The 57671-nt window shown below is 50.1% G+C and carries 48 protein-coding genes (1 of these 48 running past the window's edge); 30 read left to right on the top strand and 18 right to left on the bottom strand.

Annotation, left to right across the window (positions count from 1 at the left end; translation table 11 throughout):
- A protein-coding gene (locus BM082_RS14285; protein ID WP_017013298.1) for a YVTN family beta-propeller repeat protein crosses the window boundary here: on the bottom strand, window positions 1-800 show its 5' portion. Its footprint begins 208 nt before the window's first position; the window shows 800 of its 1008 coding nt (coding positions 1-800); it begins with the start codon at window positions 798-800; its stop codon lies off the left edge, out of view.
- Window positions 801-812: 12 nt separating this feature from the next.
- Window positions 813-2021 (bottom strand): ABC transporter substrate-binding protein, encoded by a 1209-nt coding sequence (locus BM082_RS14280; protein ID WP_241810459.1) that lies wholly within the window; start codon window positions 2019-2021, stop codon window positions 813-815.
- A gap of 189 nt (window positions 2022-2210) precedes the next feature.
- Here BM082_RS14280 and pedF point away from each other — a divergent pair, with 189 nt between their 5' ends.
- From pedF to BM082_RS14225, 11 genes are all read left to right on the top strand, one after another.
- On the top strand, window positions 2211-2663 hold the full coding sequence (gene pedF, locus BM082_RS14275; RefSeq protein ID WP_017013300.1) for a cytochrome c-550 PedF: 453 nt from the start codon (window positions 2211-2213) through the stop codon (window positions 2661-2663).
- 29 nt (window positions 2664-2692) lie between these two features.
- The gene (locus BM082_RS14270) at window positions 2693-3760 is read left to right on the top strand and encodes a substrate-binding periplasmic protein (protein WP_074927453.1); all 1068 of its coding nucleotides are present in this window, start codon (window positions 2693-2695) and stop codon (window positions 3758-3760) included.
- Between the two features lie 263 nt (window positions 3761-4023).
- Window positions 4024-5790, top strand: a complete 1767-nt coding sequence (locus tag BM082_RS14265) for a PQQ-dependent methanol/ethanol family dehydrogenase (protein WP_017013302.1) — start codon at window positions 4024-4026, stop codon at window positions 5788-5790.
- 549 nt (window positions 5791-6339) lie between these two features.
- Window positions 6340-7848: an acetaldehyde dehydrogenase ExaC gene (gene exaC, locus BM082_RS14260; RefSeq protein ID WP_074927451.1), complete on the top strand. Its 1509-nt coding sequence runs from the start codon at window positions 6340-6342 to the stop codon at window positions 7846-7848.
- A gap of 79 nt (window positions 7849-7927) precedes the next feature.
- Window positions 7928-10096, top strand: a complete 2169-nt coding sequence (locus tag BM082_RS14255) for a 4Fe-4S binding protein (RefSeq protein WP_074927449.1) — start codon at window positions 7928-7930, stop codon at window positions 10094-10096.
- A 160-nt stretch (window positions 10097-10256) separates the two neighbouring features.
- Window positions 10257-10328 (top strand): pyrroloquinoline quinone precursor peptide PqqA, encoded by a 72-nt coding sequence (gene pqqA, locus BM082_RS24790; protein WP_102259777.1) that lies wholly within the window; start codon window positions 10257-10259, stop codon window positions 10326-10328.
- A 159-nt stretch (window positions 10329-10487) separates the two neighbouring features.
- Window positions 10488-11405 carry a pyrroloquinoline quinone biosynthesis protein PqqB gene (gene pqqB / locus BM082_RS14245; RefSeq protein ID WP_017013305.1) on the top strand — a complete coding sequence of 306 codons (918 nt, stop codon included), beginning with the start codon at window positions 10488-10490 and terminating at the stop codon, window positions 11403-11405.
- 8 nt (window positions 11406-11413) lie between these two features.
- Window positions 11414-12172, top strand: a complete 759-nt coding sequence (pqqC, locus tag BM082_RS14240) for a pyrroloquinoline-quinone synthase PqqC (RefSeq protein WP_074927445.1) — start codon at window positions 11414-11416, stop codon at window positions 12170-12172.
- Between the two features lie 78 nt (window positions 12173-12250).
- Window positions 12251-12517, top strand: a complete 267-nt coding sequence (pqqD, locus tag BM082_RS14235; RefSeq protein ID WP_017011231.1) for a pyrroloquinoline quinone biosynthesis peptide chaperone PqqD — start codon at window positions 12251-12253, stop codon at window positions 12515-12517.
- Window positions 12489-13619, top strand: a complete 1131-nt coding sequence (pqqE, locus tag BM082_RS14230; RefSeq protein WP_017013308.1) for a pyrroloquinoline quinone biosynthesis protein PqqE — start codon at window positions 12489-12491, stop codon at window positions 13617-13619. Before pqqD ends, pqqE begins: the two co-directional genes overlap by 29 nt.
- Window positions 13620-13640: 21 nt before the next feature.
- The gene (locus BM082_RS14225) at window positions 13641-15707 is read left to right on the top strand and encodes an insulinase family protein (protein WP_074927443.1); all 2067 of its coding nucleotides are present in this window, start codon (window positions 13641-13643) and stop codon (window positions 15705-15707) included.
- 11 nt (window positions 15708-15718) lie between these two features.
- Here the strand turns inward: BM082_RS14225 and BM082_RS14220 are convergent, their stop codons facing one another.
- Window positions 15719-16387: a response regulator gene (locus tag BM082_RS14220; RefSeq protein WP_017011228.1), complete on the bottom strand. Its 669-nt coding sequence runs from the start codon at window positions 16385-16387 to the stop codon at window positions 15719-15721.
- A gap of 313 nt (window positions 16388-16700) precedes the next feature.
- On the opposite strand from BM082_RS14220, the gene nosP reads away from it, so the two are divergent.
- The 6 genes from nosP to BM082_RS14190 all read left to right on the top strand — a co-directional run bounded on the left by nosP (window position 16701) and on the right by BM082_RS14190 (window position 25509).
- Complete coding sequence (gene nosP, locus BM082_RS14215; RefSeq protein WP_017013310.1) at window positions 16701-17939, top strand: nitric oxide-sensing protein NosP; 1239 nt, start codon at window positions 16701-16703, stop codon at window positions 17937-17939.
- 1 nt (window position 17940) lies between these two features.
- Window positions 17941-20577: a hybrid sensor histidine kinase/response regulator gene (locus tag BM082_RS14210; RefSeq protein WP_017013311.1), complete on the top strand. Its 2637-nt coding sequence runs from the start codon at window positions 17941-17943 to the stop codon at window positions 20575-20577.
- Window positions 20578-20679: 102 nt separating this feature from the next.
- Window positions 20680-20910: a hypothetical protein gene (locus tag BM082_RS14205; protein ID WP_017011225.1), complete on the top strand. Its 231-nt coding sequence runs from the start codon at window positions 20680-20682 to the stop codon at window positions 20908-20910.
- Window positions 20911-21219: 309 nt separating this feature from the next.
- The gene (locus BM082_RS14200; RefSeq protein ID WP_017011224.1) at window positions 21220-23043 is read left to right on the top strand and encodes an assimilatory sulfite reductase (NADPH) flavoprotein subunit; all 1824 of its coding nucleotides are present in this window, start codon (window positions 21220-21222) and stop codon (window positions 23041-23043) included.
- Window positions 23043-24761: an assimilatory sulfite reductase (NADPH) hemoprotein subunit gene (gene cysI, locus BM082_RS14195; RefSeq protein WP_017011223.1), complete on the top strand. Its 1719-nt coding sequence runs from the start codon at window positions 23043-23045 to the stop codon at window positions 24759-24761. The genes BM082_RS14200 and cysI overlap by 1 nt, the downstream gene beginning before the upstream one ends.
- On the top strand, window positions 24754-25509 hold the full coding sequence (locus BM082_RS14190; protein ID WP_074927441.1) for a phosphoadenylyl-sulfate reductase: 756 nt from the start codon (window positions 24754-24756) through the stop codon (window positions 25507-25509). The genes cysI and BM082_RS14190 overlap by 8 nt, the downstream gene beginning before the upstream one ends.
- A gap of 349 nt (window positions 25510-25858) precedes the next feature.
- Here the strand turns inward: BM082_RS14190 and BM082_RS14185 are convergent, their stop codons facing one another.
- The 8 genes from BM082_RS14185 to BM082_RS14150 all read right to left on the bottom strand — a co-directional run bounded on the left by BM082_RS14185 (window position 25859) and on the right by BM082_RS14150 (window position 32938).
- Window positions 25859-26449: a DUF2380 domain-containing protein gene (locus tag BM082_RS14185; RefSeq protein ID WP_074927439.1), complete on the bottom strand. Its 591-nt coding sequence runs from the start codon at window positions 26447-26449 to the stop codon at window positions 25859-25861.
- A gap of 2 nt (window positions 26450-26451) precedes the next feature.
- Entirely contained in the window at window positions 26452-27321 is an 870-nt protein-coding gene (locus tag BM082_RS14180) for a quinoprotein dehydrogenase-associated putative ABC transporter substrate-binding protein (RefSeq protein ID WP_074927436.1), read from the bottom strand.
- 9 nt (window positions 27322-27330) lie between these two features.
- Window positions 27331-27708: a hypothetical protein gene (locus BM082_RS14175; RefSeq protein WP_017011218.1), complete on the bottom strand. Its 378-nt coding sequence runs from the start codon at window positions 27706-27708 to the stop codon at window positions 27331-27333.
- A 25-nt stretch (window positions 27709-27733) separates the two neighbouring features.
- Window positions 27734-28183 (bottom strand): plastocyanin/azurin family copper-binding protein, encoded by a 450-nt coding sequence (locus BM082_RS14170; RefSeq protein WP_017013315.1) that lies wholly within the window; start codon window positions 28181-28183, stop codon window positions 27734-27736.
- A 107-nt stretch (window positions 28184-28290) separates the two neighbouring features.
- Window positions 28291-30102 carry a methanol/ethanol family PQQ-dependent dehydrogenase gene (locus BM082_RS14165; protein ID WP_017011216.1) on the bottom strand — a complete coding sequence of 604 codons (1812 nt, stop codon included), beginning with the start codon at window positions 30100-30102 and terminating at the stop codon, window positions 28291-28293.
- 533 nt (window positions 30103-30635) lie between these two features.
- A complete protein-coding gene (locus BM082_RS14160) occupies window positions 30636-31466 on the bottom strand; it encodes a quinoprotein dehydrogenase-associated SoxYZ-like carrier (RefSeq protein WP_017013317.1) in 831 nt (276 codons plus the stop codon).
- A 15-nt stretch (window positions 31467-31481) separates the two neighbouring features.
- Entirely contained in the window at window positions 31482-32414 is a 933-nt protein-coding gene (locus tag BM082_RS14155) for a quinoprotein relay system zinc metallohydrolase 2 (protein ID WP_017013318.1), read from the bottom strand.
- 26 nt (window positions 32415-32440) lie between these two features.
- Window positions 32441-32938, bottom strand: a complete 498-nt coding sequence (locus BM082_RS14150) for a rhodanese-like domain-containing protein (protein ID WP_017013319.1) — start codon at window positions 32936-32938, stop codon at window positions 32441-32443.
- A gap of 214 nt (window positions 32939-33152) precedes the next feature.
- On the opposite strand from BM082_RS14150, the gene BM082_RS14145 reads away from it, so the two are divergent.
- Window positions 33153-34091: a LysR family transcriptional regulator gene (locus tag BM082_RS14145; protein WP_017011212.1), complete on the top strand. Its 939-nt coding sequence runs from the start codon at window positions 33153-33155 to the stop codon at window positions 34089-34091.
- A 90-nt stretch (window positions 34092-34181) separates the two neighbouring features.
- Here BM082_RS14145 and bamJ read toward each other — a convergent pair whose 3' ends face one another.
- Window positions 34182-34802, bottom strand: a complete 621-nt coding sequence (bamJ, locus tag BM082_RS14140) for a BamJ family beta-barrel-assembly machinery protein (protein ID WP_017011211.1) — start codon at window positions 34800-34802, stop codon at window positions 34182-34184.
- A 307-nt stretch (window positions 34803-35109) separates the two neighbouring features.
- Between bamJ and BM082_RS14135 the strand changes: the two genes are divergently transcribed.
- The gene (locus BM082_RS14135; RefSeq protein WP_017013320.1) at window positions 35110-35757 is read left to right on the top strand and encodes a LysM-like peptidoglycan-binding domain-containing protein; all 648 of its coding nucleotides are present in this window, start codon (window positions 35110-35112) and stop codon (window positions 35755-35757) included.
- Between the two features lie 118 nt (window positions 35758-35875).
- On the opposite strand, the gene BM082_RS14130 is transcribed toward BM082_RS14135, so the two are convergent.
- Together BM082_RS14130 and BM082_RS14125 are read right to left on the bottom strand one after the other, a co-directional pair.
- Window positions 35876-36340 carry a GNAT family N-acetyltransferase gene (locus BM082_RS14130; RefSeq protein WP_017013321.1) on the bottom strand — a complete coding sequence of 155 codons (465 nt, stop codon included), beginning with the start codon at window positions 36338-36340 and terminating at the stop codon, window positions 35876-35878.
- A gap of 297 nt (window positions 36341-36637) precedes the next feature.
- A complete protein-coding gene (locus BM082_RS14125; RefSeq protein WP_074927434.1) occupies window positions 36638-38590 on the bottom strand; it encodes a bifunctional 2',3'-cyclic-nucleotide 2'-phosphodiesterase/3'-nucleotidase in 1953 nt (650 codons plus the stop codon).
- A gap of 321 nt (window positions 38591-38911) precedes the next feature.
- Between BM082_RS14125 and cysG the strand changes: the two genes are divergently transcribed.
- The 5 genes from cysG to cysC are packed head-to-tail and all read left to right on the top strand — an operon-like array spanning window position 38912 to window position 45071.
- Window positions 38912-40333, top strand: a complete 1422-nt coding sequence (gene cysG / locus BM082_RS14120; protein WP_017011207.1) for a siroheme synthase CysG — start codon at window positions 38912-38914, stop codon at window positions 40331-40333.
- 14 nt (window positions 40334-40347) lie between these two features.
- Window positions 40348-41256, top strand: a complete 909-nt coding sequence (gene cysD / locus BM082_RS14115; protein WP_017011206.1) for a sulfate adenylyltransferase subunit CysD — start codon at window positions 40348-40350, stop codon at window positions 41254-41256.
- A gap of 10 nt (window positions 41257-41266) precedes the next feature.
- On the top strand, window positions 41267-42700 hold the full coding sequence (gene cysN, locus BM082_RS14110; RefSeq protein WP_017013324.1) for a sulfate adenylyltransferase subunit CysN: 1434 nt from the start codon (window positions 41267-41269) through the stop codon (window positions 42698-42700).
- Between the two features lie 5 nt (window positions 42701-42705).
- On the top strand, window positions 42706-44433 hold the full coding sequence (locus BM082_RS14105) for an SLC13 family permease (protein ID WP_017011204.1): 1728 nt from the start codon (window positions 42706-42708) through the stop codon (window positions 44431-44433).
- 17 nt (window positions 44434-44450) lie between these two features.
- Window positions 44451-45071: an adenylyl-sulfate kinase gene (cysC, locus tag BM082_RS14100; RefSeq protein ID WP_017013325.1), complete on the top strand. Its 621-nt coding sequence runs from the start codon at window positions 44451-44453 to the stop codon at window positions 45069-45071.
- Here the strand turns inward: cysC and BM082_RS14095 are convergent, their stop codons facing one another.
- A complete protein-coding gene (locus tag BM082_RS14095; RefSeq protein WP_017013326.1) occupies window positions 45072-45992 on the bottom strand; it encodes a TIGR03899 family protein in 921 nt (306 codons plus the stop codon). It lies immediately after the preceding gene.
- Between the two features lie 291 nt (window positions 45993-46283).
- Window positions 46284-46838, bottom strand: coding sequence for a YtfJ family protein (locus BM082_RS14090; protein ID WP_017012178.1), 555 nt, complete (start codon window positions 46836-46838; stop codon window positions 46284-46286).
- 360 nt (window positions 46839-47198) lie between these two features.
- Here BM082_RS14090 and BM082_RS14085 point away from each other — a divergent pair, with 360 nt between their 5' ends.
- Window positions 47199-47405, top strand: a complete 207-nt coding sequence (locus BM082_RS14085; protein ID WP_017012177.1) for a DUF1107 domain-containing protein — start codon at window positions 47199-47201, stop codon at window positions 47403-47405.
- A gap of 121 nt (window positions 47406-47526) precedes the next feature.
- Here the strand turns inward: BM082_RS14085 and msrA are convergent, their stop codons facing one another.
- The gene (gene msrA / locus BM082_RS14080; RefSeq protein ID WP_074927432.1) at window positions 47527-48174 is read right to left on the bottom strand and encodes a peptide-methionine (S)-S-oxide reductase MsrA; all 648 of its coding nucleotides are present in this window, start codon (window positions 48172-48174) and stop codon (window positions 47527-47529) included.
- A gap of 221 nt (window positions 48175-48395) precedes the next feature.
- Here msrA and tamA point away from each other — a divergent pair, with 221 nt between their 5' ends.
- Both tamA and tamB read left to right on the top strand, forming a co-directional pair.
- A complete protein-coding gene (gene tamA / locus BM082_RS14075; protein ID WP_425285240.1) occupies window positions 48396-50117 on the top strand; it encodes an autotransporter assembly complex protein TamA in 1722 nt (573 codons plus the stop codon).
- The gene (gene tamB, locus BM082_RS14070) at window positions 50114-53848 is read left to right on the top strand and encodes an autotransporter assembly complex protein TamB (protein WP_017013329.1); all 3735 of its coding nucleotides are present in this window, start codon (window positions 50114-50116) and stop codon (window positions 53846-53848) included. Before tamA ends, tamB begins: the two co-directional genes overlap by 4 nt.
- 70 nt (window positions 53849-53918) lie before the next feature.
- Here the strand turns inward: tamB and fbp are convergent, their stop codons facing one another.
- The gene (gene fbp / locus BM082_RS14065; protein WP_017012173.1) at window positions 53919-54935 is read right to left on the bottom strand and encodes a class 1 fructose-bisphosphatase; all 1017 of its coding nucleotides are present in this window, start codon (window positions 54933-54935) and stop codon (window positions 53919-53921) included.
- A gap of 316 nt (window positions 54936-55251) precedes the next feature.
- Here fbp and mpl point away from each other — a divergent pair, with 316 nt between their 5' ends.
- From mpl to BM082_RS14050, 3 genes are all read left to right on the top strand, one after another.
- Complete coding sequence (gene mpl, locus BM082_RS14060; RefSeq protein WP_074927427.1) at window positions 55252-56640, top strand: UDP-N-acetylmuramate:L-alanyl-gamma-D-glutamyl-meso-diaminopimelate ligase; 1389 nt, start codon at window positions 55252-55254, stop codon at window positions 56638-56640.
- Window positions 56633-57265: a flavin prenyltransferase UbiX gene (locus BM082_RS14055; protein WP_017013331.1), complete on the top strand. Its 633-nt coding sequence runs from the start codon at window positions 56633-56635 to the stop codon at window positions 57263-57265. Before mpl ends, BM082_RS14055 begins: the two co-directional genes overlap by 8 nt.
- A gap of 173 nt (window positions 57266-57438) precedes the next feature.
- A partial coding sequence (locus tag BM082_RS14050) for a transposase domain-containing protein (RefSeq protein WP_208862534.1) occupies window positions 57439-57671 on the top strand: 233 nt, incomplete at its 3' end.

Below are 57671 nucleotides of genomic sequence, written 5' to 3'. Positions count from 1 at the left end.
ACCACGGCGACGTGGTTTGCAGGGCCCAAAGCAACAAAGGCGGTGTTGCCATCTTGGCTGAGTCTCACGCCGACAGGTTGCACTTTGTCTTTATGCACGCCTTTGGGTGCAAAGCTGATTTTCTTGATGATGGCCTTGCTGTCGGTATCAATCACAGACACGGTGCCGCCAATTTCTGCGCTTACCCAGAGTTGTTTTCCATCTGGGCTGAACTCCGCATAGCGCGGGCGCGCATCGACCAAGGTGTTGTGCACCATGGCATTTGTGTCGGTATCAATCCAATGCGCCATGTTGGACGTTTCAGAGGTGATGATAGCCAGCTTCCCATCAGGGCTAACGGCCACGCCTTCGGGTTCTACCCCGACCTCCACTTGCGTGATAACACTGGCATCAGGAATGTTGACCACCGTCATGAGTGCATCGTCTTCATTGGCGATATACAAGCGTTTACCATCAGGGTGAAGGGCAAACAACTCAGGATCTTCCCCCGACGGAAGCTCGCCCGCGATCTGACCGGAATCGAGATCGAAGACCTGCACCGTGTCTGATTCACTCGCGCAAATATACAGCTGGGTTTGATCTTTACTGATCTCTATTCCGCGAGGGCGGTCGCCAACGTCAAAGGTGTTTATCACTGTCAGCGAGTCCATATCAATTACACTGACGGTGTCATCTTTCTCATTGGCCACGTAAGCCAATTCTTTGGCTGACACACTGGTACTGATCAGTGACAGGCTAAGCAGCGATGCGCCGAACAACATGGTAACGGAGAGGGGGATGAGATGAGTGAAACGATTCATGATCCTATGTCCTTAAAAAGTCGGGTAAAGGCGGCACTGACTTTGTGCTTGATCGAACCCAAGCGTATCGAGTTCGTTACGCGGATGAAGAAAGCCCTCAAATGGAGCAGTAGCGACGAGTGCCTGCGAATAAAACAGGGGAACAGGCTGGCGAAGTTGCCCGTTCCACGTGCGGTAAGTGAGCTTGCGCCCCTTGTAAGCGGCTAATTGGAAACGATCGCTGAGGACAAAGCGTTGAACGTCTTTTACCTCTGCCGTGTTAAGTGTGGTGACGGCTTCATTGAGGGTGCGTATCGCCACCCAAGCCGCAAAATCTTTGGCGGTCATGGGGCGTTCGAAGTCTTTTTTGAAGCGATTTTGCAGCTGAATGGCACCCCATTGCTCGATCGCGTAATGCCAGCCGTCGCTTCGCATGCCGTGAGAGCCTATGACGGGGCGGGGGAGCCATGTATTAAAAGGCAGGTGCTGACCGAATGAATTGCTTTCATCCACCACCCACACCACGTCGTAGTTTTTGGCTTGTGTAAAAAGCGGTAATTCTTGAGAGGCCGTGCGTCGAAGGTCAGTGTCAAAATTCCAGACCTTTTCATCGACCACGCGATGATTGAATTTCTTGAGCGTGGCTTTAACCGCAGCAAGAGAAGCTTGGTCAGCCGCGTTAGGCCCCGCGACTAAAAAGACGGTATTGAGTCGGCGTAATCGGAGCCATTGCCCAATGGCATCAGCGCGCATGGCATAGCTGACGCCCGTGTGCAGTGTGTTCGGTAAGCAAAGGGATTCGCGAAGCGCATCGTCCGCGTTGCCGTAATTGAGCAGAACAGCATCGTCAGGTAGCGATTGACGAAGCTTCGTTAACTCTGCGGTATTGAGATCGGTGAGATAAAAGCGTGTGCCGTGTTGATACCACGATGTCGCCGTGGCAATGAGCGTGTTTATGTCATCGCTGGTTTGGCTGTTAAGCGTGTATTTTTGACCGAGAAACTTACCTGTTCCGTTAGCGTCCCCAATGGCGCGCATAGCACCGGCCTCGCCGTCATTGTCTGCGGCGCGCAGGTATTCAGGAACGGCGGTGGTGACCGTGGAAGGCTGACGAAGTAAGCCAATGTTCATTTCGACCTCGGCTTTCACGGACGATGACAATCCCAGCACGATAAACATGCTGAAAAAGACGAAGAGGCTTTTGATAATCAATGTATTGCTGCATTTTTTGTCTTCTGCCATGCGACACACTCCAACGTTATCAACGCCTTCACTGTATGCAGTGGCTCCTTCTTTTTCCAACGACAAGCCGTCGATTTGTTAAAAATCCTCCTAAAGAATGAGGGATTTCCCCGCCTTTGTAGCATGTCGTCAAATCCGCCCCGCCCCTACACTTTTCCAAGCATCGAAAAACGAAGGAGTCTGAGTGACATGGAAAACGTTGAACGCAATATTTGTATTATTACCGCCCTCGCGCTGGTCGCCGTATTGTCATCTCACACCGTGTTCGCACACGGAGATGTCACCCCTCAATCAATCGACACATCAAGCATTCCTACCCTAGGTGCGGAGTGGACAGAAACGAACCCCTACCGTGATGTGGAAGGGGAGGTGAAAACTGAAATTGAACGTATTGGCGCGTCTGCTTATAACCAAAACTGCGCACGTTGCCATGGCCTAGAAGGCATTTCTGGTGGCATAGCCCCTGACCTTCGCATCCTATCTCCCGACTACGACGGCGATGAGTGGTACATCTACCGAGTCCAAAATGGCGCAGTGCGAAATGGCGCGGTGTATATGCCCAAAATGACCGAACACTTAAACCAAGAAGCGCTGTGGGCGATTCGAACCTGGCTTGAATCTGTGGCGCCTGAAAACGGCTAATCAGCGCAGTGAAGAAGGGAGGAGAGAACATGGCTTTGTTTACACGAACATTCTCCGTGTTTGCCAGACTTTGGCTGATGATTAACGTCATTTGGCTAATGATCTTGATGGGCTGGTTAACATGGAGTTCGCCCGTGAATGCGCGTTCTTATGATGACATTCAAGCCAGTGGCAGTATCCGCATTGCGGTGTACAAAGATTTCCCTCCTTATTCTTTTATTAATACGCAAGGCGAAGCGTCTGGCATTGACGTGGCATTGGCGCAGGCCCTTGCTGATGGCTTGGGTGTGGCGTTGGATTTACGTTGGATGACACCGGACGAAACCGTCGAAGATGACATGCGAAATTACCTGTGGAAAGGCATGAACTTAACCAGTGAAGACGGACGACGGGTGAAAGCCGATGTCATGCTGCGCGTGCCTTACGACCGGGAGTTTGCCTTGCAACGAGACGATTTAGGGTTGCCCGCCCATGAGCTTGTACACATGTTTGCGCCTTACCAAAGAGAGCGCTGGCTGCTGGCGTATGACATGGCAAAACTTGAACGTCCTCAGACCGCTGCGCGGTTTATATATCACCCTGTTGGCGTTGAAGTCGACACCGTGCCGCAGTTCTTTTTGACCACGGCTTACGGTGGGCGTTTTCGCCAAAATACCCGTACTTATGCCTCCATAAATGATGCATTTGATGCGTTGAACCTTGGTGACGTTGCCATGGTGATGGGAATGAGTTCGCAGTTGGAATGGCTGAATTCCCCGTCGCATCAAGGTACGTCACAAGGCAATCAAACATCACAGGGCAATCAACACACCGAGCCTGTGCTCACCGAATTGGCGTTCCCTTTATTGGGGCGCGCGGATTGGGAGTTGGGCATGGCGGTACACAACAATTATCGCCAATTGGCGTATGCCCTCGAAGACATTGTTCTTGCGCACATTCGCTCTGGAGACTTTTCCCGCTGGGCGACGCAATATGGGGTCGATTTTAAAGTGCCGATGCGCTTTGTTGATATCGCGCCGAGCACGGCGTCTGCAAGGGATAACAATGAAAAAGGGAAGAATGTTGAGCCTGTTGCCATGCTCGCACAATCCCCTTGAAAACACGTCACGGTTGGTTCTAACCAAAACATCTAAACAAGCGATCGACATATCGCCTTTCAGTAAAACAACACGGTTTGTTCCTCTCTCGCCTGATTCTTCGTGTGGATGCATTTTTTGCCAACCACAGAAAAAGAGGCTGGGCAGCGCTCGGTCTGAATTCAACGAAAAGGGACATCGTGGTTTTACTACCCACAGGATTTATTGATTCTCAATGGACACCTAGTTGCTGAAAAGCAGTTAGCTAACGAAGAGGTATTCCCATGACAGTAACGTCATTTAAACGCGGTGCGCTATTTGCCGCACTCTCGCTCGCGCTGGCATCATCGCCACTTTATGCGGGCGTCACGGATGAAGATATCCTCGCCGATCAGGCCACCACAGACGATGTGGTGAGCTACGGCCTCGGCCTTAGAGGACAGCGTTTTAGTCCACTGGATGCGATAAACCGAGAGACAGTGGAAGAGATCCGTCCCGTGTGGGCGTTCTCCCTCGGCGGTGAGAAACAGCGTGGCCAAGAAAGCCAGCCGATGATCAAAGATGGCGTGATGTATGTGACCGGTTCTTACTCGCGGGTGTACGCCATTGATGCCAGAACCGGCGATGAATTATGGCAATACGATGCACGTTTGCCTGATGGCATCATGCCGTGTTGTGACGTGATCAACCGTGGGGTCGCACTGTATGGCGACTTGGTGATATTTGGCACCTTGGATGCCAAGCTCGTCGCACTGGATGCGAAAACGGGCAAGGTACGTTGGAAAAAGACCGTCGATAACTACCAAGACGGTTACTCCATTACCGCTGCACCGATCATTGTGAAAGGTAACGTCATCACAGGGGTATCGGGCGGTGAATTTGGGATTGTGGGGAGAGTGCGCGCGTATGATGCGAAGACAGGTAAGCTGGTGTGGGAACGCCCAACCGTTGAAGGCCACATGGGCTACGTCTACAAAGATGGAAAGAAAATCGAAAACGGCATCTCAGGTGGCGCACCAGGAAAAACATGGCCAGCCGACCTCTGGAAAAGTGGCGGTGCCGCGCCGTGGTTAGGCGGAACGTATGACCCCGACACAGATTTGCTCTTTTTTGGTACGGGTAACCCTGCGCCATGGAACTCACACATGCGTCCGGGCGATAACCTCTTTTCTTCATCACGCCTTGCGATCGACCCTGATGACGGAAAAATTGTGTGGCATTTCCAAACCACGCCACACGATGGTTGGGATTTTGATGGTGTGAATGAGCTGATTTCGTTCGATTATCAAGAAGACGGTAAAACCGTGAAAGCGGCAGCAACGGCGGACAGAAATGGCTTCTTTTACGTGCTAAATCGCACCAATGGCGATTTCATTCGCGGCTTCCCGTTTGTTGATAGAATCAGCTGGGCGAAAGGCCTCGATGACAAAGGGCGTCCTTTGTATGTTGATGAAAACCGCCCGGGTGACCCGAGTGAAGTGAAAGACGGCAAGCAGGGTAAAACCGTGATTGCAGCGCCTTCTTTCCTTGGTGGTAAAAACTGGATGCCGATGGCCTACAGCCAAAACTCGGGGTTGTTTTATGTGCCTGCAAATGAATGGCACATGGACATTTGGAACGAGCCTGTTTCCTACAAACGCGGTGCAGCCTACTTAGGGGCGGGCTTTACTATTCGCTCGAACAACGATGATTACATCGGTGTGCTCCGCGCCTATGATCCGAAAACCGGCGAGAAGGTGTGGGAGTTCAAAAACTACGCGCCACTGTGGGGCGGTGTGCTCACCACGGCAGGCGGTTTGGTGTTCACCGGTAACCCTGAAGGTTACTTGATGGCCTTCGACGACAAAACGGGTGAGCTGCTTTACAAGTTCAACACCGGCTCAGGCATCGTGGGTAGCCCTGTGACATGGAAAATGGACGGCGAGCAATATGTCTCTGTCTTATCCGGCTGGGGTGGTGCGGTGCCGCTATGGGGCGGAGACGTTGCCAAGCGCGTGAAAAACTTCAACCAAGGTGGCACGGTATGGACCTTTAAGCTGCCGAAAAGCTAACGGTTTTAATATCTGCACCTCAATGCCGAGCCCTGTGCTCGGCATTGTTTTCTTTTCTCTTTTCTCTCTTATCTCTTCTTGTTCTGGCTCTTTCTCGTATCTCGTATCTCGTATCTCCTATCTCACCCCTCATATCTCCTCTCGCCCCCATTATTGAAATCGGGACATGCACCTTATGCCACAGCGTAAATACTCACTACTGACGATTCCGCAGTGCGCCTAGGCCTTAAAAAGTCGCTGGAACGCCTCATCCAACGAACGCCAAATACGTTCGTGCGTGATGAAACACACAGGTAAATCATGGTGGGTCATGATGTACTTTTGACGTGGGTTAGCGCGAAAAAACAAAAAGAAAATGGCGATACACGCACCGTGTTCTCCTCCTTCTTTCCGCCTACCCGTCGAAAGTATGAGATTTTGCCAACCAAGGGGTGATGGTGAGATCCCACCTCCTTTCCATACTCTAAGTACAACGCCTGACATGGCCTCCAAAGGGAGCGTTAGGGAAGACGAAGGCGATATCGCCAACGAATTATGATGAGGTGGACAATGATTTACGCAAAACCAAATACCGACGGAGCCGTCGTTAATTTTAAGGCGCGTTATGGCAACTATATTGGCGGTAACTGGGTTGAGCCGGTTAAAGGACAATACTTCACTGATACATCGCCTTGTTCAGGCGAACCGATCACAGAAATTCCTCGCTCCAGTGCAGAAGACATCGAATTGGCACTCGACGCCGCGCATCAAGCGAAAGCTGCGTGGGGAGCTACATCTGCCACCGAGCGTTCTAACATCCTCCTCAAGATTGCTGATCGCATCGAAGCCAACATCGAATATCTGGCCGTTGCAGAAACGTGGGAAAACGGCAAGGCCGTGCGCGAAACCCTCGCCGCTGACCTCCCGCTTTGTGTTGATCACTTCCGCTACTTCGCGGGGGCGATTAGGTCCCAAGAGGGGTCTGCGGCTGAGATCGATGCCAATACCGTGGCCTACCATATTCACGAACCTTTAGGGGTCGTCGGACAGATCATCCCTTGGAACTTCCCACTGTTGATGGCGGCATGGAAAATTGCGCCAGCGCTTGCTGCGGGCAACTGTATTGTCTTAAAACCTGCCGAGCAAACACCAACGACCATCCTATTGTTGATGGAGCTGGTGGGTGATTTGTTGCCACCAGGCGTGTTGAACGTGGTTAATGGTATGGGGCCAGAAGCTGGCCAAGCGCTTGCAACATCCAACCGTATCGCAAAGATTGCTTTTACAGGTTCTACCGCGATTGGTAATCATGTGCTTCGTTGCGCGGCAGATAACTTGATCCCATCAACCGTTGAATTGGGTGGTAAATCGCCGAATATCTACTTTGAAGATGTAATGCAACAGGAAGATGAGTTCATCAATAAAGCCGTCGAAGGCTGTGTATTGGCGTTCTTCAACCAAGGCGAAGTGTGTACCTGTCCATCGCGTGTACTGGTGCAAGAAAGCATCTTTGATGCGTTCATGGCGAAAGTGGTTGAGCGTACCAAAGCAATCAAACACGGCAACCCGCTCGACACGGAAACGCAAGTGGGTGCACAAGCCTCTAATGAGCAATACGAGAAGATCTTAAGCTACATGGACATTGGTCGTGATGAAGGCGCAGAGCTGCTGGCGGGCGGCGAGTCTGCGGACTTCGGTGGTGGTTACTACGTGAAACCGACCATTTTCAAAGGTGACAACACCATGCGAGTGTTCCAAGAAGAGATCTTCGGCCCTGTTATTGCGGTCACTACCTTCAAAGATGAAGCCGAAGCGTTGGCGATTGCCAATGACACGGAATATGGCCTAGGTGCGGGGCTTTGGACGCGTGATGTAAACCGTGCGTACCGCATGGGACGTGCCATTCAAGCAGGCCGTGTATGGACGAACTGTTACCACCTTTACCCTGCGCATGCGGCGTTTGGTGGCTACAAAAAATCCGGTATTGGCCGTGAAACCCACAAGATGATGCTGAATCACTACCAACAAACTAAAAACTTGCTGGTGAGTTACGACATCAACCCGCTCGGTTTCTTCTAACCCCTTTCTGCAACCTGACGGCAGCGCTCCCAGTGCTGCCTGACGGATACGCGATGCGGAGCTTGTACTCCGCTTTTTAATGGGTATTTCCATGCCAGAGCAGTGTATGTATTGGCGTCGTTGGCTTTGCCTTAGCTTCTTTATGATTCTCTTTACACCGTCGCTTTTTGCCCAAGATTGGCTTGAAGTGAGCGATGAAGCGCAAGCCCTCTTTCCTCGCGCCACCCGCATGAAAGCATCGCAAGATGCCATGCCTATCACCGATATTTATCAGCTCGATCAAACCATCGGCTATCTGTTTGAAACCGATGATTTAACCGATTTTCCGGGCTTTTCAGGCGACAGCATTAATTTGCGTGTTGGGCTCGATGTACAAGGGCGCATCGTTGGTTTGGTGTTGGTACGCCACCATGAGCCGATTTTCCTGCACGGGCTGGGTGAAGCGCCTTTGTATGAATTCATCGCCCAATATCAAGGGTTATCGCTGAAGCAACAAGTGCTGGTGGGGAGTGACCAAGCGCGGATTGCCAGCGGCGATTTGGCGTATTTTGATGGCGTCACCAAAGCGACAGTTTCGGTGATGGTGGTGCATGACACCATTTTAGCGGCGGCGCGAAAAGTCGCGCAGGCGAGGCTCAATGGGTTTGGTTCTTCCGCCAAAGCAACGCTGAACATGCACCAGTTCACACCGCGATCCTTTGACGTATTACGCAATGAACGGGCGCTTTTCCGATGGCGACTTAGCGACGATGAGGCCGCGGAACAATTGTCGGTGAATACGGGGAGGCTGCTCGCCGCAAGGGATGCCGGAGACGAAAACACGCCTTTTATCGACCTATCGATCGCGTTACTGAACCCGCCAAGCGTTGGGAAAAATCTTCTTGGTGACGAAGAATATCAACGCATCATGCAATCTCTTGCGCCTGGGGAAGTTGCACTCCTTGTTGGCTCTCGTGGTGGCTATTCGTTTGTGGCGGACGACTTTGTCGCTGGCACAACGCCTGCGCGGTTTTCTCTTCGCCAACAAGGTAGCCCTCTGGCGCTTCGGGATGCCGATTTGTATCACGCGCAATCGCCCGTGTTTGCAGAGCAGATTGCCGTGTTAATGCCTGCATTTGATGACGTGAAAATTCTCACGTTCTCCGATCAAAGTGGGTTTGATCCGTCGTTGCCCTTGTCGTTTGGTATGACAGTCCAGTTGAAGAAAAACTTCCTGGAATCAGAGCATGTGCTGATCGACACCGAATATCGTCTGCCCGACAACGTGTTGATCCCTGTTGAACCACCCAAGCCGCCTATCCCTTTGTGGCAGCGGATCTGGAATGATCGGCTTGTCGAGATCGCGGTCCTTTCTGTGTATCTCGCGCTATTGACCGGCGTGTTTGTGTTTCAGCATCGCTTGGCTGGATTTGGCCGCTATTTAACGCCAGTGCGACTCACTGTCTTGTTATTTGTGATCGGGTTTATCGGTTTTTATGCCCAAGGGCAGCTCTCTGTCGTCAACATCTACACCCTGCTTTTGTCGCTTTGGAAGGGTTTCGATATCACGGTCTTTTTGCTCGACCCCATTTTGTTTGTGCTGTGGAGTTATGTCTTCATCAGCTTGTTTTTGTGGGGAAGAGGCCTGTATTGCGGCTGGCTGTGTCCGTTTGGCGCCATGCAGGAGTTGGTGGCTGCTGTGGCGGAAAAGTACCGTTTACGGCAATGGAAAATCAGTGACGGTCTGCATCAAACACTCATCACCGTGAAGTATGGTGTGTTGATGGTGTTGGTGAGCATGGCGTTCTATCAACTCTCTCTCGCGGAAACCCTCGCCGAAATCGAGCCGTTCAAAACGGCGGTGACCTTAGTGTTCGACAGAGCATGGCCTTTCGTGTTGTACGCCGTGTTGCTACTGGCGCTGAGTGCCCGCGTTCACAAAGCCTATTGTAGGTATATGTGCCCCTTGGGTGCGGGCTTGGCTGTGTTAGGGCGGCTGCGGCGCTTTAGTTGGCTCACGCGGCGTGAAGAATGTGGTCAGCCCTGTCGGTTGTGTGAAAAACATTGCGGTATTAATGCCATTCAAAAAACAGGGCAGATTGATTACAACGAGTGTGTGCAGTGCTTGGCGTGTTTGGCCATTGTGAGTGATGAGCACCGCTGTGTGGCGAACAAATACGGCAAGAACCGAAAATCGAGACGTGCAACAAACACACTCGGTGAAGGCGTGGTAGTCACTGTTTCGCCTCATAATTTTTCGAAAAAATAACCTTGGGCTAAGGGTTATGTCAGTTTTAGCAAAACTCATTTGCGTCTCGGACTAGAGAAATCATCACAAAGTAGGATTGGTAGTTTCTCGCCTTGTATTTAGGCTAGTAACGGTGGCGATAATTTTGTCACATTCGTATCAGGCACAAGGAGTAATCACTATGTGGAAAAAACCTAGCTTTACGGAACTGCGACTCGGATTTGAAGTTACCCTTTACATCAGCAATCGTTGAGAGAGTCGTCATGGGATGCCGCCTTCGGGATGCATCCCTTTTTTTATTCTTTTCCCCAAACTCAGCCCTGACTTTTCATTTATCCCTGATGTTTAGATGACGTGAAAGGGCTCGCTGACATCTCAGCGACAGCGTTACGAATGGCCAAGGAGCGCGCGAATGCAGATTGTGGTGTTAGGCTCTGCCGCAGGTGGCGGGTTCCCGCAATGGAACTGTCATTGCCGTATGTGTTCTTCAGTTCGAAATGGCACCAGCCGTGCTGAACCAAGAACACAGTCTTCGATTGCAGTCAGTGATGACGGTGAAAATTGGGTGATCATTAACGCCTCACCTGATATTCGCCAGCAAATCAATGCGTCTCCTCAGCTTGCTTACGCCAATGGTGCTCGCGGATCAGGCGTTCGATCTGTGATTGTCACGGATGCGCAAATCGATCACACCACCGGGTTGCTGATCCTCCGTGAAGGCTTACCGCTCGATTTATATTGCACAGCAGAAGTCGCGGAAGAGCTGTCCACCAGCTATCCCATTCTTTCCATGATGAAACATTGGGAAGGGGGGTATCGCACACACACTGTCGATCCAACGTCTGACGAGGGCTGGCAAATTCCATTTGTGCCAGCGCTGCGCTTTCATCCCATCGTGTTGGCATCCAATGCGCCACCGTTTTCCCCGTATCGCAATAAACCTCGCCCCGGCGATAACATCGGCTTGCGTATTGTGGATACACGCACGGGCGCGACCTTGTTTTACGCGCCAGGTTTAGGTGCACCAGACGGTGCCGTTCTGTCTGCCATGGCAAGCGCGGATTGCGTGATGATGGATGGCACCTTATGGACAGACGATGAAATGATTCGCGAAGGGCTAGGCACACGTTTAGGCCGCGAAATGGGGCACCTTTCCGTGTCGGGTGATGACGGCATGTTGGCCTTATTGGAGCAGTTCGACAAGCCGAGAAAAGTGCTGATCCACATTAATAACACCAACCCGATCCTCGATCCCGATGCGTCTGAGCACAAGGCTGTGCTGGATGCGGGCGTCGAGATTGCGTTTGATGGCATGCACATTCAAATCTAGGAGGGATGATGAAAGACGCGATGAGCCGAGAGGCGTTTCAAGCTGCTTTGCTTGCGAAAGGGCAGTATTACCACATCCACCATCCTTTCCATAAAGCGATGTACAGCGGCAAATGTACCAAGGCGCAAATTCGTGGTTGGGTCGCTAACCGCTTTTATTATCAAACCTCTATCCCCATCAAAGATGCTGCCATCATGGCCAATTGTCGCGACCAGAAAGTGCGTCAGCAATGGGTGCAACGCATTCTCGATCATGATGGCCATGAAAGCTTGGATTGTGAATGGGGCGGCATTGAGGCGTGGCTTCGTTTGGCGGAATCCGTGGGTTTAGACCGCCAAGAGGTGCTCGATGAAAAGTGGGTGCTGCCGGGCGTGCGTTTCGCGGTGGATGCGTATGTGAATTTTGCCCGTAGAGCCACATGGCAAGAGGCCGCGTGTTCTTCATTAACCGAGTTGTTTGCCCCTGAAATTCACCAATCTCGCCTCGATAGCTGGCCGACCCATTACCCGTGGATAGATCAAAGCGGCTTAACGTATTTTCGTCAGCGCTTGAGCCAAGCCCGTCGTGATGTCGAGCAAGGTATGGCGATCACGCTCGATCATTTTCATACGGCGGATCAGCAAGAAAGGGCGCTCAATATTCTGCAATTTAAACTCGATATTTTATGGTCCTTGTTGGATGCACTCAGCATGGCGTATGAGTTTGATCGTCCGCCGTTTGTTGGGGTGACGGATGCGCCTGTTTGGCACCATGCGATTGATCGTTAACAGAGATGATAGAGACGAGTGACGAGATTCTAGATAAGAACCAGAACGAAAGAGCAAGGCAAACGGTAGGGAGTGGGCATGAGTGATGAAGTGGTTTACCAACGCAATGCGATGTTTCGAATGCAGTTCGAAAAGGCGCAAGAGAGTTACGTGCTGCTGTTCCCTGAAGGCATGGTGAAACTCAGCGAGAGTGCGGCTGAAATCTTGCTGCAGTTTGAACAACCTAGCCCTGTGTCGGCGGTGATTTCTCGCTTGGAAGCCAAATTTCCCGGTGTGTCGCTCGCGCAAGATGTCGCGGAATTTGTGGAGGTTGCGTGTGATAAGAAATGGCTCGAAAGCTGTTAGCCCGCCGCTGTGGTTGCTGGCTGAACTGACATACCGCTGTCCGCTGCATTGTGCATACTGTTCAAACCCGATCAATCTGGGCGATCCGGTAGACGAATTGACGACGGAAGAATGGTGTCGCGCGCTAGAGCAAGGGCGTGAGTTGGGTGCTGTGCAGCTTGGTTTCTCGGGGGGCGAACCGTTACTTCGCCAGGATCTCGAAGAGATTGTGGCCCATGCTCACCAATTGGGTTACTACACCAATTTGATCACCTCTGCGGTTGGGCTAACAGAAAAGCGGATCATCAAACTGAAAGCGGCTGGCTTGGATCATATTCAGATCAGTTTCCAATCTGCCGATCCGGATCTTAACGACGCGATCGCGGGAAAACGCAACGCGTTCTCGCACAAAAAGGCCATGTTCAACGCCGTTAAGAGCAATGGATTTCCCATGGTGATGAACGTGGTGATCACACGGCAAAACATTGAATCCATCGAAGCCATCATGGCGTTGGCGATTGAACTTGATGCGGATTATGTCGAACTGGCCACCTCTCAATACTACGGATGGGCGCTGCACAACCGCGATGCTTTGTTGCCGTCCCATGAGCAAATCGAGCGTGCTGAAGCACGCGTGAATGCACTGCGGAATAGGCAGGAAGGCAAAGGGCCCAAGTTTTTGTTCGTCACGCCGGATTATCACGAACAGCGCCCTAAGCCTTGCATGAGCGGCTGGGGAAACATTTTCCTCAATATCGCACCGGATGGAAAAGCCCTGCCGTGCCACAGTGCTGCCTTGCTCGATCTTCCTCACCCAAACGTGAAAGATCAGGCACTTTCAGACATTTGGTATCACTCTGAAAGCTTTAATCGCTTCCGCGGATTTGACTGGATGCCCGAACCTTGCCGAAGCTGTAATGAGAAGGAAACGGATTTTGGTGGTTGTCGGTGTCAAGCATTGTTGCTGACAGGCGATGCCGCCAATGCGGATCCTGTTTGCAGTAAATCCCCGCATCACAAGGTGATCGAGGAGGCGGTGGCGAAGGCCAATCAAGGCTGTCATAGCGAAGCATTGGCAAGGAACGTGAAAAATAGCCACCTGATCATGTCCACAAAACCATGATGTATTTCATGAGGAGAGGCTATGGCGACACCACATCCTGCCGCGCCAGATTGGTTTTTACTTCCTCCTGCTGAGCAGCAGTTGGCGTCAGGATGGGTGGGATACCGCCACGTCACGGGCGTGATGCATTGGCACCATGCCGCCTCAGACGAAGACAGACTCAGCGTTGCCCTTGTGATACCCACACCCTCAGATGATGACAGTGGCATTGCGCATGCGCTGGAGCACATGGTGCTTCGCGGTTCAACGCGCTACCCCGAACCTGAAACCTTTCTGGCCCTTCGCGCCGAACTGACCCTGCTTGAATTTAATGCCACCACCCAAAAAGAGAGCACCCGCTTTCACCTCTCAGGTTACGACCCTGCCTCGGTGCTTCGTGGTATCGGATTTATGTCTGATTGCGTGTTTTCACCCTTGCTGAACAGCGATGACTTTGACGAGGAAATTATTCGTCATACGGTGCGCGCGGATGGCTTAGGGTTGGATGGCACCTTATATCGAGAGTTGACGGAATATCAGCGCAACGAGCGATTCAATGAATCGGTCGACATGGCAGTGAACAGTGAGCCGAGAGCGCCACTTTACGGCGGCATGACAGACACATTGCAAGCCTTGGATATCGTCAAGCTGCGTCGTTACCACAATACGTATTATCGGCCGGAGAACGCGGTACTTATTTCGTCGGGATCATGGCCGATGATTGGGTTGTGGCGTCAAGTGTCGAAAGCGTTATCCCATGTCGGTAAGGCACTTTCAACACCGGATGACGATGACAAGGTACGTCATGAACGCCCTGTTTCCTCGCCGGCCGCATTGCCCGAGCTACGCATCGAAACCCTACACTTTTCGCCGTACTGGGCGTGCGTGCTGCACCCTGCTTTGCGGGCACTGCGTTGCCAGAAGAAGCTTGCTGAAATGGGGGCGACCTTGCTGCCGTTAAATTCGGATTTTCAGCCTAAACCCACCTTGCGGTTTCGCGTGACGCAACACACTGATATCGCGGCACTGTCGCGATGGCTTGAACATGTTCAACAAGATTTATCAGCACGTCGTATCGCGTGGCACTCACAGTATTTTGCGCTGGAACAAGGGCGGCTCATGGCGAATCGCTGGGGCGATGGCTTGCAGCGTTTGTTTCATGATTTCGCCATTTCACCGTTCGCGTCGCCTTATCTAAAAGCCATGCCAAACACGGAAACGCTACCCCATGAGTCCGAGAGGTTACTTTCTGAACCTCAAGGCGAATGGTTATCACCTTGCCAACCACTGAGACGTTTATCCATTTTGTGCCGGTGCCAGGCGCGCGATCAGGCAACCCGTGCAGCCATTGAGCGATGGTTAGCCTTGTGTCAGCAACGTACGCTGCGATGGGCGTGGATGAAAGGAAGCCCGATACTTTGCGATATTCGTCAATGGGACTGTGCGAACGCCGTCATCATCGGGTATACCGTTGATTTGCCTGTCAGTGATGTTGAAGCCCTACGCCAGTTTTGGCATCACACCTTGCGAATGAATGAGATTGAGGCGATCCCGGGAACATGGCAGCGCACTGAAGATGGCATGGTGTTCTTGGGTAAGGGCAGTACGCCTGTGTATCGCACGGGCAGTATCATGGCGAGCCACAAAGATGAAGACTCGGCCATGCATGTCACCTTGTCATTTCCACACACGGTGGAAGCAGGAGACATTGCCGTATTGGGGCAATCCGTGATGGCCACGAGTATGATCCAAAAGCGCCGCCTTGGTGGGCGTTGCTATGCCGTGAGTGTGGGGATCGACCTCATGCATTATGAATTAACCTTCGATACCGTTGCCGATGGCGACCCAAGCGTGAGCTTTATTGCCTTGCTCAACGCATTTGAGGTGCTCAGTAAGCCCTTGGATGACCCGATGTTCGAAAAAGCCTGTCATGGCGGTTTGGGGCTGGTGTCGGCGAAGTACAATAAATCGCAGGGACGCTTTCATCGCGCTTTACTGGGGATGGTGGGGCAGACCTCGGCCATTGATGTTTCAAAAACCACGCCGGATTCATTGGTAAATTTGGTGACGCGAGTATTAGCCGCCTTGAAGCAGCCTACCCTGCATTGATGACACGCTGATTAGCGCTTAAGGTAACGGTCGAAATCGATGTTGGTAACGCCTACAACGGCTTGAATACGGTTATGCACCCCCAGTTTTTTCAAGATGGCGGACACGTGTGATTTGACGGTTGTTTCTGAAATGTTCAGGTCATAAGCGATCTGCTTGTTTGCCGCCCCTTGCGCCATGGATTTTAATACCAACAGCTGTCTACGTGTGAGTGTGTGCAACATTTCAGGGGAGAAGTGGGGCTCGTCTTGACGGCGATGCGACGAGTCTTTATCGCCTTCTGCGCGGATAATATCAGCGGGTAAATACACATGCCCTTCAAGAATTTGCTCAAAGGCTTCACGCATCTTGTCTCTGGGCGCACTCTTGGCAATAAAACCTACGGCACCGTAAGCGATGGTTTGGAGAATGATCTGTTTGTTGGTTTCAGCAGAAATGATTGCAACCGGAATGGTAGGGCTTTGATTTCTTAATTCCAGCAAGCCTTTTAAACCGGCCATGCCTGGCATATTGAGATCCAGCAGGATTAAATCAAGATCAGTGTGGGTGTCAGCGATGTCTAGGGCATGGGTAATGTCTTCTGATTGTAGGATTTCACACTCTTCATAACGCGATCGAATGACGGCGATCAGTGCGTCGCGAAACAGTGGATGATCATCAGCAACGAGAAATTTGTACATGGCTTAGTCCCTTTCACTACGTGAGTTAAACGCCCCGCCATCTTCCTGATGACCCTTGATATTACTGTGAGATTACGGATGAAAATGCACCAAAATGATATCGAATGCACTTGTTTTTCGTTTATTTCAGTGTAGTGACACTGATTCCATTTGTGGTCTTGGTGGTGTCCCAATCTTGAAACTTTCATCATGCGGGGTTTGCAAAAATAGAAAAATCATCCTTTAGGAGGAAGCGCGAAGAATTGTGCACTGCTTACACTTACGTTGTGCAAGCATTGATTTATGAAACACCGAAAGGTTCAGGAGACAGGGCATGACAGCACAGCAATCGTCGGTACAACGCCAAGCCGTTTACAGCGCAGCAACCTACCAACTCGACGTGGTGAAAGCCGCGCGAGAACTGGCGTTACAGCTTGATAGCGATGACATTGGCTTCGTGTTGTTCTTCTGCTCATCAGCCTATGACCTACAAGCTCTTAGCAAAGAAATGTCGTCTGCATTTTTGCATTGTGAGGTCATGGGGTGTACGTCAGCGGGGGAGGTGACGCCTTATGGTTACTCGAAAAGTAGCATCAGTGCACTAGGCTTTTCCCATAAGGATTTTAAGGTTTCTGGCATGCGTGTACCGTTGGAAGATTTTACACTTCAGTCGGCGCAGCTCTGCGTGAGCTCGTTAATTGAAGCCTGCCAAACGGATCTTAAAGCGCCCATCAATGGCAATACCTTTGTGCTTACCCTCATTGATGGGTTGTCGCCCATTGAAGAACGTTTTCTGGTGACCTTAGATACTGCGTTAGGGCGCTTGCCACACTTTGGCGGCTCAGCGGGAGATGACATCAATTTGGCCAATACGCATGTGTATTGTGACGGCGAGTTTCATACCAACTCCGCTATCGTGGTGATGTTCAATACACATTGTCCGTTCGAAGTGTTTACGACGCACCACATAGAAAGTCTTGATAGCAAGCTGGTGGTGACACATGCCGATTGTAACTCGCGCAAAGTGTATGAGTTTAATGCCGAGCCAGCAGCGCAAGTGTATGCGCGGGAAGTGGGGATACATCTCAATGATCTTCGCCCTGAGATCTACGCCCTTCACCCTTTGGCGGTGTTGATTGGCGATCAGTATTACGTCCGCTCGATCCAGAAGGTGAATGAAGATCTGAGCTTGGATTTTTACTGCGCCGTGGATGATGGGATCGTTGTGACAGCTATGCGACCCGGCGATCTCTTTGCTAATACAAAGGAAACACTTTCTGCCATGGAGGCACGCGTTGGGGAGCTGGAAGTGACCTTGGCGTGTGATTGCTTCTTGAGGCGTTTGGAAGTGGAGCAAACCATGAAACAAGGCCAAGCAAAAGCCATGATTTCCCGCTTTCGTTTGGTGGGGTTTAACACCTATGGTGAGCAGCTTAATGGGATCCATATGAACCAAACGCTTACCGGTGTGATGATTGGTAAGCCACCGAAAGATGGCGCGGTGAAGGAGAATGCTGACACGGCGCAAGAAGCCACAGAGATGTCGCCGTATTTGGCGCAAAAGGCAGGGTGAATTGAGTCAAAACGAGAAGGAACTCAAACAAAGAATTGCCGCGCTTGAAGAGGAAAACGCGCGTCAGAAAAAGATGATTGAAGCCTTGGTGCATCGCGTTGAGCAAGGGGGAAGTCCACAAGTGGATGCATGGGGCGCTTTCCAGCATTCCGTGGTGCTGGCCGATCAAGTGCGTGATAAAACCGAAGAGCTTAACCATGCACTGCAATCGCTCGAATCCACCAACCGAGCGTTATCTCAAGCCAAATCTCAGGCAGAACAAGCCCATCAGCGTTTTATCGATGCCATTGAGTCCATATCGGATGGCTTTGCCCTTTACGATCCTAACCGCGAATTGGTGTACTCCAACAGCCGTTTTGAACGTTACTGGAGAGACAATGCTATCTCGCTGGATACCATGTCGCTGACACCGGAAAAAATCCGTGAGCTTGCCCATGAGCGTGGCTTGATCGTGAGTGAGCCCGAAACCATCAACAATGGGCATACGTTAAAACTGAATGACAACCGTTGGCTGCAAATCAAGGAGCGCCACACCAGTGATGGTGGGATGGTGATGGTGTATTCCGACATCACCCAGCTTAAACAAGCAGAAACGGCGCGCTTTGAAGCGGCGATGGCAGAGAAAAGTCGCTTGCTACAAGACATGGTGGATAACCTTTCTCAAGGGGTATTGTTGGTCAGCAAAGAAGGGGATGTTCAGGTTTTTAATCAGCGCTTTGTGGTGATTTCAGGGTTGAAACAGGCGCAGCTTTCTGGTGCAAGGTTGGAAGATATCCGTGAAGGATGCTCGATCACCTTGGAGCGTATCGGGCGAGGTGGCGCGCACCCGCCAGAGGGCATTCGGGTTCAGACGCTACCGGATGGACGCGTGATTGAAGTGCGCAGCCATGCCATGGAAGAAGAAGGCTACGTCAACACGTACACGGACATCACGCAGCGTTATTTGGATGCCAAGGAACTGAGAGAAACCGAACAGTGGCTGCGTTTGATCACCGATAATGTGCCTGCCTTGATTGCCTATGTGGGTGATGATCTTCACTATCAATTCACGAACCGTGCTTACGATGAATGGTATGGCTATCCGCGTGGTGAGTTGATCGGTAAACACATCTCGATCATGCGCAGCCAATCGAAATTCTCGGCACTGAAACCCTACCTCGATCGCGCCTTATCGGGTGAGTCGGTGATGTTCGAAATCGAAGAGAACAATGCCAGCGGCAACACACGATATGTGGTGAAAAGCTATGTACCGAATCTCTCTTCCGCCGGCAATATCACCGGGCTTTTCGTGCTCAATTGGGACATTACTGAGCGCAGGCGCAGTGCTGAGGCGTTAGAACAAGCCTATCAAACCATGGAGCTGAGGGTGCAAGAGCGCACGGCACAGCTGCAAACCTTGAACGATCAACTACAAGGCGAAGTGGAAGAAAGGCGCGTCATGCAAGAACGGCTACTTGAAACCAAAAAAGACGCCGAGTATGCCAATTTATCCAAAACTAAATTCCTCGCAGCGATCAGTCATGATCTGTTGCAGCCGCTCAATGCCGCGCAGCTTTACTTAGGGTCGTTACTCAGCCATCGCATGTCCCCAGCGGCGAGAAAGCTGGTGGATTCTCTCACCCATTCGCTTCAAGACGTGGAGTCATTGATCACGACTTTGGTCGAAATATCCAAGCTGGATGCTGGCGTGGTCAGGGCCGACAAGCAGTCTTTCCCTATCAGCGACTTGCTCGACAACATTGCCGATGATTTTTCCCATGCCGCAGAAGGCAGCATTGTTGAAGTGCGGTACGTGCCTTGCTCCGCGTACGTGTATACCGACTCACAATTGCTGGCGCGGATCATTCGTAACCTGATGACGAACGCCCTTCGCTACACGGTATCGGGGAAGATCTTGCTGGGCTGCCGTCGCTGCACAGATGGACTTCGCATTGAAGTGCTCGACACGGGCGTTGGGATCCCTGAAGACAAAAAGAAAGAGATCTTCCAAGAGTTCAAGCGCCTCACTGCGGATCAAGAACTTCACCATACGCAACTGGGTTTAGGGCTTGCGATCGTTGATAAGATCGCGGGTGTGCTAGGGCATGGTGTGTCGGTGGATTCTATCCCTAGCCGTGGATCGCGTTTTTCCGTGTTTGTGCCGTATGGAAACCGAAGTATTTACAGCCCGCGTAGCATTGAAGCCTTGGTCCCGGATGCAGGTGTCGTACTGCAGGGCGCAAGGGTGTGGGTGATTGATAACGATCCCAATATTTGTCATGCCATGGAAGAACTGTTGCAGCGCTGGGGTTGTGAGGTCGTCACGGCGTGCTCGTTGCAGGAGCTTCAAATCAGTTGCGATACGGTGCAGGCCCCCGTGGAATTGTTGATTGTGGATTACCACCTCGACACCGAAATGACAGGGTTGGCATTGGCGCAACACATCAATACGCAGCGATTACAGCCAGTACCAACCGTGATAGTGACAGCCAACCGCAGTGAAGCGTTGCAGCAACAAGCGCGGGATTTTGGGTATTTGGTGCAGCACAAACCGGTGTCGCCAATGCGCTTAAAAATCACCTTGGTGCATTTGCTCAATGGCGAAAAAGGCGAGGGCACAGGACAATTGCATCCCCCGTATCTGTCTCACAAACGATAGTGCTCGCCGTGGCACATCGCCGTGCTGACGACTATGCTTTTACCAGACTATGCATGTGGTTAATCGCGTAACCCTAAGCATTGCAAAAAGCAGGAAGAGCCAATGACAAAATCAGAACTACGTTCCCTCTACAGTCAAGAAATGCTGGTGGAAGCCATGATCGAACCGTCGCTGTCGAGCGATGGCTGGATTGTCGAATTTCGCCATGCCCGCGGGGGACTTGTGCCATTAACAGATGGAAACGGCGTAGAACAGTGCTTCGGCGACGTTGATATGGCGACAGAAAATGCCTTGGACGTGGGCTTTCATCAGGTACGTATCGTCGACATGTGATCCGGTCTATTCCAGTTGTTCAGCCTCTTTTGTCTTTCCGTTTTGAACGCTGAAACACAGCCTTAGACCTTCAATGTAACCATAACTGCAGTCTTTACTCTGGCTGTGGTTTTTCTCACCTTAAAACCTCACGCCTTTCTCTCAAGCGCCATCCTTTTTAGGGTCGGTTGGTATACTCTATGTCACAGTTTCTGACCGAATTTGCACGATATTCAAACCCAAAGTTATAAAACATGCATTTCTATTATTTTTAGTTATTACGGCGAATGGCTAATCTATGCTCACGAAATAGAAAAGGAATGTCGTGACATGTTACTCAAGGAACTTTCTGCACTGGCAAGCCCGCTTAACGATCAGCAGATCGGTCAACTTCAACAGACCGTGGCAGAACTGTCGCCACAGCAGTTGGCGTGGATTAGCGGATATTTTTGGGGTTTAAGCCAAACACCTGAAGCAGCAGGTAGCAACCCACAACCACTTGCTCAAGCGGTTGCCACTGCGGCAAAGCCTGCGGGTAAGCTGACAATTATTTATGCCTCTCAAACCGGTAATGCGAAAGGTGTTGCTGAAGCACTGGAAGCGAGCGCGAAAGCTGACGGCGTAGACGTGGCATTGTTCTCTGCCGATGATTACAAACCCCGTGATCTGGCGAAAGAGACGCACGTGATCATCGTGGCATCGACCAACGGTGAAGGCGAGCCGCCTGATAATGCGATTTCCCTGCATGAATTCCTTCAGTCTAAGAAAGCCCCTAAGCTCGACAAGCTGCAATATGCAGTGATTGGTCTGGGTGATTCAAGCTACGAATTCTTCTGCCAAACCGGTAAAGATTTTGATGCTTTCCTCTCTAAGCAGGGTGCAAAAGCGATTGTGCCGCGTCTCGACTGTGACGTGGATTATGACGCGGATGCAGAAACTTGGAGCGCAGATGTTCTGAGTAAAGTGAAAGACACCATTGGTGGTGGCGTTGATGAAGTGGTTGTTCCTCTTCACGCAGCAACCACTGCAGGTGCTGCATCGGCTTATAACAAACAAAATCCTTACGCGGCAGAGTTAGTGACGAACCAGAAAATTACCGGTCGCGATTCAGGTAAAGACGTTCGCCACATCGAAATTGATTTGGGTGAGTCGGGTCTGACTTACCAGCCGGGTGATGCGCTGGGCGTTTACTACAGCAACGGTGCAGAACTGGTTGATGAGATTTTGGCGAAAGTTGGTCTGACGGGCGATGAAAGTGTCGACGTGGCTGGTGAGTCATTGTCACTGCGTAAAGCATTGACAGATAAGTTTGAAATTACGTCAGCGAACCCACAACAAGTGGCAGCGTACGCTGAGCTTTCTGGTAGCAAGAAGCTTCAAAAGCTGGCCGAAGACAAAGATAAGCTTCGCCAGTATGCCAACAACACCCAAGTGGTCGATGTGCTTGGCGAGAAGAAAACCAAACTCACTGCCGAGCAGTTAGTGGGTCTGCTACGTAAGCTGACGCCGCGTTTGTACTCTATTGCATCAAGCCAAGAAGATGTGGGTGAAGAAGTTCACTTGACCGTGGGTTTGGTGGAATTCCAACATGGTGACAATACGCGTTTTGGTGGTGCTTCTAGCTTCCTATCGCATCGCGCTGAAGATGCAGAGTCAGTGAAAGTATTCATTGAACACAATAACAACTTCAAGTTACCTGCTGATGATAACGCACCGCTTATCATGGTTGGCCCTGGTACAGGTATCGCACCTTTCCGCGCCTTCATGCAAGAGCGTGATGCGCGTGGCGCAGAAGGGAAAAACTGGTTGTTCTTTGGCGACCGTACCTTCACCCAAGATTTTCTCTACCAAGTAGAGTGGCAGAAATTCCTAAAAGACGGTTTGTTGACCAATATCGACCTTGCCTTTAGCCGAGATCAAGCTGAGAAAGAGTACGTTCAGCATAAAATCCTCGAGCAAGCTGCAGCGGTTTGGGAGTGGCTACAAGAAGGTGCATACCTTTACATCTGTGGCGACGCGACCCACATGGCGAAGGATGTCCATGAAGCATTGATTACGGTTGTTGAGCAACAAGGCGGCAAAAGCCGAGAAGACGCAGAAAGCTACTTGAATGAACTGCGTAAGGCCAAGCGCTATCAAAAGGATGTGTATTAATGAGTGACAAGAAAGTTGAGTTGGGTACAGAGCTTGGCCCACTAGCGGACAATGAGCGCCTTAAAAGAGAAAGTAATTTCCTGCGCGGTACGATTGAGAAAGATCTGAAAGACCGTGTGACGGGTGGATTCACAGCAGACAATTTCCAGCTGATCCGTTTCCATGGCATGTACCAGCAAGATGACCGTGATATTCGTGCTGAGCGTCAAAAGCAAAAGCTTGAGCCGCTGCAAAACGTGATGCTGCGTGCACGTATGCCCGGTGGCATCATCTCGCCAGAGCAATGGTTGGCGATTGATAAGTTTGCGACTGACCACACCATGTACGGCAGTATTCGTCTGACGACGCGCCAAACATTTCAGTTCCATGGCGTGCTGAAGCCGAACATCAAGCTGATGCACCAAACGCTGAACAAGATTGGTATTGATTCGATTGCAACCGCGGGTGACGTTAACCGTAACGTGTTATGTACCACTAACCCTGTTGAATCAGAGCTTCACCAAGAGGCGTATGAGTGGGCGAAGAAAATCAGTGAACACCTGCTACCAAAAACACGTGCTTATGCGGAAATTTGGTTAGACGGTGAGAAGGTAGAAGGTCATCAAGATGAAGAGCCAATTTTGGGCTCAAACTATCTGCCACGAAAATTTAAAACCACTGTCGTCATCCCACCGCAAAATGATGTGGATGTTCACGCAAACGATTTGAACTTCGTCGCGATTGCCGATAACGGCAAGTTGGTAGGCTTTAACGTATTGGTCGGTGGTGGCCTCGCAATGACCCACGGCGATACGGCAACCTACCCGCGTAAAGCCGATGATTTAGGCTTTGTGGCGCTAGACAAAACCTTGGACGTTGCTGCAGCGGTTGTGACCACACAACGTGATTGGGGTAACCGTTCAAACCGTAAGAATGCGAAGACCAAGTACACCCTTGATCGCGTCGGTACTGATGTGTTCAAAGCGGAAGTGGAAAAACGCGCAGGCATTACGTTTGAAGCGGTTCGTCCATATGAATTTACTGACCGTGGCGATCGCATCGGTTGGGTGGAAGGCATTGATGGCAAGCACCACTTGGCGCTTTTTATCGAAAACGGTCGTCTTTTGGACTACCCTGGTAAGCCTCTGAAAAGCGGTGTGGCTGAAATTGCGAAGATCCACAAAGGTGACTTCCGCATGACAGCAAACCAAAACTTGATCGTCGCTGGCGTGTCGAAATCCAACAAAGCGAAGATTGAAAAGATCGCCCGTGAATACGGATTGATTGACGATGGCGTGAGTGAGCAACGCAAAAACTCCATGGCGTGTGTGGCTTTCCCAACGTGTCCATTGGCGATGGCGGAAGCTGAGCGTTTCTTGCCACAGTTCGTGACTGACGTTGAAGACATTTTGGAAAAGCACGACTTGGAAGATGAGCACATCATCTTGCGTGTTACGGGTTGTCCAAATGGTTGTGGCCGAGCCATGCTGGCGGAGATTGGTCTGGTGGGTAAAGCGCCAGGACGTTATAACCTGCACTTAGGCGGGAATCGCGAAGGAACTCGCGTGCCTAAGATGTTTAAAGAGAACATCACCGATGCGCAAATCCTCGAAGAGATCGACACATTAGTCGGTCGTTGGGCGACAGAGCGTAACGACGGTGAGGGCTTCGGTGATTTCGTCATTCGTGTTGGCGTGATTGCAGAAGTGATTGTCTCCAAGAGGGATTTCTATGCCTAAATTTCAATTGTCCGATTTGCTAGGCCTGAACAAGGCGCAGCAAATCCTAGAGCTAGCACCCATCAACGCTGAACTGGAAAGCCTGTCAGCACAGGAGCGAGTTCAGTGGGCATTGGAGAATTTGGAGGGCGAATTCGCCCTCTCATCTAGCTTTGGTATTCAGGCAGCCGTCATGCTGCATTTGGTGACTCAAGCGAAACCCGACACTCCCATTATTCTGACGGACACGGGTTACTTGTTTCCTGAAACCTATCAATTTATTGATGATTTGACGAAGCAATTGTCATTGGATTTACGTGTGTACCGTGCAGAGCAGAGCTCGGCATGGCAGGAAGCACAATATGGCAAATTGTGGGAGCAAGGTGTTGAAGGCATTCAACAATATAACCGTCTAAACAAAGTTGAGCCGATGCGTCGCGCATTGGATGAATTGAACGTGAGCACGTGGTTCTCTGGCCTGCGTCGAGACCAAGCAAGCTCGCGCCAAACCTTGCCGATTCTTGGCATTCAAAATGGTGTGTTCAAGTTCTTGCCGGTGATCGACTGGACCAACAAAGACGTGCATTACTACTTGAAAGAGCATAGCTTGCCCTACCACCCATTGTGGGATCAGGGCTATGTGTCGGTGGGTGATGTCCACACCACGCGTAAACTTGAAGAAGGCATGACAGAAGAAGAAACGCGTTTCTTCGGCCTAAAGCGTGAATGTGGTTTGCACGAAGATGTGAGTGACGGCGGCGGTATCTAATATCGGTTAGTCCCGCTTTATTGAATACAAGAATGACACCTTCGGGTGTCATTTTTTATGTCTGATGGCACATGAAATGGCCTGCTTTTAATAGTTCTCAAACGTTTTTTCGACGTCTCGATAGCACTGGTCTCGATCTGCATTATTGCGAACTTTACTGCAATCTTGCTCTGCCATTTCACGGCCAATATCCGCGCTACAAGCCATTAAACTCATGGAGGCAAACGAAACGATAAATAGTGTGCTTATGATTTTTTTCATGAAAAAGCCAACCCGTGTTGAGATCCTTGTTATTCACTCTATCAACTAATCGTATGGAGATCTTGCCGCGTTGCTGTTTGTTTTGTGTTTACCTTGTCAGGTTCATCTGTGATTGGATGCGCTGAGCCAGCTTGTTAATTCCCCGCTGACTAATGCGATCTTGCTGGCCTTTGATCTCAATAATGATCTCTGGCATTGGCTGCGCCGTCGGAACATGAACAACGCGACTAATAAGATACGCAAACAGGTGGCTTGGTTTGTGAAGGCGGCTTACGATGATCCATTCCGCGTTAAGTTTTTTCCCTAACTTTGCGGCCGCCTGTGGGCGTTCAAAAAGATAGCCAATCCCTTTTTGTGCTTCGAGATACAAATGTGGAGGAACAGGCGTGATCATAAGGTTGTAGCTTTGCGCGAGTGCGTCTTTAAGCAAAGGAGCAAGCGTGGCTGTTCGGTTGATTTCTTTGATGTTAATAGGGGAGTCGCTTGAGCGTGATACCTGGTTTTGTGCAGGGGAAAGCGTCATGTCTTTCAGTTCAAAATCCAATATGGCAACTTGCGCAAAGCCAATGGGGATCCAGCCCAACAATAATGCAATGAGCGCCATGATGAGGAAGGGTTTGATGCCACTTACCGTCTTTTTCACGGCAAATGGCATCTCATTGTGTTTATTTTTGAGCATGTTCAATCATCATCGTCACCACTAAGAGGCGCTGATGACGCTTCGACCACGGGAACACCAAAATCGTTAAGGATCATGGCGATTTGCGGCGCGTTGGCATCCATGGCCATTTCGACGGTTTTCTTCCAAGGGCGTTCACCGTATCTCACGCCCATCGAGATCGGAAAATCGAAGACGCTACTGCCTTCTGATGTCATGGAGATCACCGCAAGATCGGGGTTGGACTTAGCAAAGTATCCTGCAATCGGCCCCCAGATCACCAACATATCGAATTCGCCATCAGCAACGCGATTTACCATCTTTCCTGGGTAATCTTCGGCATCACCGTTCATGATGCGGAAATAAGAGGTGTTGCCTTTAAAGCCGTTGTCTCGTAGCCAAGTCACGGCAGGAGAAGGGGCAAAAGCGGCAACACTCAGTGATTGTTTAACGGTGTCAGGGAGAGCAGCAACATCTTGTTGTGTTATCGCGGCGCCCAGCGGACCGTCTTTTTTAAAGATGATCGAATAGGACGATCGATAATACGGTTTGGTCGTGGCTGCGATATCGAATTGTGTCGGTACGCCAATCACTAGGTCGCAAGCGAAACGCCCCGTTTCATCGGAGTAATTTTTCAACGTATTGCGAATGAACCCCATCCGTTGTGGAAACCAGACATATTCCACGTCGAGGTGAAAATACTGCGCAAGTTGCTCAGCGATTTTATTCTCAAACCCTTGTTGGTCTTTGTTGGAGTAGGGCAGATTGTTGGGATCGGCGCAGACTCTCAACTTATCGGGAAGGGGGGAAGGAAAGGTGGGTTCCCCTGCGAATGAAGCGCTGGACACGGCTATCAGTAAGATCACGGAAATGAAAGACATTAAGCGAGTCATGCGAACCTCCTACTGAACACGAGTGATTTGTTGTGTCACGAAGCATTGTTGCGTCGCTTCATCGCGGAGTGCAGTCAGCTCCTTTCTGGCAGAACGGCTGTCTTTTGATGACCGAAAATAGCCGCCTCGTTCGCCTCGCATGTTGCGAAGTCGGGCAAATGCGTCGGCATGAACAAAGTCATCAAAACTCATTTCAGCAGCGATTTTGTCGAGAACACAGCTGCATCCATACATGTTGACGTAGGTCGGGCCGCCATTGAGAGACATGCACTCTTGCACGTATTTAACACGCTCGAGAGTGGGAAAGTCGTTCGCATTTGCGGACGGCGAGAGACCAAATAATGCGATGATAAGCATGATGCTAGTGGATGGAAATATGCGTGTCATATGTTGCCTCCTCATCTTATTGGCGTTATATGACTCCCTGCTTTTGGAGATGCTTTTTGAATTTCTTCAGCAGTCCTTTAGCAGGCAGTAGAGACTTATCTGTTTGAATTTCTAATAGGTAGGCATCGATCGTTCCTTCGATATCGCTTGGATTGCCGACCAGCATGACGCCACCCATGCGTGCTCCCCAATGCGGTGTGCACTTGTAAACGTAAATCCCTTCAAGATCGAACGTGAAATTCACATCAACGCCCAACTCCGTCATGATTTTTTCCGTGCCCTCAGGCACCATCGCATCAATGGTCTCAATCATATGAGCAGGCATGTTGACCCAGGAAACGTTGTCGCCGGGCTCGATAATGATGAACATGGGATCGAATTTAACACCCACTGCGCGAACTTCATGTTCTGCGGCTTGGCTGATGGAGACGAATCCCCAACATAAAAAGAGTACCCAAAATAGTCGTTTAGCCATGCGGATTCCTTTTGGTTATGCTTTAGTCGCGGGTTGTGGACGCTTTTTCGAATTTCGAATCTCGAGACGAAAAGCGAAAAGGGGAGTATTCACACCCCTTTTTCTTATTAGCTTCCCGGTAATGCAAACACGGTGAGCACACCCCCTAGCTGGGTGTAGTCAGACAGTTGGCGGTAAGCGCCAACTGCACCAAGCCCGTCGGTGTCGCCTTCAAGACCTGCTGCCATACCAATGCCTGCCCAGCCTCCAACACCAGACAAGACGGCGAGATATTGCTTACCGTTGTGCATGTAGGTATTGACGTTACCGATGATGCCGGACGGCGTTTTAAAGCGGTAAAGCTCTTTGCCTGTCTTCTCATCAACCGCTTTGAGATAGCCTTCGAGTGTGCCGTAGAACACAACACCGCCACCGGTGGCAAGCGCCCCACTCCATACAGAGAAACGCTCAGGGATGGACCAGACAATTTCACCTTTTTCTGCATCCCATGCGATGAAGTTACCCAAACCGCCGTGGCTGTTTGGCGCAGGGAACATGGAAAGGGTGGCACCAACATAAGGTTGACCTGCGGTATACGAAACTTCGAACGGTTCGTAGTTCATGCACACATGGTTGGTAGGCACGTAGAACAAGCCAGTGCGTTCACTGTAGGTGGCAGGCTGTTGGTCTTTTGAACCCAATGCGGCAGGGCAAATGCCTTCGGTATCGACATCTTCACCGTTTTGACCCGTTGAGTATTTGGCGACGACTTGAGGGCGTCCGGTTTCCATGTCTACATGGGTTGCCCAGTTCACGGCTGGGTCAAATTTCTCTGCTACCAAGAGTTCACCTGTCACACGATCGAGCGTGTAACCAAAGCCATTTCGGTCAAAGTGAACGAGGAGTTTTCGGTCTTTGCCTTTGAATTTTTTATCAACAAGGATCATCTCGTTGACGCCGTCATAATCCCACTCATCATGCGGTGTCATTTGGTACAGCCATTTCGCCATACCTGTATCGGCATCACGCGCCATGATGGTCATGGAGTACTTGTTGTCACCGGGACGTTGAGAAGGGTTCCACGTACTTGGGTTACCCGTTCCGTAGTAAATCAGGTTGAGCTCTGGGTCATAGGTAAACCAGCCCCACGTGGTACCGCCACCAATTTTCCATTGGTCGCCTTCCCATGATTCAAGGCTTGAGTCTTTCCCGATTGGCTTGAGCATAGCAGTGGTTTTTTCTGGGTCGACCAGCATTTCGTCGTCAGGGCCTGTGCTGTATGCGCGCCATGCCACGCTGCCATCTTTTACTTTGTAGGCGGTAAGATAACCACGCACACCAAATTCCCCCCCACTGATACCTGTGATGATGGTGTCTTTCACAATCAATGGCGCATTGGTATTTGTCGCGCCTAGCTTTGGATCGCCATTCACGACTTTCCAAACCACGTCGCCTGTTTTTTCATCCAACGCAACTAAAGTGGTGTCTGCTTGTTGCAGGAAAATTTTTCCATCGGAATAGGCGAGGCCGCGGTTAACCGTGTCACAACACATGACCGCGATAACGGATGAGTCTTGCTTTGGTTCATAAGACCAACGAAGCGCTTGCTTATCCATGTCAATCGCAAACACCTTGTTAGGGAAAGGCGTGTGGATGTACATGGTGTTGCCAATGACTAAAGGTCCTCCTTCGTGGCCACGTAAAACACCCGTTGAGAATGTCCATGCGACTTGGAGATCTTTGGCATTTTTTGCGTTGATCTGATCGAGCGAGCTATAACGTGTGCCTGAGTAATTCGCACCCCACATCACCCATTGATTGGGATCCTCTTGAAGTTTGAGTAACTCATCGTTTGCCTGCGATGTAGCTGAAAACAGCATGGGCAGGGAGAGTGCCGCTATCGCTAACCCGCGACTAAACGACCATTGTGCACCTTTCATAGTAACTTCCTCCGCGACAGCGTGTGAGTTCAACGCACCAAATCTTTGGATGTCTTTTCACTTGTCGGCCTTGTTTTTGAATGTAGGGACATCGCAATCCGCGGGTTGTGAGGCGCTCTTTTTCGACTTGCCGCGTCTTCTATTTGCTTCAAGGGAAAAGCGTTGAAAGAAGCGTTAGGCGGTCTACAACGATGCGGGTTCGCGTTTCAGCATTGCACCTTAATGCCATTCGGTTTCGACTAAACGGGCAGGCGAGTGTTGAAGTGCCCTGCTTCATTTACGTCGGTGATTAGAGTTTATGGCAGCATTTGAGGTTGTGTGAGGGGCAAAGAAGCACAACACTTTTGTTCTCGGGCAACAATGTCCACATGACGAGAATGGGGATTTAACCATCAGATAAATCGCGGTATTTTTATTTGTCACTGTGTGTTGCCTATTGAGAGGGTGCGCAACTTTCAAGACCCAAAGACCACCTTCACGGACGATCACTGTGTAATGAAAATTGCGCGGTGGTGCGGATGTCAGTAACGCGACTAAATATCCCACTCACTCGAAAACGATCGCCCTGTGGAGTCTTTTACGTCAGCTTTCAGCTTGCCCTTCTTGCCTTTGTCGACATGAAAGGTAAAGGTTGGATTCTCGCTAATGGAAATACCGCCGTTGAAGCGCAATACGGGCTCGCCCTCTAACGTGATGTTCACGTCGCTGACATAATCCGATGGGATCCAGTGCCGCGTGAGTTGGTCCATTTGCAACCCGCTGTAGTTTGGGTGGCTGATCAACAATTGCAGTGCCCGTGAACCGTCCTGCCCTAAGTCTTTCAGTTTCATTTTTCCCATACGTTGGCGGGCCAACATGTCATCAGCCCCCGCAGGCGCGGAGCATCCCCCAGACGCTTTTACAAAGTTCGCTGCCATGTGTAGCGAACCATCCGCGGTTCGCGCAATGACCCTGACTGGGCTGTAAGCATTGACGCGAACACGCGTCGATAAGTTGGCAATTCCGCTATTGGGCGTCATGTCAAATATGCCCACAATCGGCGATGGGTTGTTATCGACAACAAGAAAGATCTTCTCAATCGGGTTGGGGTCATCTTGCTGAACGTTCACTTTGATGCTCAATGGCACGATAGCTGCGTCTTGCGCGCGAACGGGTGTTTCGAGCGTGACCAGGGCATCTTGTGCAATTGCAGTGTCGGGGAATAAGCTGTCACGAATGGTGTACCAATTGGGGCTATCTTCCACGCTTTTGGCTGTTGCGTTGACCGTGAATGGCAGCAAGGCCAACAAACCTGCTATCGCAATGTATTTGAAATCTAAATCTTGCTTCGACGTGTTAGGTTGGCGTGCGATGATTGATTTCATGGTGTGGTTCTCCTGTTACTCCCATTCCAACTCCTTGTAGGCTTGAATAACGTTTCTCGGATGGAAAGCGTCGAACAACGCCCATTGCTTTGCGTGATCTTTCATTAAGGTGTTACTGGCAGTATTGATATCAATGTTTTGATGAATGGCGTCTCGAACCGACGCGGTGAGAGATTCAAGGTAGTGACGTTGATGAGCAAAGGCACTTCGCTCTGACAAGGTGGTTCTTAGTTGTACTGCGCCATGGCCGGGAACGACCCGTTGATAGGGCAGTTGATCGAGTTCATCCATCACGTTCAGCCACCCGATCAGGTTGCCGTCTAACGTTGGAATGTGCTCAACGAACAGCAGATCGCCGGCGATCAATGTTTGTGTTTGTTCGTCGAACACGGAGAGATCGTGGCGAGTATGGGCGCGATCGTGTGGTGTGAGCGTGATGCGTCTGTTACCAAGATCGAACTGCGTACTTGTGTCGATCAGCCAAGTCGCCGCAACGGGCGTTGTGCCTTCAAACCATGGAGCCTTGAGGCGCTGAAGGTAATACCCTGTTTTTGCCGCGAAATCTCCGGGATAGCGGAAATGGGCAACAAATTCGGGTTTCTCAGCCAGAAAAGCCTGATTACCGAAGTTGTGGTCAGGGTGAACATGGGTATTGATGACATAACGAATAGGCAGCGGTGTCACGGCTCGGATCGCCGTATATATCACCTCCCCTGCGCGTCGGCTTCCGCCTGAATCAATCAAGGCGACGGACGTTTCCCCCACAATAAAGGTGACGTTGGCGACGGGGCCAAATTGCGCCGTGAAAAGGTCGTCGATTCTCCCCTGATGAACATGCACGCCCGGTACGATTTCTTCGAAAGCCAGTGTTTTTGGCGCATTGGCGAGGACGCCAAAGGGGAAGTTAAACAAAACAAGCAGGGCTGTGATGCGCGCGAGCGTGTTCATTGGCAGTGTATTCATTGGCGACGTGTTCATGGACGAATGGGCTCTGCGGCTTCTAGCGGATAGCCCGCATCTTTCCAGCCTTTTACCCCCGCACGATACCAATAGACATGGGTTGCCCCCAATTCAAGCGCTCGTTTACTGGCATTCCACGAGTGCCAGCAGCTTGGCTCGCAGAAAATCACAATGGGCGTGTCGTCTATTGGTAAGTGGGCTTTTAGCAGCGCCACCAGATCATCCGGCACGATGCCGTGACCGACATTCGCCAACCAGTAGGTGTTGGGTAAGGTATCGCGGGTGGGCTCAATCCACAGGGTGTTTTTGACCAATCCTTCGGGTTTATTTGGCGCGGGATACACATCAATCAGGCGCGGCGTTTTTCGCTCGATAAAGGCATGAAGTTCATCGGGCGCATTAATGACCGATGCGCCGAGCAAAGTGGTCGGCACGGGGGCGCGATAGTGCTCGGTTCGGTAATCATTGGGTTCTATGACGGGCGATGAGTTTGTCTCTGCACTGATTTTCATGGCGCAAAAACAAAGCAATATCGCGCAGTTGGAGCAAAATGCTCGACACTTTCCACAATGCTTCATACTACTTTCATCCAATAAGTCTCCTACCTTAGTAGGAACGTGGCAGAGAGCTATCCAATTTGGATTAACATTAGGATAACAATCAGACCGTCACTGGGCGGACTTTATTGTTGCAGCCACAAGTAAACTTTTTTTCAGTGGGGCAAAGATGAACCGTTGGAGCGGTGTTGAAGAATTTGTTGAGGTCGTCAACAGTGGTAGTTTTACAGCCGCAGCGCGCAAGTTGGGTGTGTCCACGTCGCACGTCAGTCGTCGAATTGATGCGTTGGAAAGCCGGCTAAGCACGCGATTGCTTTATCGCACTACCCGTCAAATCACCTTAACCGAGGTAGGCAAAGTCTACTTCGAGCATTGTAATTCCTTGATCGAGGAGTTTTGCGATGCAGAAGCCTTGGTGACGCAAATGCAGACCGAGCCACTTGGCTTGCTCAAAATCACGGCACCTTCTATTTTCGGCGAAAAGTACATAGCGCCACTGGCGAACGAGTTTATCCAAGCGCACCCTAAACTCAGTGTCGAACTGCATTTTTCCAATGATATTATCGACATGGTGCATGACGGTTATGACCTCGCGATTCGCACGGGCATGCTCAAAGACAGCACCCTAATGGCAAGGCGATTAGCGCCGCGCCAGTTGTATGTGTGCGCGTCACCGGATTACATCAAAGAGTTTGGTGAACCCAAGGTGTTGGCGGATTTAGCCAATCACAATTGCCTAGTTGGATCAGCGGAAGCGTGGAGTTTTCAGGACAAGGGTGAAGCCACTCAAATGAAGGTGAAAGGGCGCTGGCATGGTAACAGTGGCAGTGCGGTCTTGGATGCGGCTTTACGTGGTATGGGGTTAGCACAATTGCCCGATTATTATGTGCGACCGAAAATCCAACAGGGCGAGTTGGTAGAAGTGCTGGCGGATTACAAAGGCCCTGATTCCGCAGTGTGGGCGGTATATCCGTTTAACCGAAATCTGTCGGCCAAAGTCCGTTTGTTCGTGGATTTCTTGTCTGATCATTTTGATGATCATCTGCCATGGGACGATGAACTTATGCTCGAAGAAATGAACCATCGACAAGCGTCAAACGACCTATGACTCTCTAAGGTCAACCGACCTAAATCTTCTCGACCTAAACGAAAAAAGCCAGCGAACATCGCTGGCTTTTTGACTACTGGTTACCTGAAATTACAGGATGTCCAGAAGCTCAACTTCGAATACTAGTGCAGCAAACGGAGGAATTGCAGCACCTGCGCCGCGCTCACCGTATGCTAGGTCTTGTGGGATAGACAGTTTCCACTTAGAGCCAACAGGCATCATTTGTAGAGCTTCAACCCAACCTTGGATTACGCCAGTCACTGGGAATTCAGCTGGTTGACCGCGCTCTACAGAGCTGTCGAACACAGTGCCGTCAGTCAGCATACCGTGGTAGTGAACACGTACTTGCTTGTCGCTGGTAGGGATTTCGCCAGTACCTTCAACAAGCACTTCGAACTGAAGACCTGAATCAGTCACAGTCACTTCGTCACGCTTCGCGTTTTCTGCTAGGAAAGCTTCGCCGTCTGCCGCTGCTGCTTTCGACGCTTCTAGGCGTACCGCTTCTGCTTGAGTGTGCAGTTCGCGCAGTGCGTTGTTGATGTCGTCGATTTCGATTTCTGGCATGTCACCCGCTAGAGCGGTTGCGATACCTTTCGCGATTGCGTCAACGTTTAGACCTTCAAGGCCGCTACCTGCTAGTTGTTGACCCATTTGTAGGCCGATGCCGTAGCTTGCTTTTTGCTCTACGGTCTCCAATTTTACATCAGACATGTCATTTCTCTTTCGTTTGTGGGTTTATACCCAAACTACATCTGAATGTAGTTTGGGTATAAAGTGTTGGAAGGATACAGGAGCAGGTTGGATCGGACAAATTTAGCTTTAGGTTGATTCCTCATTAAAGATGCTGGAAAGTACAAATGTTAGCCAATCGACGCGGATGATGCGCGAAGCCTTTAGTGGCTGACATTACGCTGACATACCCACGCTAGTTTATGCGATTCGGGTAAGATGCACCCACATGAATCATTGATAGATAAACAGATTCCTTCATTACCCGATGGGAAGATTGGGAGAGGTTATGACCCTGAAAGGAAAACGCGAAAAGGGACAAGCAGCAACACTGCCTATGGGTGATGCTGTGAAGGCGGCCATTGAAAAAGCAATGGCGACAATTAAACCTTATTTTGCCCGTGTAACGCCCTATTGGGATGCGTTGCCAAAACCACACCGCATTGGCGTGTCTGCGCTTGCAGGGTTACTGGTGGTGCTTTTACTGTGGCCATCCAGTGATGATAACGCTGCGGTGCCAGAAATCACGGCGAATGGGGAGCGTGTTGCGTTACCGCTGACGTTTGAAAACCAAGACCCTGCTGAAGATGACGGGTTTAACCAAAATGGTTCAGAGGTGGTGTCTACCCAAACGGTGTCACAGCGAAATGCCAATACACCACAAAACGTGAATACGGATTGGGTGAATTACGAAGTGGCGCGGGGCGATACCTTGTCGAATATATTCAGACAGCAAGACCTGCCTTTGCCTGACCTCTACGCAATCTCTTCGATTGAAGGGGATGACAAACCGTTGAGCCGCATTCAGCCAGGGCAGTTGCTGCGCTTTAAGCGTGATAGCCAAGGTGAATTAGACATGATCCAGATTGAGGTCTCGAAAGACACGTCGGTGATCTTCTTTCGATTGTCTGATGGTAGTTTTGCACGTCGTAAGTAGCGGGCAAGTCGCAACAGCTCACATGGGACGCGAAGAAAATCAGGGCATGAAAATCTTCATGCCCTGATGTTTGTCGTGAATGCTTTGCGTTCAAGCGCTGACGGCTGCGCGGCTGATCTTATGCTGGGGGGGTAATGCCTACTCTGCGCATATCGATGTGCGGAATGCCGTCTTCCAAATACTCTTCCGAAATTTCTTCAAAGCCGTGTTGACGGTAAAACTTACGTAAATGGTATTGCGCCCCGATGGTTATTGGCGCATCCGGCCACACCTCTTGTGCTTGGCGTAGTGCGTGTTTCACCAGTTCGTTGCCACAGCCATTTCCGCGTTCTGTATGCGCCGTTACAATGCGGCCTATGCTCATTTCAGGGTAGGTGAGACCTGCTGGTAAGAGGCGGGCATAGGCGGTCACCTTGTCATCTCGATACCCGAGCACATGTCGGGTTTCAGGGTGCAGGTCGTGGCCGTCGAGCTCGGGGTATGCACAGTTTTGTTCAACCACGAACACATTGGTACGTAATCGAAGTAAATCGTACAGCTGCCGCGTAGACAACTGACGAAAGGTCAAGGTTATCCATTGCATGGTTTTATGATCCTACTAATTATTAAAAATCTTGGGCGATAACGCGCTTACCTTTTTTGTTTATAGAGCGCCGTGGTTGTTTATGGAGCGTCGTGGTTGCTTATGGGACGTCATGCTCGGGTAAACAAGAAAGGTAAACACGCCTTTATCTTTTTATTCGTCTATGTCACCAAAAATTAGTCCATTTCACCCAAAACTGCTTGATAAGATAATAAAAAACCGCGGCTTAGGCCGCGGTTTTTTTGTACTAAATTCAACAATTTTCACTAATGAAACATTGAATTAACAAGCTGTTAATTATTTCTTTAAATCAATGCGGTATTGGGCAAAGCCAACATCATCATTGCCGACTTTTTCCATCGGATAATGCCCTTTGGCGTTGATGAACTGTGCAGCTTTGTCGCTTGGCGAGGTTTCAAAAACGACATCGAGTTTGGCGTCAGTTTTAATCGGCGCGAAGGTCCAGTTGTTGTCGGCCGTTGGTGTGACTTCCCCTTTTTTCTTGGTCACGCTGCTGATGTAGTTTGCTACCACAGTGCGGTTTTCATCTGGCGAGGCAAAGGCAATGAAATCGTTGCCTGTTCCTGGGAATTTGCCCAAGTATGCGCGGTAGTTGTTCGCCGCCACCAAGAATGGCTGAGTTGCCTGCACTGGCTTGCCATTGAAGGTCAGGCCTTTGATGCGCTCTGCATCTGGGTTAACCAGATTACAATCGCTGTCGTAGCGAGCAGGTTGGGTCACATCGATCTGGTAGTTTACGCCGTCAATGACATCAAAGTTATACGTGCGGAAACCGTCCCAGTTGATCAGTGATTGTTGTGCCGTAGATGCAGGGTCGATTTGGTTGAATTGCCCGGCGCTGCACTCAAGCCATTCTTTTACTTCTTTACCGGTCACTTTGAGTGTTACCAGGGTGTTCGGGTAAAGGTAAAGGTCTGCGGCATTACGGAAAGTGAGCTCGCCGGCTTCAACTTCGGTGTAGTTACCGGGATCGTTTTTACGGCCACCGGCTTTAAACGGGGCTGCTGCAGAAAGAACAGGAATGCCTTCAAGATCCGGATCGCCCTGAATGAAGCGCTCAACGTAATCTTTCTGTGCAAGGTTAACGATCTGAACCGTTGGATCATCTTGTACCAGCGACAAGAAGCTGTACATCACGTCATTGGCTTTACCAATCGGTTGGTTGACGAAAGCGCGGGTAGCTTTGTGATCGTGTTCTAGCGCTTTGCGCATTGCAGGATCGGCTTGTGCGATTGATTCGCCATCAAAGATCGGACGTGATTCGGTTTGAACTGGCGTGACGACCCAATCATCGCCTTGCTTATCGAGCTGAAGATCCATGATGCCGACATGGCTACCCCAACGGCCCGGCATGACGGCTGCGACGCCTTTGATGGTGCCTTTTTTGTTGTCGACGCCTTGAATGTCATCAAAGCCTTTGCCCGGGAAGACGGCGTGAGAGTGACCGAATGCAATGGCATCAATACCTTCAACGTCGGCGAGGTAGTAGACCGAGTTTTCTGCCATGGCTTTATATTCGTCTTGCGACAATCCTGAGTGCGGGATGGCAACAATCACGTCTGCGCCCTTGGCTTTCATCTCAGGCACCAGTTTGTCTGCAGTGGCTTTGATGTCTTTCGCAATCACTTTACCGTCTAGGTTTTTCTTATCCCACACCATGATTTGTGGTGGCACAAAACCGATATAGCCGACTTTCACCAGATGCGCTTTGCCATCGGTGTCTGTCATGGTGTGTTCTTTGATGATGTAAGGTGTGAAGTACGATTTGCCCGTATTGGCGTCAAAGACGTTTGCCGACACGTAAGGGAAATTGGCGCCTTCTAAGGTACGGTCGAGGAAGTCGAGGCCGTAGTTGAACTCGTGGTTACCAATGTTGCCTACGTCGTAGTTAAGCTGATTCATGGCTTTGTAAACGGGGTGGATTTCACCTTCTTCAATGCCTGTAGCCGCCATGTAGTCGCCCATTGGGCTGCCTTGAATCAGGTCGCCATTGTCCACGAGGACACTGTTTTTCACTTCGTTTTGCGCTTTTTTCACCAAAGTGGCAGTGCGGACCAACCCGATTTTCTCACTCGGCTTGTCTTTGTAGTAATCGTAATCCATCACATTGGTGTGAATGTCGGTGGTTTCGATGATGCGCAGCTTGATGGTCTCTGCCATCGCTGGGCTTGCCATCACTAGCAGGCCAGATAGAACAGCCATCGAGAGTGGTCGAGGTGAAAGTGTCATGTGTGTCTCCTGAGGATCTACGACAAAGGGGCATTACCTACTTTTTTATGCAAAAAGTGGATGTGGTCATATTGTGCATAGTAGGCACCGCTATAGGTTACATTTCATCAATTTGTGTGATCTCGATTTTCAATTAATCTCAATGCTGCTCACGCTTTGCGCACCGCTAAGCGTGAAATTTGTGATCTCATCACATGCCCTGTTTTAGGCTTGAGAAAGGTGTTAAATAACCAAAATGTTATAAAAAATGAAATTTTAGAATTTCAAGTAATATCAGCAACTCTTTATAGTGACGTCTAAAGGATTGAAAGGACGCTCACTATGGATTATTTGCCGATTTTTGCGAAGCTGGAAGGCCGACCGTGTTTAGTGGTTGGCGGCGGCGAAGTCGCATGGCGCAAAACGCGTATGCTGATGAAAACCGGCGCAGCGGTTACCGTTGTTTCTCCTGATGCTGATCATGAAGTGGTTGAAGCGGCAAAACGCGGTGAGTTGGTTTGGGTGCAAGAAGGCTTCTCGCCTGAGCATTTAAAATCCATGTTCTTGGTGATTGCAGCGACTGATAATCCACTTGTGAATGAACTGGTTTCGCAAGCGGCAAACGCGCGAAACATTCTTGCCAATGTGGTGGATGACACGCCGAAATGCAGTTTCATCGTCCCTTCTATTGTTGATCGCAGCCCGATTGTGATTGCGATTTCTTCTGCGGGTAAATCCCCTGTCTTAGCGCGTTTGTTACGCGAAAAACTTGAAACCCTTATTCCTTCTCATGTTGGTCGCATGGCAAAGCTTGCCGGCGAGTTTCGTGACACCTTGAAAAAGAAAGTCACTACCCTGAACGGACGCAGAAAGTTCTGGGAAATGGCGTTTGATGGTCGCTTTAGCTCGCTAGTGGCGGCAGGTGATGAAGACGGCGCAAAAGCGGAGCTGGAAAAGCTGACAACCGGTGTGTCACTGCAAGGTGAAGTGGCCCTGATTGGTGCAGGCCCGGGTGACCCAGGTTTGTTGACGTTGCGCGCCCTGCAATTGATGCAGCAAGCGGACGTGGTGCTTTATGACTACTTGGTGTCTGACGAAATCATGGAGCTTTGCCGTCGTGATGCTGAGCTTATTTGTGTCGGCAAACGTGCAAGCTATCACAGCGTGTCTCAGGAAGAGACCAATGACATGTTGGTGAAGTATGCCCAAAAGGGGCATCGCGTGGTGCGCTTGAAAGGCGGCGATCCTTTCATGTTTGGTCGTGGTGGTGAAGAACTTCAAGTGCTTCAAGAAGCGGGTGTGCCATTTCAAGTGGTGCCCGGCATTACCGCCGCTGCAGGCGCAACGGCGTATGCCGGCATTCCTCTTACACATCGCGATCATGCTCAAACGGCGATGTTCATTACGGGTCACCTTAAAAAAGAAGACGACAGTTTCCGCTGGTCAACACTGGCGCGTGGTCGTCAAACCTTGGTGATTTATATGGGGTTGATGAAAAGCGCTCATATTCAAGAACAATTAATTCAACATGGGCGTGACCCTCAGACGCCCGTTGCAATCATAGAGAACGGCACACGTACCAATCAAAAAATCTATACAGGTACATTGGGCGAGTTGTCGACGTTGGCCGAAGGTGTGGGATCTCCTGCATTGATTGTTGTCGGCGAAGTTGTACAGCTTGCTGATCAGTTGAACTGGTTTGGAAAGCAATCCTTCAATACGGCGGGTGATATTCACGCTCCAGCCGTGGTTAATTTAGGCTAAGGAAATATCAAAGAATGGAAGCCAAGACCCTTACCCACCTCAAGCAGCTTGAGGCAGAAAGTATCCATATCATTCGTGAAGTGGCGGCGGAATTTGATAATCCCGTGATGATGTACTCCATCGGGAAAGACAGCTCCGTGATGCTTCACCTTGCGCGCAAGGCGTTTTATCCGGGCAAAATTCCGTTCCCATTGCTTCACGTTGACACGGATTGGAAATTCAAAGAAATGATTGAGTTTCGCGATCGTGCCGCGAAAGAACATGGTTTTGAACTGCTGGTTCACCAAAACCCTGAAGGCATCGCAATGGGTTGTAGCCCGTTCGTGCATGGTTCTTCAAAGCACACTGACATCATGAAAACCCAAGGTCTGAAGCAAGCGCTCGACAAATATGGGTTTGATGCAGCATTCGGCGGTGCACGTCGTGACGAAGAAAAGAGCCGTGCAAAAGAGCGCGTTTATAGCTTCCGCGATAAGAACCACCGTTGGGATCCGAAAAACCAACGTCCTGAACTTTGGCACACCTACAACGGCCAAGTGAACAAAGGCGAAAGCATCCGTGTTTTCCCTCTGTCGAACTGGACTGAGCTTGATATTTGGCAATACATCTACCTAGAAGGCATCGACATTGTGCCGTTGTATTTGTCAGAAATTCGCCCAGTGGTCGAGCGTGACGGCATGCTGATCATGGTTGATGACGACCGCATGGAATTGCGCGAAGGCGAGAAAGTTGAATACAAGAGTGTGCGTTTTAGAACACTTGGCTGTTATCCACTGACGGGTGCGGTTGAATCAACGGCAGATACCTTGCCGGGCATCATTGAAGAAATGCTGGTGGCGACCTCAAGTGAGCGCCAAGGCCGTGCCATTGACCACGACCAGTCCGGCTCAATGGAATTGAAGAAACGTCAGGGATATTTCTAAGGGATTAAGCATGAACAGCGTAATTGAACAACAAGTTGCCGAGCTAGGCATTGAAGCTTATCTGGATCAGCATCAGCATAAATCCCTGTTGCGTTTCCTAACCTGTGGTTCGGTGGATGATGGTAAAAGTACCCTTATCGGCCGCTTGCTCCACGATTCACACCAGATTTATGAAGATCAACTTGCGGCCATCCATTCCGACAGTCAAAAAGTCGGTACGACGGGCGAGAAGCCCGATCTGGCATTGCTGGTTGATGGCCTGCAAGCAGAGCGCGAGCAAGGGATCACGATCGACGTGGCGTATCGTTATTTCTCAACGCGTCCACGTAAATTCATCATTGCTGATACCCCGGGGCATGAGCAGTACACCCGTAACATGGCCACCGGTGCATCGACCTGTGATCTGGCGGTGATCTTGATTGATGCGCGTAAAGGCGTGTTGGATCAGACTCGACGTCATTCCTACATCGCGAGCCAACTGGGTATTCGCCAGTTCATTGTTGCGGTGAACAAAATGGATTTGGTGGGCTTTGAAGAATCACGCTTTGAAGAAATCAAAGCGGAGTACTTGGAGTTTGCTAAGAAGCTGAACCGTAACATCAATATTCAGCTTGTGCCTCTGTCTGCCCTTGAAGGCGACAACGTGGTTGAGCGCAGTGCGCAATCTCCATGGTACGAAGGCGATACGCTTCTGACCATGTTGGAAACCGTGGACGTAAGCAGCGACAAAGATAAAGGTCCGTTCCGCCTGCCTGTGCAGTATGTGAACCGTCCAAACCTCGATTTCCGTGGTTTCTCAGGCACGATTGCTGGTGGTTCCATTCGTCCTGGTGATGAAGTGAAAGTATTGCCATCAGGCAAAACCTCAACGGTTGATCGCATCGTTACCTTCGATGGTGACCTTGAGTTTGCCCATGCAGGTCAAGCGGTGACCATCACATTGAAAGATGAGATTGATTGCAGCCGCGGCGACTTAATTGTTCCTGTTGCTGAAACGCACAAAGCGACCAGCAAACTGGCGGCAAGCATTGTGTGGATGGATGAATCTCCGTTAGAAATTGGTCGTCAATACGACATCAAAGTGGCGGGCAAGAAAACCGTGGGTTCGGTGAGCAAAATCCGCCACCAAGTCGACATCAATTCGCTGGATACTTTTGACACTGACAGCCTTGCCCTTAACGGCATTGCAGAGTGTGAAGTGGAACTGACGGAGTCTGTGTCACTCGATCTGTATCAAGAGTGCGCGGATACTGGTGGCTTCATCGTGATCGATCGTCTGACGAACGTTACTGTGGGCGCGGGCATGATCAGTGAGCTCCTTGATGATCAAGCATCAGCTGTTCAAGGTACTGACATCTCGGCGTTTGAAGTTGAGTTCAATGCGCTGGTTCGTAAGCATTTCCCACATTGGAATGCGCGCGATATCAGTAAGTTGTTGGGGTAATTCCCATGAGCTGGGATCAGTCTCTGGTATCAGGTCTGTTGCTGGCTATTGTGGCAGGGTTGGTGTTTACCAAAATCAAACCTGCCATTTTATTCGCTGGTGCAGCATTCATTGCGTTTCAATCTGGACTGGTGAACATCGAGGCATTAGCAGGGAACTTCACCAACAGTTCCCTGCTGACCTTGGTATTGCTTATTCTTTCTTCCGCAGCGCTTGAGAAAACGCGCCTCGTGAGTTGGGTGAGTGGACAACTTGCCAGTGGTCGATTGGGCACTGTTGTGGCTAAGCTTGGGCTTTCTACGGCAGTACTGAGCTCTTTTACCAACAACACGGCGGTTGTCGTGTCCTTGATTGGCGCTGTAAAACGAAATCGTCGCCATGCGCCGTCGCGTCTTCTTATCCCCCTGTCGTACGCGGCGATTCTTGGCGGCACCCTTACGCTTATCGGTACCTCTACCAACCTCATCATCAATAGCTTTGTGGAAAGCGCAGGGCTACCTAGTCTCGGTTTCTTTGCACCTTCCGCCATTGGCCTTGCCGTTCTCGCGGGCGGCTTGCTCGTGCTTATCCCATTTTGTTATCTATTGCCTGACTATGATGACCAAAGTGAAGATGATTTGCCGTATGTGTTGGAAGCGGCGATAGAACCTGGCTCGCCACTTGCTGGTCGAACCGTGTCAGACAATGACCTTCGTGCACTTCGTCGTTTGTATCTGGCGGAAGTGGTACGCGATGGTGAATTGATTGCGCCAGTTTGCCCAGACATGGTGCTAAAAGAAGGCGATAAACTGCAGTTTTGTGGAGACGTAGAAAGTGTCGCGACCTTGCAAGAAATTGAAGGGTTGGCGCTCTTTGGTCAACACCACATCAATGGACAGAATCTGTTGGAAGTGGTGGTTAGCCACAGTGCTTCGATTTTAGGAAAAACCCTTAAAGAAGCGAAATTCCGTGAGAATTTTGATGCTGTGGTGGTCGCAATTCGCCGCGGACATGAGAAGCTTGAAGGTGGGCTAGGCAACATCACATTGCTTGCCGGTGACACCTTGGTGATCGTGCCAGGTAAAGGGTTTGTGGCTCAGAAAAAACAACTCGAACGTGAATTCGTGTTGGTGAATGGCCTTGATTCAAGTGCGCGCCTTGATGGTGCCATGAGTGCTTGGGTGCTAGCAGGCTTTGCCACTGTCATCGGTTCTGCGTTGTTGGAATGGGTGCCTTTGCTTAATGGACTCGCGGCATACTTGATGGTGTTACTGCTCACGGGTGTGGTCAATTTAGGCGAGGTACAACGCCGTTTTCCTGCTGAAATTGTCGTGATTGTTGGCAGTGCCTTGAGTTTGGCGCAGTTGATGATTGAAACAGGCATGTCAGCCCGAATGGGCGATTTGTTTATCTATTTATTTAATGGTTGGGGTGTCTATGGCGCATTAATTGCGACCTATCTCCTCACCTTAGTGCTGACGGAACTTGTTACCAATAACGCCGCCGCAGCGCTGGCATTTCCGATCGGTTATAGCTTGGCATTAGGCTATGGCGTGGATCCGATGCCTTTTATCATGGCGGTATTATTTGGTGCGAGCGCGAGCTTTATTTCGCCATATGGTTACCAAACGAACCTTCTGGTCTACAGTGTGGGTAATTATCAACTGACTGATTACCTTCGCATTGGCTTGCCGTTGTCGTTGGTGTATTCCGCGTTGGTGCTGGGATTGATTCCCGTCTTTTTTCCATTTTGATTTACAAGGATTGAGTTATGAGTGCAGCGGATACGCCGCATCCGGATGAGAACGTGGTTTGGCACAAGCATGCCGTTGACAAGCAGTTCCGTTCTGAACAGAAAAAGCAAAAGCCAGCTTTGCTGTGGTTCACAGGGTTGTCGGGTTCTGGCAAGTCGACCGTTGCGGGTGCGCTAGAGAACAAACTCGCTGAGTTGGGTCATCATACGTATTTGCTTGATGGTGACAATGTTCGCCATGGTCTTTGTCGCGATCTGGGTTTTTCTGACCAAGACCGTCGTGAAAATATTCGCCGTGTGGGCGAAGTGGCAAAGTTGATGAGCGATGCGGGATTGATCGTCCTGTCTGCTTTCATTTCACCGTTTCGTGATGAGCGTCAATTGGTGCGTGAACTTCTGCCTGACGGTGAGTTTTTCGAAGTGTATGTGGATACACCGCTTGAGGTGTGTGAATCTCGCGATCCTAAAGGGCTATACAAGAAAGCCCGTGCAGGAGAGATCAAGGCGTTCACTGGGATCAGCTCTGCGTATGAAGCGCCAGAGCAACCCGAGATCCACTTGTACACCGATCAGCACAGCGTTGATGCGTTGGTTGACCAGTGTGTGGAGCAACTCCGCAAAGCGGGTGTGATCGGCTGATCACGCCTTCGTGTTAACTGTCGATCCTATGTCGCTGTTAACGTCGAACGCGTGTGACAACAGTGCCATCAGAGCATCGAGGTATTCTGGGTGGGTCTTTTGACCCACCAGTTTCGCCAATTCATTGCCCGTTGGGCTGAAACGGTAATAGTAAATTCGTGTTCCCTTTCTAAACGGTGTCAGCATGAAGTTTTTTCCCTGACCTGATAACGCCAAATCGGCGGATGGATCCATCGCGCCAGATTCCAATTCCGTTCTCAAAATCAGCCCCAGATCCATCAGCAGCATCAGATCCGTAAATGGCAACTTGTAGTTTCCCAGCGCAAGGCGCTCGGCCAAGTCTGGCTTAAACCAGCGTTTCACGCCTTGTTCGGGTTGTCTAAAGCCTGTGATGAGTTTGTTTGCGCCATCACTGCCAAAGGTACAGGCGAGGGTGCATGCGCGTTGCAGTGCTTGCGCTTCGCGTTGTGTCATGGTTTCGAGCAGCGACAGTGCTTTCAAAGAAGTGCTGCCGGGTTTGATCATTTCCTGCTTCAGAATACGCGCCCACAAGTTTTGCATGGCATCGCCATAGATGGTTTTGGCCATTTCAAAGAAGCGGTAAAGCCAATCAGGATCCGGTGAGTTTGCGGCCTCGTCGCGGCAAAGATCGTGGGTTAACTTGATGATCTTTTCGAGGTTAGCTTGTTGCTGTTGCTTCAGCTGTAACTGTCGATATGCCGCGCGGGTTGTTAGGCTGTCATGTTCAACCTCGTGCAACATTGCATCAATATGGTGAAGACCTGCGATTGCCTCGAGTCGATGTTGACTCGATTTGATGTGGTTTTCTTGGCGGTGATGGGCGTTTTCAGCCTCTTTCTTTGGTTCAGAAGCCGCTTTTTCATTGACGTCAATCAGTACGGGGTTGCGTTGTTCAGCCATGATCTCATCCATTTCACAACGTTAAGGTAATGTTTTCGCGACGATTTAGAGAAGGTTGTATTTAATCTGCTATGTTAAAATTAAATTAAATTTGTTAACATTTGGCATCGATTGGTTTTGACAGGGAGGTAACGCTACGATGAAGAAATTCAAAGTAAACACAGTGAATATCCTGCTTGTCGTCTTTTATGTTGCCACCTTGCTCTACCTTTCTCAGTTTATCGGCTGATCGAGACAAAACATTAAAAAACCCGCCAATTGGCGGGTTTTTGTTTTGATGAGTGAGAAAGATCACTGAATCAGTTTGTTCACAAGATCAATCACTTGTTTGATTTCAACTTCATTGAGGGCGCCTTCTTTAACAAAGCGAACAACACCTTCTTGGTCGACAACAACGATGGCTGAGTTTTCCTCTCTTAGGTTCCATGCCCCTGCAACCGCACCGCTTTCATCCAGAACAATAGAAGACCAACTAAATTCGCGTTTGCTGTCTTCCGCTGAAGATTTTACAAAGCCTCCAGTCCCCCAGATCGCATCATCCTGGTTGATGATGGTGGTGGTTTGGTAGGTATCGTTTGAGAAATCTGCCGCTTTAATTGCTTCTACAAGCGGTGCATTCATCTCTTTCGAGCTGCTGCGCCCTGCGATGGCTTGAATGATGCGTGCTTTACCGGTGAGTTCTGCGCTGCTCCACGTTTTGAAGCCGACATCATCGCCGCTAAGGGTGAGTTCACCGTATTTTTCCACTGACACTGATGGCAGTGCTTGGCCGTTATTGATGTTGTGTGCCTGAGCAAAAGTGGAGATGAGAGCGGTTGCCAAGGCAAGCATTTTGAGTTGACGCATAGAGGTTTATTCCCCATTTATTAGAGTGTTGTAAGAATATAGCCGAAACCGAAAGCCTGACCGTACCAATAACAGATCCAACCACTCAAAAACGACATTCGGTTTACCACCGATTGAATCTTATTTGAGATCATGTGTCGTATATTTACCACGTGTTATTTTTTGACTACGCTTTAAGGGTTGTTGTAGAAAACAGTGGGAACGATATGTCGACACGTTGTCCAAATATTCAGTACCAACACAATGTGAAGTGAGCCCCAGTAGTTGGCATTTAGATTGCATTAAACAAATGTCTGCCATAAATGAAACCTATGGCGTGTGATGCAGGTCTTTTATCTTAAGACATGGAGGAGTTCATCAATGTTACGAATTTTTCATCAATACCGTCCCCGTCAGGTTGCGCGTTATGTGAAAGGCTTCTTCCGCGGTCGTGTATACATCGACGGCGTTGGCGCATTTGAGTTTGATTGCGGCAAGTTGTTACCGCCATCTCGAAAGGATAAACGGGCGTTGGCCGTCATGAATGAAGTGAATAGTGAAATTCGCGCCATGGCGATTGCTGCATAACACGACGCACAAACCGTTAGTTGTATTCTAAAGAAAACGCCCAGCACTGCTGGGCGTTTTTGATCCATGCGTTACCACATGAACACATCTTAGGTTTCGGTTTTTAATAGGGTATTAGGCCCTACTTGTCCCTTTCCCAAGGGGGAAGGCAAACCCCCGTTCCACCTATGCCACAGTAACCTTGAGGGTTCTTCTCTAAGTACTGCTGATGATAGGTTTCTGCAAAATAGTAAGGGCCAGCTTCGGCGACTTCAGTGGTGATCTCTGACGATTTGCCCGCATCAACCAGCGCTGCCTGGTAAGCGGCTTTGCTTGCTAACGCTGCGTCTTTTTGCGCGTCATTATAGTAATAAATCGCAGAACGATACTGAGTACCCACGTCATTTCCTTGGCGCATCCCTTGCGTGGGATCATGGCTCTGCCAAAAAGTAGTCAGTATGGTTTCCAGCTGAATTTTCGCTGGATCGTAGACCACTTGTACAACCTCTGTATGGCCAGTTTGCGCCGTACATACATCGCGGTAACTTGGATTTACGGTGAAGCCGCCACTGTAGCCGACCGACGTTGAGGTCACGCCATCGAGTTGCCAAAATAGGCGCTCAGCCCCCCAGAAACAGCCCATCCCCACAAGGATCTGTTCTTGATTAACTGGCGTTTCGGCGCGCAGTACCGATCCATTGACGGCATGAGGCTCAGTCGGAATGATTTGTTCCATTCTATCTGGAAGCGCCTCTTGAGCGGTTATAGTATGTTGTTTACTTGTTATCATACTTCGACTCCTTGTCGTCTGGTTTCTCTCGACCCTGTATACTCTCAGTCATTCTAAGAGGCGAGCTCTTAGCGCTAAACGGATTTTAGATCGGGTTGAGTATTTTTATCGTGCTTTGATGCACTTTTGCAACAGAACAACCCCACCGTTAAGCGGTCATACTGTTAAGTATTTTGTTTTCATTGTGACTCTCAAGGTGAGAGAAAGACGTACGGTTAATGATAGATAAACGATTAATACCTTGGCTTGTTAGTGGAATGATGTTGATGCCTGGGGTGGCTTTTGCGGACATTGACTTCGACATCGACGGGCTAAAAAAGCCTTTGGAAGAAAATGTCAGGGTTTATCTCGATGCGATTCCTGAGAATGAACGACGTCTAAATTTCCGTTTTCAATCTCGTGTAACAGATGAAGTGAGCAGAGCACTTCAAGCCCTTGGGTACTATGATCCGACAGTGACATTTACTGTTGAAGATAAAGCGTCCAGTGATGACGCCACTGTGGTGCTCAATATAGACCCGGGTCCACCGGTTTTAATTGCAGACATGGATGTAAAACTTGAAGGCGAAGCGGAAAATGACCCCGCTTTCAAAGCGCTGCTTGAAACTGCGCCTAAAGTTGGCGATGTGTTAAACCAAGGGCAATACGATTCACTCAAATCATCCATTCAAAGCCTTGGCATACGACGTGGTTATTTTGACGGCGAGTACATGCTTTCCCGACTAGAAGTTGCCCCTGGCCTTCAAAAAGCGTATTTCCGATTGCATTACAAAAGTGGTATTCGTTATCACTTTGGCCAGATCGTGTTTCACGATAGCCAAATCAATGAAGAACGCCTCGAAAGCATGTTGACCTTTACAGAGGGCGACCCTTATCTGGTTACGGATTTAGGTGCGTATAACCAAGCGCTATCGAATACAGGGTGGTTTTCGTCGGTATTGGTGGAAGCTGGGCTTGATGACATGCGTGATGATCGCGTACCTATTTCTGTGTCACTTGCGCCTGCACCACGAAATCAATTTGAAACGGGGGTGGGTTACTCGACGGACACCGGCCCTCGTGTAAAAATTGGTTGGAAAAAACCTTGGTTTAACAGCCGTGGGCACAGCTTGAATACCGACCTTTATGTTTCCTCACCTAAACAGACGCTTGAATCGACCTATAAGATCCCACTTGAAGATGTTCAGCGCGAATACTATCAAGTGCAAGTCGGTGTCGAGAACCTCGACAACAACGATACGAAAAGCTTGGAATTGACGTCATCAGTGTCACGCCATTGGAAATTTGACACGGGCTGGCAGCGGTCAGTGTTCCTTCGCTGGCTCTATTCGGATTACACCCAAGGGACGGATTCTGATATCTCAAACCTCATCTTACCGGGGATTAACTTTTCCCGTGTTCGAAGCCGAGGTGGCGCAATGCCATATTGGGGTGACAAGCAATCCATTACCTTTGAAATGGCAGATCCTATTTGGGGTGCAGACATCAATCTCTATCGCGTGATTGGGCAAACCGCGTGGATCCGTAGCTTGAATGACAACAATCGCGGTATCGTTCGAGTTAACGGCGGCGGCGTGTTTACCGATGAATTTGAGCGTGTGCCACCGTCGTTGCGTTTCTTTGCGGGTGGTGACAACAGCATTCGTGGTTATGGCTATGAATCGATTTCTCCACGGGATGAAAAAGGTAATTTGCTCGGTGGTAGCTACATGGCGACGGGCAGCTTGGAGTACAACTACCGCGTGACAGGAAACTGGTGGGCGGCATTGTTTGTTGATGCCGGTGATGCTTGGACAACGAGCAGCCCTTCGTGGAAAACGTCAGCAGGTGTTGGTGTGCGTTGGGAATCTCCGGTTGGTCCTGTGCGCTTCGATATCGCCCACGGCTTTGAAAATGAAAGCGATGACTTTCAGCTCCACTTCAGTTTGGGGCCAGAACTATGATGCGCTGGATTAAGCGATTGCTTGTCACCGTTTTCTTTGTGATGGTGTTTGTTTTCGTCGTGGTAGGGGCGTTCTTAATTACCCCTGGCGGCGTTAAATTTGCGGTGTGGGGGGCTCAAGAAGCCTTGCCTGAATTGAGCATTGAGGATCAAGAAGGCGCGGTATTGAATGGCTTCACTTTGAAAGGGGTGTCTTACCAATCGCCGGCGTTTTCATTGACCAGTGACTCCTTATTCTTGGATATCAATGCGAAGTGTTTGCTGACACCTGTGTTGTGTATTGATGGGCTAACCGCTGATGGTCTTGTTGTGATGGTGGGTGAAACAGCCCCTTCGCCAGAAGACAACACACCTTCAGAGCCTGTGACGGAGATATCGACGCCTGTTCCGCTCTTTTTAAGCGGCGTTGCATTGAGTGATATCACGTTGGATATTCTCGGCACAAAAGTGCATTGGGACTCCTTGACTACCGCCGCGCAAATGCAGCGCAGCACACTGACATTAAAGCCAACAACGTGGCAGGGCATCTCTGTCACCCTGCCGCCAGCGAGCAATGACACGTCAGCCAACACCTCGACATCTGTGCCACAAGCGCAAAAGCAAGCTCTGGCCTTGCCTGAAGTAAATATCCCATTGAATGTCGTTATCGAACGTTTTGAACTGAAAGATGCCGATTTACATTTGCCCGAAAAACAGACGATCCATCAGTTCTTGCTGGAAGGCTCTGCGGGTGGAAATGACATTACGATCAAACAATTAGTCTTGGATGCCGAACAAGGGAAAGTGTCACTCAATGGTGATGTATCACTGAAAGGTGAGTACCCACTGACATTGGATGCGCTGGCAAAGGTGCGTATGGCACCGCTTGGTGGGCATTCGCTGAAACTTGATGCGAAGGGCGATCTCAAGGCGTTGGAGCTGGATGCCGCGTTGAAAGGTGTGTTGGCTGCAACCTTGTCAGGCAAGCTGAATATGATTGACCCTGATATTCCTTTTTCCCTGTTACTCACGAGCCGTAATCTGCAATGGCCTATTGATAAGCCTGCGGAATACCGTCTGTCATCAACGGCACTGCGTGCCAATGGCAGCTTGGCGGATTATCGCGCTACGCTCAAAACCAGCGCCACTGGGGATGTCATTCCTGACATGACGCTCAGCACGAATCTCTCGGGCAGTTTGTCGAAGATCGCGTTAAGCAACTTTAAACTCGATACCCTGGGCGGCAACATTGCAGGCTCTGCAAACGCGGATTGGGCAAAACAGGTGAACTGGAAGACAACACTCAGTTTCAATGATATTCAGCCGGGGCTGAAATGGCCTGAAGCTGAAGGGCAGTTGTCTGGCACCTTCACGAATAAAGGGCGCTTAACGTCGCAAGGTGGCTGGCAAGTCGAAGTTCCAGAGCTTGATATTCAGGGCACTATCCGTGAGCAAGCACTCACATTGATAGGGCAAGTTGATGCGTCTGACGTGAAAGGCAAAGGCGATTTGTTGGTGGAAACCCAAGGGTTGTCATTACGCCATGGGCCAAACCGCGTTGATGTCTCAGGACAAATAGACAAAGCACTCGATCTTGATGTGTTGCTGGATTTACCGTCTCTTTCTGCGTCGCTACCACAGGCGAAAGGCAGTGTGAAAGGTGACGTCGCGTTATCTGGCACCTTGGACGCGCCAACGGCGTCTGTGAACCTCAATGCGTCTACCTTGGCGTGGGAAGAATTGGTGTCGGTAAAGAGCGTCAAAATGCGCGGCTCCGTGTCTCCATTGCCTATTGTGAGTGGCGGTCTTGTGGTTGATGTTGCTGGAGTGAAAGCGGAAGGCGTGGATGTTTCAACGCTGTCGTTACGCGCTTCTGGCGATGAAAGCGACCAAACTGTGTCGCTCAACGTTGATGGCACACCGGTGGGTGTCGAACTGGCCCTACAAGGGCAGTTAGATCGTAAAACGGGTTGGAAAGGAAAATTATACGCATCCAAACTGACCACACCGGTTGGCCCTTGGACATTGGAAAACGACGTGCCGTTGGCGGTGGATTTTAAAACATCGTCGGTGGATGTTGGCGCGTTTTGTTGGACGCAGCACCAAAGCCGCGTTTGTTTAGACAAACCAGCCAAGGTTGCGGATAGCGGCGAGGCAAGTGTGTCTATCGTTGATTTCAACTTGGATATTTTACAGGCCTACTTACCAGTGACCACCATGATCCAAGGTGAACTTGATGCGAAAGCCGATGTGGGTTGGACACCAAATGCATTGCCGACAGTGAAGGCGTCAGTGTCTCTCTCTAAAGGCCAGGTTGTCGAACAAATGGATCTGCCTTTAACGTTCGGTTGGGACAAACTCGATCTGAATGCGGTATTGGCTAACGAAAAATTGAATGCGGATTTCGATCTGGATTTAACCAACAATGGCTCGGTGACACTGAACGCTGAAATGACCAAACTCTCGAGTGAGAATCGCGCGTTGAAAAGTGCTTTCCTGCTAGAGGGCGTGAACCTGGATTTCCTCTCTGCTGCGCTCGGTGAAGATTCCATCTTGAAAGGTGAGCTAAACGGCAACGTTGTACTCAATGGTGCACTTGATGCACCCAGTGCCACCGGTAACATTGATCTTACTGGGTTGAAGTTACAAAGCTTGGCGGCACCTGTTGAGATCACTCAAGGTCAAATTGGTATCGACCTAAAAGGTTATAAAGGCCAGTTAGACGGTGGCATTAAAACCCCGGATGGTGATCTGACGCTGTCAGGTACGGCCGATTGGACGAAATTGGATGCGTGGCTTGCCTCATTGAATGTCGCGGGTGAGCGACTAAAAGTGGTGGTGCCGCCAATGGTGGCGCTGGAAGTTAGCCCCAACATGACGTTGAAAGCGAACCCGAAACAAATTGATGTGACCGGAAAGGTCTCAGTGCCTTGGGGACGCATCATCGTTGAAACCCTGCCTGAATCTGCGGTGCAAGTGTCTAGCGACGTAGTGCTTCTGAATGATGAACTTCAGCCGATTAGCAAAGAGGAAGCACCGCCCATCACGATCAACGCCGCGATCAACGTCAATATAGGCGACGATGTGCGATTAGAAGCCTTTGGTTTGAAAACCTTGCTGGTGGGTGATCTGAATGTGGCGAGTAATCGCAAAGGGCCATCGGTGTCGGGTGATATCAACCTAGAGGAAGGAACATACCGCTCCTTTGGGCAGGATTTGACCATCAAAAAGGGGCAGATCTTGTTTAATGGGCCACCAGAACAGCCTTATTTGCAGATTGAAGCGATCCGAAACCCGAACGCGATTGAAGACAACGTCGAAGCGGGCATTCGTGTCACGGGCCCAGCTGATGCACCAGAGGTGTCGGTGTTCTCTGATCCTGCTATGCCACAGGCAAATGCACTGTCTTATTTGGTGCGAGGTCGAAATCTCGATAGCGAATCTGATGGCAATGGCATGACATCCATGTTGATCGGCCTTGGCCTATCGCAAAGCGGTAAGCTGGTTGGGCAGCTTGGTGAAGCCTTTGGTGTTCAAGATTTGTCGGTGGATACTTCAGGCAGCGGTGATGATGAAAAAGTTGAAGTCTCTGGCTACATTTTACCTGGCTTACAGGTGAAATACGGTGTGGGGATCTTCACGAGTTTGCCGGAGTTTACGGTGCGGTATCGCTTGCTGACAGATCTGTATCTGGAAGCGGTATCGGGTGCTGACAATGCTGTGGATTTGCTCTATCAGTTCAGCATTAAGTAGCGACCAACTCGAACAGTAGTGTCAGTTTTGCACAGAAGAAAAAGCCCGCAGTTGCGGGCTTTTTTGTGTCTTATTCTTGGTCAGGGCTGTCCCTTAAAAACGCTTCCACTTTGTCTACCATATGCGTAGATCCAACAAAGTAGGGCACGCGCTGATGGAGTTCTGTCGGTTTGATATCAAGGATGCGCTGCTTACCGTCAGAGGCTTTGCCGCCGGCTTGCTCCATGATGAACGACATCGGGTTGCACTCATACAGTAAGCGCAGCTTGCCGCTTGGGTAGGCCGCTGTACTTGGGTAGAGGTAGATGCCGCCTTTCAGCATATTTCGGTGGAAATCCGAAACCAAAGAACCGATGTAGCGCGATGTGTATGGGCGATTATCTTCCGGTTCATTTTCTTGGCAGTATTTGAGGTACTTCTTCACACCCTGTGGGAATTTGATGTAGTTACCTTCATTGATCGAGTAGATCGTGCCTTCTTCTGGGATGCGCATGTTTTCATGCGACAAGCAGAACACACCGATTGATGGATCGTACGTAAAACCATGTACACCGTTCCCCGTGGTGTAAACCAACATGGTGGAAGAACCATAGATGATATAGCCTGCAGCCACTTGTTTGTTGCCAGGTTGAAGGAAGTCGTCAAGATTAGCGGGTTGGCCGAGAGGTGAGATACGGCGGTAGATGGAGAAAATCGTACCGACAGAGACGTTCACATCAATGTTTGATGAGCCATCGAGAGGATCCATCAAAATGACGTATTTGGCATTGAGTCCATGGGCTTCGTCAAAGATCACAACATCGTCTTCTTCTTCACTGCCGACGCCACATACTTGGTCGCGAGCAGCCATGGCCGCTTTGAATTTTTCATTGGCATAGACGTCGAGTTTTTGTTGTTGTTCGCCTTGCACATTTTCACTGCCGAACCCACCGGTAATATCAACCAAGCCTGCTTTGTTGATTTCACGGTGAACGATTTTTGCGGCTAAACGGATGGAAGACAGCAACGAGCTCAATTCGCCACTGGCTGTTGGGTATTCATGTTGCTTTTCAACGATGAACTCGCCAAGTGTTCGCATATCGGACATTTCAGATCCTTTTGATGTCTGGAATCGGATTCTTGGGTAAGATGATTGAAAACAAGAAGGTGCATTTAGCAAGCGACAAACAAAAATCGCACCAGTGTTCTCCCGTTGATTTATTCTTTTCAATGTAGACATAAGACGGGTGGCAAAGAGAAAAGCCCCCCAAAATTGCGCAACATCTGAACAATAAATCAACTTGTTACCGAGTTTAAAGTGTAGAACTTTTTATTAGTAACGAAGTAATTTGAACGAGCTTGGAACTGTGATCGCAGCGCGGTACACGCCAAGATAAAGTGACTTTCAAGGCTGACGAAACGTTATGCATATACATATTTTAGGGATTTGTGGCACCTTCATGGGTGGCGCAGCCATCTTAGCCCGACAATTGGGCCATAAAGTCACAGGCTGTGACGCCAACGTGTACCCGCCAATGAGCACGTTGCTTGAATCTCAAGGGATCGAGATCATTCAAGGTTACGATCCTGCCCAGCTTGATCCCGCGCCCGATCTTGTTGTTGTCGGTAATGCGATGAGCCGCGGTAATCCATGTGTCGAATATGTCCTCGATAAGAATCTGAATTACACGTCGGGTCCGCAGTGGCTGCTTGAATTTTTGCTTAAAGATCGCTGGGTGCTTGCCGTTGCGGGAACGCACGGCAAAACCACCACAGCGAGCATGTTAGCGTGGGTGCTGGAAGATTGCGGCTACCAGCCAGGTTTTTTGATTGGCGGTGTACCCGGTAATTTCGGTGTGTCAGCACGCTTGGGTGAAAGCATGTTCTTCGTGGTGGAAGCGGACGAGTATGACAGTGCCTTTTTCGATAAACGATCGAAGTTCGTTCACTACCACCCACGCACCTTGATTTTGAATAACTTAGAATTCGATCATGCTGACATTTTTGACGATCTTGCTGCGATAAAACGTCAATTCCACCATTTGGTGCGTACGGTTCCAAGCCTTGGTCGCATCATTGCCCCTGCAGAAGATGTGAACGTAAAAGACACCTTGGACATGGGATGCTGGAGCGAGCTTGAATTTGCCGGTGACGATGGCTTATGGAAAGCCGAGAAGCGTGTTGCTGATGGCAGTGAGTTTGATGTGTGGTTTGACGGCGAACGTGTTGGTACGGTCAAGTGGGACTTGATTGGTGACCATAACGTGAGCAACGCGCTAATGACCATTGCCGCCGCGCGACATGTGGGTGTCACGCCAGATTTGGCTTGTGAATCGATAGGATCTTTCATCAACACCAAACGCCGTCTTGAGCACAAAGGTGATTTCGCGGGCGTGACTGTGTATGACGATTTTGCACATCACCCAACCGCCATCAAAACCACATTGGAAGGCTTGCGAGCGAAAGTGGGTGAGCGACGTATTCATGCGATCCTAGAACCAAGATCCAACACCATGAAGCTTGGCGTACATAAAGATGATATTGCCCCGTCTTTGGACAGTGCTGACACTGTGACGTTGTTCCAACCTGACCATATCAAATGGTCGGTGAAAGAGGTTGCTGATGCGTGTAAAGCGCCGTCTGAGTGCTTTGATGACATTGATGCTCTCGTCGCTTCCATTGCGACAAATGTGAATAGTGATGACGTGGTATTGGTCATGAGTAACGGCGGTTTTGGCGGCATCCATGACAAACTTAAAGCAGCGTTAGAAAACAGAACTTCAAACCGTGACACGTTGGAGGCGCATGGTTAATTCGACGAAAAATGACAAACGCATCACGCTGGCGTGGAGCGGGGCATCCGGCGCGCCTTACGGTATTCGCTTGTTGGAATGTTTGTTGGCAGCAGACTACGAGGTCTATCTGCTGATTTCATCTGCGGCGCGTGTCGTACTAGCAACGGAGCATGGTTTAAAGCTGCCATCAGGCCCTGATGCCGCAAAGGAGGCGCTGACAAAGCACCTCACTGTATCGACGGATAAGTTGAATGTGTGTGGCAAGGAGGATTGGTTTTCTCCTGTCGCGTCTGGCTCGGCTGCGCCAAAGCAGATGGTTGTGTGTCCATGCTCTGCGGGCTCACTTGCTGCGATTGCTCATGGTATGTCGGATAACTTGGCTGAACGTGCTGCGGATGTGGTGCTAAAAGAGCGAGGCCAATTGTTATTGGTTGTCCGTGAAACACCGTTTTCGACGTTGCATTTAGAAAACATGCTTAAGCTGTCAAAGATGGGTGTCACCATTATGCCGGCTGCGCCAGGGTTTTATCATCAACCTCAGACGATCGAAGATTTGGTCGATTTCATGGTTGCACGTATTTTGGATCATCTTGGTGTTGAGCAAGGCTTAGTGCCTCGCTGGGGATATGATCAGAGGCCATGAGGGTGAGTGAGGATTGCTTTTAAAAATAAGGCGTCCTGCTTTCGGTCAGAAGTCCATTCAGACATGGCGCAATAAAAAAGGGCAGTCGATACTTAATGCCGATCGTTTTAAGTCATTGAACGATCCTACGCAGGCTTCATAATCGGCCTCAACATTGTTGAGGCCGATTTTTTATGTCTGAGTTTTTGAAAGAGTTACACATCACCGCTGAGTTTTGCCAAGACCACCCTATCAACGCATTCTCTAAACACATTCCTCTTGAGTGGGTTGAAGAAGCAGTCAAACAAACCGGACGCGCTTCTTTGCGTAAACGTCGCTTTCCCGCTGAGCAGGCTGTTTGGCTAGTTTTAGGGATTGGATTACTGCGCAATCGCTCGATTCAGAATGTTTGTGACCAACTTGAGTT

It is taken from the genome of Enterovibrio norvegicus DSM 15893 (assembly GCF_900115495.1).
In the GTDB taxonomy this organism is placed as follows: Bacteria; Pseudomonadota; Gammaproteobacteria; order Enterobacterales; family Vibrionaceae; genus Enterovibrio; species Enterovibrio norvegicus.
Note: the sequence above shows the minus strand (reverse complement) of the source record. Positions and strands in the feature narration are given on the sequence as shown.

Excerpts from the sequence above, each read along its gene's own strand:
- BM082_RS14280 (WP_241810459.1), bottom strand. The coding sequence starts at position 2,021 with ATGGCAGAAGACAAAAAATGCAGCAATACATTGATTATCAAAAGCCTC.
- pedF (WP_017013300.1), top strand. The coding sequence starts at position 2,211 with ATGGAAAACGTTGAACGCAATATTTGTATTATTACCGCCCTCGCGCTG.
- BM082_RS14270 (WP_074927453.1), top strand. The coding sequence starts at position 2,693 with ATGGCTTTGTTTACACGAACATTCTCCGTGTTTGCCAGACTTTGGCTG.
- BM082_RS14265 (WP_017013302.1), top strand. The coding sequence starts at position 4,024 with ATGACAGTAACGTCATTTAAACGCGGTGCGCTATTTGCCGCACTCTCG.
- exaC (WP_074927451.1), top strand. The coding sequence starts at position 6,340 with ATGATTTACGCAAAACCAAATACCGACGGAGCCGTCGTTAATTTTAAG.
- BM082_RS14255 (WP_074927449.1), top strand. The coding sequence starts at position 7,928 with ATGGGTATTTCCATGCCAGAGCAGTGTATGTATTGGCGTCGTTGGCTT.
- pqqB (WP_017013305.1), top strand. The coding sequence starts at position 10,488 with ATGCAGATTGTGGTGTTAGGCTCTGCCGCAGGTGGCGGGTTCCCGCAA.
- pqqC (WP_074927445.1), top strand. The coding sequence starts at position 11,414 with ATGAAAGACGCGATGAGCCGAGAGGCGTTTCAAGCTGCTTTGCTTGCG.
- pqqD (WP_017011231.1), top strand. The coding sequence starts at position 12,251 with ATGAGTGATGAAGTGGTTTACCAACGCAATGCGATGTTTCGAATGCAG.
- BM082_RS14225 (WP_074927443.1), top strand. The coding sequence starts at position 13,641 with ATGGCGACACCACATCCTGCCGCGCCAGATTGGTTTTTACTTCCTCCT.
- BM082_RS14220 (WP_017011228.1), bottom strand. The coding sequence starts at position 16,387 with ATGTACAAATTTCTCGTTGCTGATGATCATCCACTGTTTCGCGACGCA.
- nosP (WP_017013310.1), top strand. The coding sequence starts at position 16,701 with ATGACAGCACAGCAATCGTCGGTACAACGCCAAGCCGTTTACAGCGCA.
- BM082_RS14205 (WP_017011225.1), top strand. The coding sequence starts at position 20,680 with ATGACAAAATCAGAACTACGTTCCCTCTACAGTCAAGAAATGCTGGTG.
- BM082_RS14200 (WP_017011224.1), top strand. The coding sequence starts at position 21,220 with ATGTTACTCAAGGAACTTTCTGCACTGGCAAGCCCGCTTAACGATCAG.
- cysI (WP_017011223.1), top strand. The coding sequence starts at position 23,043 with ATGAGTGACAAGAAAGTTGAGTTGGGTACAGAGCTTGGCCCACTAGCG.
- BM082_RS14190 (WP_074927441.1), top strand. The coding sequence starts at position 24,754 with ATGCCTAAATTTCAATTGTCCGATTTGCTAGGCCTGAACAAGGCGCAG.
- BM082_RS14185 (WP_074927439.1), bottom strand. The coding sequence starts at position 26,449 with ATGCTCAAAAATAAACACAATGAGATGCCATTTGCCGTGAAAAAGACG.
- BM082_RS14180 (WP_074927436.1), bottom strand. The coding sequence starts at position 27,321 with ATGACTCGCTTAATGTCTTTCATTTCCGTGATCTTACTGATAGCCGTG.
- BM082_RS14175 (WP_017011218.1), bottom strand. The coding sequence starts at position 27,708 with ATGACACGCATATTTCCATCCACTAGCATCATGCTTATCATCGCATTA.
- BM082_RS14170 (WP_017013315.1), bottom strand. The coding sequence starts at position 28,183 with ATGGCTAAACGACTATTTTGGGTACTCTTTTTATGTTGGGGATTCGTC.
- BM082_RS14165 (WP_017011216.1), bottom strand. The coding sequence starts at position 30,102 with ATGAAAGGTGCACAATGGTCGTTTAGTCGCGGGTTAGCGATAGCGGCA.
- BM082_RS14160 (WP_017013317.1), bottom strand. The coding sequence starts at position 31,466 with ATGAAATCAATCATCGCACGCCAACCTAACACGTCGAAGCAAGATTTA.
- BM082_RS14155 (WP_017013318.1), bottom strand. The coding sequence starts at position 32,414 with ATGAACACGCTCGCGCGCATCACAGCCCTGCTTGTTTTGTTTAACTTC.
- BM082_RS14150 (WP_017013319.1), bottom strand. The coding sequence starts at position 32,938 with ATGAAAATCAGTGCAGAGACAAACTCATCGCCCGTCATAGAACCCAAT.
- BM082_RS14145 (WP_017011212.1), top strand. The coding sequence starts at position 33,153 with ATGAACCGTTGGAGCGGTGTTGAAGAATTTGTTGAGGTCGTCAACAGT.
- bamJ (WP_017011211.1), bottom strand. The coding sequence starts at position 34,802 with ATGTCTGATGTAAAATTGGAGACCGTAGAGCAAAAAGCAAGCTACGGC.
- BM082_RS14135 (WP_017013320.1), top strand. The coding sequence starts at position 35,110 with ATGACCCTGAAAGGAAAACGCGAAAAGGGACAAGCAGCAACACTGCCT.
- BM082_RS14130 (WP_017013321.1), bottom strand. The coding sequence starts at position 36,340 with ATGCAATGGATAACCTTGACCTTTCGTCAGTTGTCTACGCGGCAGCTG.
- BM082_RS14125 (WP_074927434.1), bottom strand. The coding sequence starts at position 38,590 with ATGACACTTTCACCTCGACCACTCTCGATGGCTGTTCTATCTGGCCTG.
- cysG (WP_017011207.1), top strand. The coding sequence starts at position 38,912 with ATGGATTATTTGCCGATTTTTGCGAAGCTGGAAGGCCGACCGTGTTTA.
- cysD (WP_017011206.1), top strand. The coding sequence starts at position 40,348 with ATGGAAGCCAAGACCCTTACCCACCTCAAGCAGCTTGAGGCAGAAAGT.
- cysN (WP_017013324.1), top strand. The coding sequence starts at position 41,267 with ATGAACAGCGTAATTGAACAACAAGTTGCCGAGCTAGGCATTGAAGCT.
- BM082_RS14105 (WP_017011204.1), top strand. The coding sequence starts at position 42,706 with ATGAGCTGGGATCAGTCTCTGGTATCAGGTCTGTTGCTGGCTATTGTG.
- cysC (WP_017013325.1), top strand. The coding sequence starts at position 44,451 with ATGAGTGCAGCGGATACGCCGCATCCGGATGAGAACGTGGTTTGGCAC.
- BM082_RS14095 (WP_017013326.1), bottom strand. The coding sequence starts at position 45,992 with ATGGCTGAACAACGCAACCCCGTACTGATTGACGTCAATGAAAAAGCG.
- BM082_RS14090 (WP_017012178.1), bottom strand. The coding sequence starts at position 46,838 with ATGCGTCAACTCAAAATGCTTGCCTTGGCAACCGCTCTCATCTCCACT.
- BM082_RS14085 (WP_017012177.1), top strand. The coding sequence starts at position 47,199 with ATGTTACGAATTTTTCATCAATACCGTCCCCGTCAGGTTGCGCGTTAT.
- msrA (WP_074927432.1), bottom strand. The coding sequence starts at position 48,174 with ATGATAACAAGTAAACAACATACTATAACCGCTCAAGAGGCGCTTCCA.
- tamB (WP_017013329.1), top strand. The coding sequence starts at position 50,114 with ATGATGCGCTGGATTAAGCGATTGCTTGTCACCGTTTTCTTTGTGATG.
- fbp (WP_017012173.1), bottom strand. The coding sequence starts at position 54,935 with ATGTCCGATATGCGAACACTTGGCGAGTTCATCGTTGAAAAGCAACAT.
- mpl (WP_074927427.1), top strand. The coding sequence starts at position 55,252 with ATGCATATACATATTTTAGGGATTTGTGGCACCTTCATGGGTGGCGCA.
- BM082_RS14055 (WP_017013331.1), top strand. The coding sequence starts at position 56,633 with ATGGTTAATTCGACGAAAAATGACAAACGCATCACGCTGGCGTGGAGC.